37 protein-coding genes (1 of these 37 cut by a window edge) are annotated in these 49,215 nt (G+C 72.0%); 13 read left to right on the forward strand and 24 right to left on the reverse strand.

Annotated elements, in window-relative coordinates:
* Positions 1–1,243 carry the 5' portion of a sodium:proton antiporter gene (locus DMB66_RS11340; RefSeq protein ID WP_125804004.1) on the reverse strand. The gene continues 38 nt to the left of window position 1, outside the view, so the window shows 1,243 of its 1,281 coding nt (coding positions 1–1,243); it begins with the start codon at positions 1,241–1,243; its stop codon lies beyond the left edge, outside the window.
* A gap of 188 nt (positions 1,244–1,431) precedes the next feature.
* Here DMB66_RS11340 and DMB66_RS11345 point away from each other — a divergent pair, with 188 nt between their 5' ends.
* The 6 genes from DMB66_RS11345 (at position 1,432) to DMB66_RS11370 (ending at position 5,273) form a co-directional block, all read left to right on the forward strand.
* Complete coding sequence (locus DMB66_RS11345; protein WP_125804005.1) at positions 1,432–1,917, forward strand: DUF6069 family protein; 486 nt, start codon at positions 1,432–1,434, stop codon at positions 1,915–1,917.
* A 39-nt stretch (positions 1,918–1,956) separates the two neighbouring features.
* A complete protein-coding gene (locus DMB66_RS11350) occupies positions 1,957–3,393 on the forward strand; it encodes a hypothetical protein (protein ID WP_199752238.1) in 1,437 nt (478 codons plus the stop codon).
* Positions 3,394–3,464: 71 nt separating this feature from the next.
* Positions 3,465–3,923, forward strand: coding sequence for a hypothetical protein (locus DMB66_RS11355; protein WP_125804006.1), 459 nt, complete (start codon positions 3,465–3,467; stop codon positions 3,921–3,923).
* 76 nt (positions 3,924–3,999) lie between these two features.
* Positions 4,000–4,467 (forward strand): hypothetical protein, encoded by a 468-nt coding sequence (locus DMB66_RS11360; protein WP_125804007.1) that lies wholly within the window; start codon positions 4,000–4,002, stop codon positions 4,465–4,467.
* 4 nt (positions 4,468–4,471) lie between these two features.
* Positions 4,472–4,729 carry a hypothetical protein gene (locus tag DMB66_RS11365; protein WP_125804008.1) on the forward strand — a complete coding sequence of 86 codons (258 nt, stop codon included), beginning with the start codon at positions 4,472–4,474 and terminating at the stop codon, positions 4,727–4,729.
* A gap of 55 nt (positions 4,730–4,784) precedes the next feature.
* The gene (locus DMB66_RS11370) at positions 4,785–5,273 is read left to right on the forward strand and encodes a DUF1269 domain-containing protein (RefSeq protein ID WP_125804009.1); all 489 of its coding nucleotides are present in this window, start codon (positions 4,785–4,787) and stop codon (positions 5,271–5,273) included.
* A gap of 11 nt (positions 5,274–5,284) precedes the next feature.
* On the opposite strand, the gene DMB66_RS11375 is transcribed toward DMB66_RS11370, so the two are convergent.
* The 6 genes from DMB66_RS11375 to DMB66_RS11400 form a co-directional block, all read right to left on the reverse strand.
* Positions 5,285–5,845 (reverse strand): DUF308 domain-containing protein, encoded by a 561-nt coding sequence (locus tag DMB66_RS11375; protein ID WP_125804010.1) that lies wholly within the window; start codon positions 5,843–5,845, stop codon positions 5,285–5,287.
* On the reverse strand, positions 5,826–6,737 hold the full coding sequence (locus DMB66_RS11380) for a YhjD/YihY/BrkB family envelope integrity protein (RefSeq protein ID WP_125804011.1): 912 nt from the start codon (positions 6,735–6,737) through the stop codon (positions 5,826–5,828). The genes DMB66_RS11375 and DMB66_RS11380 overlap by 20 nt, the downstream gene beginning before the upstream one ends.
* 4 nt (positions 6,738–6,741) lie before the next feature.
* Positions 6,742–7,911 carry an AI-2E family transporter gene (locus tag DMB66_RS11385; RefSeq protein WP_233624477.1) on the reverse strand — a complete coding sequence of 390 codons (1,170 nt, stop codon included), beginning with the start codon at positions 7,909–7,911 and terminating at the stop codon, positions 6,742–6,744.
* Positions 7,912–7,953: 42 nt separating this feature from the next.
* Positions 7,954–8,427, reverse strand: a complete 474-nt coding sequence (locus DMB66_RS11390) for a hypothetical protein (RefSeq protein ID WP_233624478.1) — start codon at positions 8,425–8,427, stop codon at positions 7,954–7,956.
* 21 nt (positions 8,428–8,448) lie between these two features.
* Entirely contained in the window at positions 8,449–8,910 is a 462-nt protein-coding gene (locus DMB66_RS11395) for a hypothetical protein (protein WP_233624479.1), read from the reverse strand.
* 107 nt (positions 8,911–9,017) lie between these two features.
* A complete protein-coding gene (locus DMB66_RS11400) occupies positions 9,018–11,537 on the reverse strand; it encodes a LuxR C-terminal-related transcriptional regulator (RefSeq protein ID WP_233624480.1) in 2,520 nt (839 codons plus the stop codon).
* 421 nt (positions 11,538–11,958) lie between these two features.
* Between DMB66_RS11400 and DMB66_RS11405 the strand changes: the two genes are divergently transcribed.
* Both DMB66_RS11405 and DMB66_RS11415 read left to right on the forward strand, forming a co-directional pair.
* Positions 11,959–13,320: a diacylglycerol kinase family protein gene (locus DMB66_RS11405; protein WP_125804012.1), complete on the forward strand. Its 1,362-nt coding sequence runs from the start codon at positions 11,959–11,961 to the stop codon at positions 13,318–13,320.
* A 704-nt stretch (positions 13,321–14,024) separates the two neighbouring features.
* Entirely contained in the window at positions 14,025–16,706 is a 2,682-nt protein-coding gene (locus DMB66_RS11415) for a LuxR C-terminal-related transcriptional regulator (protein WP_158647211.1), read from the forward strand.
* Here DMB66_RS11415 and DMB66_RS11420 read toward each other — a convergent pair.
* A complete protein-coding gene (locus DMB66_RS11420; RefSeq protein WP_125804015.1) occupies positions 16,699–17,184 on the reverse strand; it encodes a hypothetical protein in 486 nt (161 codons plus the stop codon). The genes DMB66_RS11415 and DMB66_RS11420 overlap by 8 nt on opposite strands.
* 491 nt (positions 17,185–17,675) lie before the next feature.
* Here DMB66_RS11420 and DMB66_RS11425 point away from each other — a divergent pair, with 491 nt between their 5' ends.
* The gene (locus DMB66_RS11425) at positions 17,676–18,008 is read left to right on the forward strand and encodes a hypothetical protein (protein WP_125804016.1); all 333 of its coding nucleotides are present in this window, start codon (positions 17,676–17,678) and stop codon (positions 18,006–18,008) included.
* Positions 18,009–18,022: 14 nt separating this feature from the next.
* Here the strand turns inward: DMB66_RS11425 and DMB66_RS11430 are convergent, their stop codons facing one another.
* Positions 18,023–19,288, reverse strand: coding sequence for a threonine/serine exporter ThrE family protein (locus DMB66_RS11430; protein ID WP_125804047.1), 1,266 nt, complete (start codon positions 19,286–19,288; stop codon positions 18,023–18,025).
* 200 nt (positions 19,289–19,488) lie between these two features.
* Between DMB66_RS11430 and DMB66_RS11435 the strand changes: the two genes are divergently transcribed.
* The gene (locus DMB66_RS11435; RefSeq protein WP_125804017.1) at positions 19,489–20,988 is read left to right on the forward strand and encodes an MFS transporter; all 1,500 of its coding nucleotides are present in this window, start codon (positions 19,489–19,491) and stop codon (positions 20,986–20,988) included.
* A gap of 35 nt (positions 20,989–21,023) precedes the next feature.
* On the forward strand, positions 21,024–22,142 hold the full coding sequence (locus tag DMB66_RS11440; RefSeq protein WP_125804018.1) for an aminopeptidase P family protein: 1,119 nt from the start codon (positions 21,024–21,026) through the stop codon (positions 22,140–22,142).
* Positions 22,143–22,189: 47 nt separating this feature from the next.
* Here DMB66_RS11440 and DMB66_RS11445 read toward each other — a convergent pair whose 3' ends face one another.
* The 5 genes from DMB66_RS11445 to DMB66_RS11465 form a co-directional block, all read right to left on the reverse strand.
* Positions 22,190–23,530 carry a dipeptidase gene (locus tag DMB66_RS11445; RefSeq protein ID WP_125804019.1) on the reverse strand — a complete coding sequence of 447 codons (1,341 nt, stop codon included), beginning with the start codon at positions 23,528–23,530 and terminating at the stop codon, positions 22,190–22,192.
* A 5-nt stretch (positions 23,531–23,535) separates the two neighbouring features.
* Positions 23,536–23,979, reverse strand: a complete 444-nt coding sequence (locus tag DMB66_RS11450; protein ID WP_125804020.1) for a hypothetical protein — start codon at positions 23,977–23,979, stop codon at positions 23,536–23,538.
* Positions 23,976–25,439, reverse strand: a complete 1,464-nt coding sequence (locus DMB66_RS11455; protein ID WP_125804021.1) for an APC family permease — start codon at positions 25,437–25,439, stop codon at positions 23,976–23,978. The genes DMB66_RS11450 and DMB66_RS11455 overlap by 4 nt, the downstream gene beginning before the upstream one ends.
* 95 nt (positions 25,440–25,534) lie before the next feature.
* Positions 25,535–26,353, reverse strand: coding sequence for a polyphosphate kinase 2 (ppk2, locus tag DMB66_RS11460; RefSeq protein ID WP_125804022.1), 819 nt, complete (start codon positions 26,351–26,353; stop codon positions 25,535–25,537).
* Between the two features lie 16 nt (positions 26,354–26,369).
* On the reverse strand, positions 26,370–29,159 hold the full coding sequence (locus DMB66_RS11465; RefSeq protein WP_125804023.1) for a cation-translocating P-type ATPase: 2,790 nt from the start codon (positions 29,157–29,159) through the stop codon (positions 26,370–26,372).
* Between the two features lie 256 nt (positions 29,160–29,415).
* On the opposite strand from DMB66_RS11465, the gene DMB66_RS11470 reads away from it, so the two are divergent.
* Positions 29,416–29,709 (forward strand): hypothetical protein, encoded by a 294-nt coding sequence (locus tag DMB66_RS11470; RefSeq protein WP_125804024.1) that lies wholly within the window; start codon positions 29,416–29,418, stop codon positions 29,707–29,709.
* 34 nt (positions 29,710–29,743) lie between these two features.
* On the opposite strand, the gene DMB66_RS11475 is transcribed toward DMB66_RS11470, so the two are convergent.
* Positions 29,744–30,043, reverse strand: a complete 300-nt coding sequence (locus DMB66_RS11475; protein ID WP_125804025.1) for a hypothetical protein — start codon at positions 30,041–30,043, stop codon at positions 29,744–29,746.
* Positions 30,044–30,279: 236 nt separating this feature from the next.
* On the opposite strand from DMB66_RS11475, the gene DMB66_RS61115 reads away from it, so the two are divergent.
* The gene (locus tag DMB66_RS61115) at positions 30,280–31,215 is read left to right on the forward strand and encodes a hypothetical protein (RefSeq protein WP_158647212.1); all 936 of its coding nucleotides are present in this window, start codon (positions 30,280–30,282) and stop codon (positions 31,213–31,215) included.
* A 21-nt stretch (positions 31,216–31,236) separates the two neighbouring features.
* Here the strand turns inward: DMB66_RS61115 and DMB66_RS11485 are convergent, their stop codons facing one another.
* The 9 genes from DMB66_RS11485 to DMB66_RS11525 form a co-directional block, all read right to left on the reverse strand.
* Complete coding sequence (locus DMB66_RS11485; protein WP_125804026.1) at positions 31,237–31,848, reverse strand: DedA family protein; 612 nt, start codon at positions 31,846–31,848, stop codon at positions 31,237–31,239.
* Positions 31,849–31,850: 2 nt separating this feature from the next.
* Positions 31,851–32,336: a nuclear transport factor 2 family protein gene (locus tag DMB66_RS11490; protein WP_255440544.1), complete on the reverse strand. Its 486-nt coding sequence runs from the start codon at positions 32,334–32,336 to the stop codon at positions 31,851–31,853.
* Positions 32,337–32,347: 11 nt separating this feature from the next.
* Positions 32,348–33,442 (reverse strand): NAD(P)/FAD-dependent oxidoreductase, encoded by a 1,095-nt coding sequence (locus tag DMB66_RS11495; RefSeq protein WP_125804027.1) that lies wholly within the window; start codon positions 33,440–33,442, stop codon positions 32,348–32,350.
* A gap of 167 nt (positions 33,443–33,609) precedes the next feature.
* Entirely contained in the window at positions 33,610–36,279 is a 2,670-nt protein-coding gene (locus tag DMB66_RS11500; protein WP_125804028.1) for a LuxR C-terminal-related transcriptional regulator, read from the reverse strand.
* Between the two features lie 27 nt (positions 36,280–36,306).
* The gene (locus DMB66_RS11505) at positions 36,307–37,344 is read right to left on the reverse strand and encodes an AraC family transcriptional regulator (protein ID WP_158647213.1); all 1,038 of its coding nucleotides are present in this window, start codon (positions 37,342–37,344) and stop codon (positions 36,307–36,309) included.
* A gap of 33 nt (positions 37,345–37,377) precedes the next feature.
* Entirely contained in the window at positions 37,378–38,406 is a 1,029-nt protein-coding gene (locus DMB66_RS11510) for an FkbO/Hyg5 family chorismatase (RefSeq protein WP_125804030.1), read from the reverse strand.
* A complete protein-coding gene (locus DMB66_RS11515) occupies positions 38,394–39,845 on the reverse strand; it encodes an FAD-dependent oxidoreductase (RefSeq protein ID WP_125804031.1) in 1,452 nt (483 codons plus the stop codon). The genes DMB66_RS11510 and DMB66_RS11515 overlap by 13 nt, the downstream gene beginning before the upstream one ends.
* The gene (locus tag DMB66_RS11520) at positions 39,842–47,755 is read right to left on the reverse strand and encodes a type I polyketide synthase (RefSeq protein WP_125804032.1); all 7,914 of its coding nucleotides are present in this window, start codon (positions 47,753–47,755) and stop codon (positions 39,842–39,844) included. The genes DMB66_RS11515 and DMB66_RS11520 overlap by 4 nt, the downstream gene beginning before the upstream one ends.
* A gap of 140 nt (positions 47,756–47,895) precedes the next feature.
* On the reverse strand, positions 47,896–49,215 hold a 1,320-nt coding region (locus tag DMB66_RS11525; protein WP_125804033.1), incomplete at its 5' end, for an RICIN domain-containing protein.

A 49,215-nucleotide genomic window follows, 5' to 3' on the forward strand; every position in this document is an offset into this window, starting at 1 on the left:
CAGGCCCGCCGGATGACCGCCGAAGCCGCGCGGCCGCCGCCGGTTCGCCGCCGGCCGAGGCGTCGGGCGCCCGGCTGCGCGCACCGTACCGGGCGGCTCCCGGACCGGCGCTGACGCCATGAGCCACGACGCTGAGCAGCACAGTCAGCACGATGGCGGCGACCGCCGGAGCGGCGCTCTCGCCCAGCTCCTCCACCGCCAGCAGCGCGAAGACGACGGAGGCGAGTCCCCGCGGGCCGAACCAGCCGACGAACGCCACGGTCCGGCCGCCGAGCCGGGCACCGATCAGGCTCAGGGCGACCGGGATCATCCGTACGGCGGTCAGGCTCAGCACGGCGTACAGCAGCAGCGCGAGGTCGACCCGGCCGTAGAGCAAGGGCACCGCGAACGCGCCGAACAGCAGCCAGACCAGCAGCGACGCCAGACCGGCCGTCTCCTCCACGTAGAACACCTCGCGCGGACCGCCCCGGCCGGCGACGTGGCCGAACGCGATACCACCGGCGAATGCGGCGACGAACCCGTTGCCGTGCCCCGCCACGGATGCCGCGTACGCGACGAGGGCCAGCGCCAGCACGGCGGGTCCGGCGAAGCTGTCGTCCGTCCAGCCGCGCCGGCCCGCCGCCCGCAGCAGCCGGCCACCCGTGGCACCGACGGCCCCGCCGATCAGCGCGCCGCCTACCAGCTGCAGGACGGCCGTCAACGCGTTCGCACCCGCGTGGCCGGGAGCGGACGCGGCACCGGCGAGCGCGACCAGCACGACCGGGGTGACGATACCGTCGTTCAGCCCGCTCTCCACGTTGAGGATGCGCCGGACCCGGGCCGGCACCGCCGGATGCGTGATCACGACAGCGCCCAGCGCGGCATCCGTGGGTGCGAGCGCGGCTCCGATGAGCAGCGCGTACCAGGGCAGCGAGGCGCCGAGCAGCAGCCAGGCGCCGACGGCACCGGCCACGACAGTCAGCGGCAGGGCGAGGCCGAGGAGCCGGCCGTACACCCCGGCGTCGCCGCGCAGCTCACGCAGGCCGACCCGAGACGCGTCGGAGAAGAGCACCCAGGCGAGCGTGGCCTCGGTGAGCACCGTGACCCCGGCGGCACCGGCGTCGGCGGGCAGGCTGTCCGCCAGCAGGATCCCGATGCCGACGAACGCCATCGGTGCGGTCAGGTCGGCACGCTCCAGCTTCGCCGAGAACGCCCCCCAGGCGAACACGACGGCCGCTATCAATGCCAGGGCGCCCGAGGTCACGCCTCATATCTCAGCGCGGGACACCGGCCGGCCGGATCGTCCGGGGCGAATGACGGATACCCGGCGCCGTGGCCGGCAGCGCGGCTCGGGCGGCTCGTTCACCCGCGCTGGATGAGGCACCGCGGCCCGTACGGCGACGACGCTCGACCCGGAGCGGCCACCGTGCCGCACGGACGAGGAGGGACCCGATGACGGCGATGTACCAGTCCGCGACTCCCCCGTCGCGACCTAGGGTCAACGCGGGCCGGCTGTGGGCCGGCGGCGCGGCGACGGGGGTGGTGGCGGCGCTCATCGCCGTCGTCGGGATCCTGGTGGGCCGCGGCTTGTTCGGCGTCGACGTGCTCGCGCCGAAGGGCGCCGGAGTGTGGGGCGACGCCAGGACCGGGTGGTACGCCCTCGGTGCCGCGACGCTCAGTCTGGTGGCAACCGGGTTGATGCACGTGCTGCTGCTGTTCACCCCGCGCCCAATGCTCTTCTTCGGGTGGGTCATGACACTGGCGACGGTGACGGCGATGCTGGCGCCGTTCGTCACGGAGCAGGACTTCGGCTCCCGATTCTTCACCGCGGGCCTGAACTTCTTCCTCGGCGTGGCCATCGGGTCGCTGGTCGCGGGCTCCGCGCACGCGGCCATGCGCGCCGCTCCGGTCCCGCCGGCACCACGGCCCTACCGCTGAGACGTCCGATATCCGGGGTGAGCACAGAACGGATTGCGCATGACTGCCAGCGAACAGGTCTCCGCGGACGCGGCCGAGAAGCACGGCGACGGCACCGACGACCCGCTGCGGACCGACGAGCTGGCCCGGTTGCGCGCGGAGGTGTCCGCCCTGCACGCGCGGCTCGACACCCGCGGCCGGCGCACCGCGGCGGTCACCGCGCTGCGCCGGGTCTCGGCCGCCGTCCTCGTCGCCATCACCGCGTTCGCACTCGTCGCGAGCGTGGTCGGGGTGTGGGCGGCCACCACCGTGCTGGACACGGACCGGTGGGTCGCGACCGTGGCGCCGCTGCCGCAGGACCCGAAGATCGCCACGGCGGTCGCCGAATACACCACGACCCAGGTGTTCCAAGCCATCGACGTCGAGCAACGGCTGCGGTCGGTGCTGCCGCAGCAGGCGGCGTTCATCGCCGGACCGCTCGTCGGGCAGCTGCGTGGCGCGGTCCGCTCGACGGTCTCGAACGTCCTGCGGAGCGAGCGCTTCGCCGGCATCTGGGCGGAGCTGAACCGCCGGGCACACCAGCGCGCCCTGGCCATCATCAACGGCAACAGCACCGTCGTGGTGGGACGCGAGGACCGCGTCGACATCGACCTGCTGCCGCTGATCAACCAGGTCCTCAAAGAGCTCAGCACCCAGCTGCCGACATTGTTCGGCAGGCAGATCTCGCTGCCGGATCTCAGCAGCGGCGCCATCCCCGACAACCTCCGGGTACGGGTCCAGGACGCGCTCGGGGTGACGCTGCCGGAGAACTTCGCCCGGTTCACCGTCTACGACTCGGGCCAGCTGTGGGCCGCTCAGCAGGCCGTCGCGGCGGCCAAACGGGACCTCATCCTGGCGGTGGTCGGTACCGTCGTCCTGTTGGTGCTCGCGCTGGTGGTCTCGCCCACGCGCCGCCGTACGCTGCTGCAGCTCGGTCTCTGGCTGGTGGTCGGCGCGGTGGCCGTCACCGCCGCGCTGCGCGCCGTCCGTGCCCAGTTGCTGTTGGAAGTACCGGCCGGGGTCTATCGCGACGGGGTGGCGGCGGCACTGACGAGTGTCTTCGGGCCGCTGCGGACCCGAGGCGTTCAGCTCATCCTGATCGGCGCGGCCCTGGCCCTGGTCATGTATCTGATCGGGCCGGGCCGCGGACCGACGTGGCTGCGCCGGCGGCTCGCCACCGGGCTGCGCACCACGGGCCGCAGGGCCGGCGCCGCCGGTCGCGCCGTGGCAGCGCACGGGCCCGGGTGGACCGCGGATCATCTGGACGCCATGCGGGTCGGCGGGGTCGTCGTGGCCGCCGCGGTGGCGTTGCTGCTGTCGTCGTGGACGTCGTTGCTGGTGATCGCGCTGGTGCTGGTCGCCTACGAGGTCGCGGTCACGGTGGTCGCGCGATCGGGCCGAGCGCGCTCGGCGCCTCCGAACCTGGACGCGGACGGCACCGCGGTCGGCGTGGGCTGACGGGTGGCGTCGTGCGCGCATCGCCCACCGATCCGGCAGCCCGGTCACGGCGGGCAAGGTCGGCGCACGAGGTGCGCGAGGCCACGGCGGCGGGTATCTACGGGATCATCGTGAGCGCGGCCGTCCTGGCGACCTCGCACGCGCCGACGGCGTCGGCCACCGCCGTCACCGTGCTGGTCACCCTCGGCGTCTACTGGGCGGCCGAGCGCTACGCCCGGATCCTGGCCGAGCGCATCCACGAGGGTCACCGTCCCCGGTGGGACACCGTCCGGACCCAGCTGACCAGCGGCCTGGAGATGATCACCGCCTCGCTGCTACCGCTCGGCGTGCTCGTCGTGGCCCGGCTGATGGGCATGTCTCTCCGTACGGCGGTCATCGCGGCGCTGGGGTGCAGCACCGTCCTGCTCTGCCTGGCCGGCTGGCGGATCGGCCGGTACGGCCGGCTCTCCGCCCTCGAACAGGTTCTCTCCTCCGCGATCGCCGGGCTCTTCGGCGCCGCCATGATCCTGCTGAAGGCGCTGCTGCACTGAGCCGCGCGCCGGGTCACCCGAGCGGGATGAGGCGCCTGGCGGGGCATCGCAGCACAGTGGTGCCACGGAGGACCGCATGGAGAACCGGCTCTGCATCCGAGGCAATGCTGTCGCACCCATCTTGTTGATGTTCCCGCTCGGCCTGCTGGCGGTGGCGGTCGTCCTTGACGTGTCGCACCTGCTCGGGGGGCCACGGATCATCGGCACGCTTGCCTACTGCACCGTGGTCCTCGGACTGGTGGGCGGGATGACGACGGCATTCGCGGTGCGGATCGGCGAGCTGACCACCGGAGGCCGGGCGGCGACACGTCGCTTCCTGCTCGACGCCGCCGTGCTCGTCGTCTTCGCGGTGGTGCTGCTGCTGCGCATGCGCACGCCGGAGCGCACCGTCGGGCCCGGCCTGCTGCTGGTCGAACTCGTGGGCCTGAGCATGGCGGTGGTCGCCGGCGTGGCCGGTGCCGCGCCACCGAGCGTCCGGCGGGCGGACGGCGCCGCGACCGTACGGCTGGCGCAGCTCCTCGACGATCACGAGTGGAAGAGGTGACCCCATGACGGCCAATCGCATCATCGCCCGGGAGCGCATCGTCGCTGCCCTCGATGTGCTCCGCGGACGCCGACCCCGGTTCGACTACGGCCTGCTGCTCATCGTGCCGTTCGTCGCGGCGGCGGGCGGAGTCCTGATCTCCCTGATCATCGAGGACGCGGTCGAGCGTCGCCGGGCCCGCGGGATCGCGCGTTCATCCGGGGCGGACGAGGCGCTCGCCAGCACCCCGACGGAAGCTGAATCCGCTGGCCAGAACCAGTGACCCTGGTCCCGACACCCGCCCGGGACGGGGTGTCGGCCCACGATCGGAGCAGGCGATGACGACCTTCACGGTGTGGAAGTTCGAGGACCCGGATGGTGCGGACCGCGCGGCGGCCGTCCTGAAGGACGCGGCGGCGGAGCGACTGGTCAGGATCGACGACCATGCGGTGGTCCGCTGGCCGGTCAACGCCCCGCGACCCACCGTCGAGCACGGGCACGACGAGACCAAGCACGGCGCCGGTTGGGGCGCGCTCTGGGGGTTGATGGTCGGCACGCTGTTCCTCGTCCCGGTCGTCGGCGGCGTCGCGGGTGCGGCGCTGGGCGCGATCAGCAAGGCGACGCAGGACTCCGGCATCACCAAGGAGCAGCTGGAGAAGATCCGTACCGAGGTCACGAGGGGCACCTCGGCGCTCTTCCTGGTGACCGAGCACGGTGATCTGGACCGGCTCGGCGAGCGGTTCCACGGCCGGAACAGCACATTGATCGCGACGAACCTCACCGAAGCGGAACAGGAAGTGCTGTACGAGACCTTCGGCGGCAGGTGACGGTGCCCGGGTCACACCCGTGCCCGGTGCGCCGCGCGCAACGCCGCGCTCAGTCCCGCGATCGCCCGGGCCACCTGGGCGATCCCGGCGCAGACCAGCACCGCGCCGCCGATGGCGACCAGAGCCGCCGGATCGAGCCCCGGCCGGATCAGGCCGATGACGGCGGCCACTATCAGCGCCGAACCGACGAAGACGTACAGGTTGCCGAGGTCCGCCGCGGCCTCTCCCGCGGTCAGGAGGGCCTCCAGCAGCGCGTTCACCATCCAGCCGAGGGCGGTGACGACGAGCAGCAGCACCACCGAGGCGGAGATGTCGCGCAGGCACAGGACGCCGGCGATCGCGGTCAGGACGCCGCAGAAGACCCCGATGATCCGGTACAGCTCCGGGTAGCCGGGCACGACCAGCAGCAGACCGGCCCGGATCGTGCCGGTCACCACGAGGTTGAGCCCGAACAGGAGGCCGATCACCCGGAACGTGGCTGACGGCCAGGCGAGGGCGGCCGCGCCGGCGCCGATCATCAGGACACCGGCCGCCAGCCGCAACCCATGGCGGCTACCGAGGACGTCCAACATGCGTCTCACCTCCGGATCCGCGGAACAGGCGGCCGGCGGTGCTGTCGTCGCGGGTGACGACCTGGCCCAGCACCGCGGTCAGGAGCAGGCAGAACGCCATGACGTACAGCCAGCTGATGTAGGTGAACGCCAGTCCGATGGTGCCGTAGCGGTCGTAGCTCGTCTGCAGCGCGCGGGGTAGATAGACCCCGCCGGCCGGACGCACCGCCAGCATGGCCAGGGCAAAGGCCAGACCGCCCGGCACCAGTGCGCGGGCCGGCACCGCACGGCTCAGCAGCAGGACCGGCAGGAGTACAGCGACGGTGCAGTCGGCCGCCAGCAGCAGGGCGCCTGAGCACAGCCGGGGCCGCGGCAGCTCGGCGGTGAGCGCACCGGTCAACCGCGAACCCACCAGCAGCGCGGCCACCACCAGGACGGCGAGCAGCCACCGCCATGCGGCCCGCGGCCCACCCGGCAGCCGCGGCACCTCCCACACGCTGCCGTAGGCACGGGCGAGAGCGCGCGCGAGTCCGGTGGACGACAGCAGCACCACGACGATTCCCACCGCTCCGAACGCGCTCAGTTCGCCGTCCAGCAGAGCCTCGTCGATCAGCTGCAGAGATGACGCCGGCACCCGGGCCAGGGCGGCGAACCGCGCGACCTGATCCGCGCCGAACACCGTGCCGACCATGATGAGAATCGGGAACAGCGAGGTGAAGGCCTGGGCGGCCAGCGTCATCGCGCGGTCGAAGATCTGCACCCGGACCAGCCCCGCAGCGGTCCGGAAGAGGATCCGCCCGGCCGGCCGGTGAGCGATCCAGGCAACCGGCGGGCGTAACCGCTCGGGCAGTGCCACCAGCAGCCGGGCGGCAACCTGTGCCTCACCGCCGCCGGCATCGGGCGGGAAAGCCACCGGATCACCGCGGTTCCGTGACCGGCGCGCGCGCGACGCGGCGGCGGTCACCGGCCGGTCCGGCGCAGATGAGCGAGTCGATCCAGCGCGTCCGGGGGTCGATGTCGACCAGAAGTCCCTTGGTCAACAGACTCAGCGGAATGGCCAGCAGGGCGCCCAACGGCCCGAGCACCCAGGTCCAGAACACCAGCGACAGGAAGGAGGCGGTGGCGGACAACCCCACCGCGTCCCCGACGACCTTCGGCTGGATCACCGACTGGATGACGAAGTTGACCACGCAGTACAGCCCGATGACAGTCGTCATCAGCTGTGCGCCGCCCTCCAGCAGGCCGAGCAGCGCCGGGGGCACCAGACCGACCACGAATCCGATGTTCGGGATGTAGTTGGTGATGAACGACAGCAGTCCCCAGAGCAGCGGCAGCGGGATGTCCAGCGCCCACAGGACCAAGGTGTCGGTGACCGCCACGATGATCCCGAAGATCGTCGAGACGAGCAGGTACCGCCGGGTGCCGCCGGCGAACGACCGCAGGGCGCCGACTACCTCCGGGCGCTGCAGGGCGGCCCGGCTCAGCCGGGCCGGGAAGCTCACGGCGTCCAGGCACAGGAACAGCAGAACGGCGAGCAGGAAGAAGGCATTGGAGGCGGTGGCCAGCAGGCCGCCGAGGAGTCCCTGGACCAGATCGGTCACCGCTCCCGACTGGATCGGACCCGTCAGATCGCCGGCCCGCTGTGCGTCGACGCCGAGGCCGGTGAGCGCGCGAGACGCGTCGGCGCGCAGATCGGCGAGCTGACTCTGATACTGCGGCAACAGGGCGAGAAGGCGGGTGATCGATGCCGCGAGAGCGACCCCGAGGGTCGCCAGAACCAGGTAGACGGTGCCGACGAGGGCCGCGGCGGCCACCCACGCCGGCGCGCCGCGGCGGATCAGCCAGGTGCCGAGCGGACTGGCTGTGACGGTGAGCATCAGCGCCAGCAGCACCGGGGCCAGGATCTCCGCGAAGATCCGCAACCCGGCCACCGCCACCACCGCTCCGGCCAGCCCGAGCAGCACGATCAGCCCGCGCGGCAGGCCGATCGTGCTGTCGCCGACGCCGGTGGCCGGACGGCCCGCGCCGTTGCCGTGCCCCCGCACGCGCAGCGCCGGCCGCCCGTACCTCATCGCATTCCGGCCCACCGGTCCTCCCCCATCCGCATCCGGCGGCTTCCCGCGAACGGATCAGGCTTGCCCGGTCTCGCGGCCGTGCACGGCGAGCGCGTAGATCACCAACACGTCCATCGCGATGATGATCGTGCTCCAGATCGGGTACGCGGACAGGAACGCGATGTTGACCAGGGCGCTGACCACCGCGATCACGATGCCGAGCACCCGTGCCCACATCTTTCCGACCATGACGCCGATGCCGGTCGCGATCGCCACCAGGCCGATCAGCAGATGGGTCCAGCCCCACGCCGTGTAGTTGACCTCGATCACCAGCCCCTGGGGACTGACCAGGTAGTAGTCGTCCTTGAAGAGCGCGACGATGCCCTGGATGAGCTGAAATCCGCCCACCATCTCCATCATGATGCCGCCGAACAGCACCACGCCGACCCACGCTGTCGGCCGGGAACGGCTGGGCACCTCGTAGGCTTCGTCCGCGCTGTAGGACTCCGGTCGCTGGGCGCCTGTCGTGCTCTGCTGTGTGTCCGACATGTGCATGTCACCTTTCGTCTGTCAGATGCGGCGCCGGGGTGCCGGCGCCTGCGGGAGGTCACTGATCGCCGCGGCCAGGAAGGGACCGACCACTTTCATGCGGTCGTCCGTGGCGGCGGCGACCTCGATCCAGGCACCGTCCCAGACCCTCAGCACCACACCGATCGGTCGCGTTCCGCACAGCCGTGGAGCCTCGAAGAGCAGGTTGTGCACGCCGTCCACCAGCGGCTGGGTGCGCAGCGGGAGCGTCCGGGCCAGGACCGGACCGCGGCGGACGATCAGGACGTCCTCGTCCCACATCGCCCACATCGGCCGGGACCAGTGCCGGCGCAGCGACGGCCAGAGCGCTGACCGGTGACCCAGGAGCCGCAGCCGGCACCGGAACGCCACGTCGGACTCCTGGAATCGCCGGCGGCTGCGCCTCGCCACCAGAACGATGACCAGCACCACGAAGGAGGTGCCGAGAACGAGCGATGTCAGCACGACCGAGCTCCTTCCGCGGGGTGTCCCGGGCAAATGTTTCGCGTCGCCGGGCTACCTCGCGCCATCCGCCACGAGTGAGTTCGTCCTCGGGGATCCGGACGGCCGGCTCAGATCAGGCCCAGTGAACGGGCACGGCGCACCGCCTCGTTGCGGCGGGACGCGGACAATTTGCGCAGGATGCTGCGCACGTGGGTCTTGACCGTGTTGATCGACACGAACAGCCGGGCGGCGATCTCCTCGGTCGGCAGCATGGCGGCGATGCCCTGCAGCACGTCCATCTCGCGCCGGCTCAGCGGTTCGACCAGGACCGGGCCGTGATCCACCAGACGCGACCGGCTGCCGCTGCGGGCGGCATCCTGCAGCACCCGGTGCTGCTCGACGAGTTCGTCGTTGTCGCGCAACAGCCGGCGCAGCTGGGCCCAGACCTGGTGCACGGCACGCCGTTGCGCCTCCGGGATGGCGTGCCGAAGCGCCTGTCCCAGCGCCCTGCGCGCGTCCGCTACGTCCCCGTCATGTGCCGCCACTGTCGCCATGACGAGCCAGCCCTCGACGGCCACCGGCGAACGCAGGCCCGCCGCACCGAGGACCGGCTGGAGCACCTCCCGGGCGCGCGGAGCGTCGCCGCCGGCGATCAGCGCCGCGGCGTGCGTCACCTGGACGCTGGGCAGCTCCGGCTCGGGCAGGTCGTCTACCAGCCGGAGCGCGTCGCCGGGCCGGCCCATGGTGATCATCAGCCGGGCGCGCGCCAGGACGATCTCGCAGGCCAGCCAGCGCTGCGTTCGTGGTCCGTCCCCGGCGTCGGTGTCCTCGAGGAGTTTCGCCGCGCCCCGCAGTTCACCACGGGCCTGCAGCCGTCGCGACTTCACCAGCGCCATGGCCGCCCTGGTCAACGGGGCAGTGTCGGGCCGGCAACGCTGGTCGGCGATGCGCAGGTGATGTCCTGCCCCGTCGACGTCGTACCGTTCCATGGCCACCCAGGCCAGAGCGACGTGCGCGGTGACCGGCTGGCGGGCCGGTGGCACGCCGCATCGCTCCGCGAGATCGAGGGCCTCCTCGGCGAGCCGCTCGGCGTGTCCGAGACGTCCGCAGTGGGCCTCGATGAGAGCCAGATGTTCGAGGCATTCCATTCGGGGCGTGGGGGAGCCCACTGGATCTTGAGCGAGGGCGCGGGTGAAGGCCACCGCCGCGGCATCGACGGCACCCTGGCGACTTTGCGCCCGGCCCCGGGCCGCCAGCAGCAGCACTGTCAGCTCCGGATGTCGGGCCAGCTGGTCGGCGGGCACCTGGGTCATCGCCTGTTCGGCCGCTGAACTGCAGGTGAGGACCTGCTCCTCGGTGCCGCAGGCGTCAGCGAGCAGGGCCCGCAGCAACAGGTCGGACAGCGCCACGGCCGGGCTGGTGCCCCCGGCGTCCGCCCGGTCGCCCTGCCGCACCCGCCGTAAGTGCTGGGCGCAGTCCTCGGCGGCGCCGTCGGACAACGCCAGCGCGCCGGCCACCAGCGCCGCTTCCGGGGTGTCCCGGTCGAGGGGGAGGTCGTACAGGAGCGTGCCGAGCCGGCCGGCCCGGCCCTCGATCAACAGACGGCCGAATGCGTAGTGCTCGGTGACGACCGTGGTAGCGGTGTCCCAGTCGGCGGCTTTGACCGCGTGGCCGACCGCCTCGGCGGTCTGCGCCCGCTCGGCGAACCAGGCGGCGGCGCGGCGATGCAACGGACGCAGCCGCTCGGGCGCGACGCACTGCAGCTGGGCGAACAGCAGCTCGGCGAAGAGCCGGTGGAAGCGGTACACCGTCGAGAACTCGGCGGTCGGCTGGACGAACGCATTGCGCCGTTCCAGCTCGGCGAGGATCCCCCGGGCGTCGGCCCGGCCGCTGACCGCCTCGGCAAGCTCGGCGGTGAAGGTGTCCAGAATGCTGATGTCCAGCAGGAACGACCGCACATGTGCGGGCTGTGTCCGCAGCACCTCGTCGAAGAAGTACTCGGCTATCGTCGCCTCGTTGCCGGTGATGGTGTCGACCACGCTGTCCGCGTCCTGCCGGCCCTGCAACGCCATCGCGAACAGTCGCAGGCCCGCCGCCCAGCCCTCGGTGTGTTCCAGCAGCGAGGCCAACTTCGCCGCGCTGAGGTGGACGCCGTGCAGGCCGAGGAGTTTGTCGGCCTCTTTCGCGGTGAAGGCCAGGTCCGCGCTGCGGATCTCGAGGAGCCGGCCGGAGAGGCGATACCGGTGCGTCGGCAGAGGCGGGTCCCAGCGGCCGATCAGCACCAGTCGAAGCAGCGGAGCGGTGTGGCGCAGCACGAACTCGAGCTCGGTCGCCCACCGGGTGCCGACCAGGTCGGAAACGCCGTCAAGGACCAGCAGCGCGGGCCTGCTCAACCGCGTCAGCTCGGCCGCGAGCCGGACCAGAAAGGACCGGTCCACCGGCGTGGCGACGGTCGACGACGCGAGCGACAGCGAGATCTCCAGTCCGGCGTCGCGCAACGCCTCCACGACCAGAGTCCAGAAGGGACAGGCTTGGTCATCATCCTCCAAAGTGATCCACGCCACAGCGCCGGACGCCTTCACGTCGGTGACCCAGGAGGCCACCAGTTGCGTCTTACCGCTTCCCGGCGGTCCCACGACCACAGTCACCGGTGCGTCGCTGCGACGGAGCGCATCCACCAGCCGGGGTCGAGTGACCACAAAGGGCGGGCGATCGGGAATAGCGAATCGAGACTTCAGCAACGGATCCGCGGTCGTCGCTTCGTTGGTCACCGACATCATGGCAAAGGGAACAGCACGCACGGGACCCCCTTCCGTGGGCGCAAATCAGAATCCCAGCTTCTCCATGCCACAGGAGTAGCACATCCCCCGGATCGGATAATCCGGCAATCCCGTCCTTCGCGGCGGATGGTGCGTCGGGTGCCGCAGCGGGATTCCTCCGACGTTCGGGGTTGCCGCGATCCGCCGTCCATGGCGGCGGTTGGGCACCCGGGTTCATCCGGCGGGCATGAGGCATCGGTGCGCGACGGCCGACCACACTGCCGGGATACCCCGCACCGACGGAGGCGACATGACCAGTCATGCCCGATACGCCGCTCCCGCGGAGGTGCCGGCGCCGGCCACGCCGTCCCGGTCGGCCGAGCGCTGGCTCGCCCGGCTCGCCTTCCTGCTCGCCGGCACCGCCACCGCACTGGTGCTGATCGTGGGCGTCCTGGTGGGCGTTCTGCTCCTGGCGGTAGCAGCCGGCGGCATGGCGGTCGGCTTGGCCGGCGCCTGGTGGTTTCTGACCCACCGCGGGCTGTGGCGCTGGTTCGCCGGAGCGCTAACGGTGCTGGCCCCGCTGGCTGTGGCGGTCCTGCTCGCCGGCAATCGCCAGATCAGAGTGGTGGTGGCCCTGGCGCTGCTGTGGACCGGAACCCTGGCAGCCGGGAGACGCGCCCTGGCCGCGTCGAGCACGGTGGCCGGCCCGGTGGAGTATGAGCGGCCGCCGCCACGTCACCCATTCTTGATCATGAATCCGCGTTCCGGCGGCGGCAAGGTGGAGCGGTTCGGGCTGGACGAGCGCGCCCGGTCGCTGGGCGCCGAGGTGGTGTTGCTGGGTGGGCCCGAGGAGACGGACGTGGCCGACCTGGCCCGGCAGGCGGTGGGCGACGGGGCGGACCTCCTCGGCGTCGCCGGCGGAGACGGCACCCAGGCTCGGGTGGCCGCCGTCGCGGCGCAGCTCGGCGTCCCCTTCCTGGTGATCTCCGCGGGGACCCGCAACCACTTCGCGCTCGACCTGGGGCTGGACCGGGATGACCCGGCGACGTGCCTGGACGCGTTGCGCGACGGGGTCGAGATCCGGGTCGACCTGGGGCGGGTGGGCGACCGAACGTTCGTGAACAATGCCTCGTTCGGGGCATACGCGGCGGTCGTGCAGAGCGAGGCCTACCGTGACGACAAGATCGGCACCGCCCTGGGCATGCTGCCCGACCTGCTGGTCGGGCACCGTGGGCCCCGGCTGCGCCTGCGGGCCGGCGGCACCGTCCGAACCGCGCCGCAGGCCGTTTTGGTCAGCAACAACCCGTACGGCTCGGACGACATCGCCGGGCTGGGCAGACGACCCCGGCTGGACGGTGGCGTCCTGGGCGTCCTGGCGGTCAGGGTGCGTGGGGCCGTCGACGCTGCCGGGCTCGTGCGAGGTCGCCGGTGGGCGTCGCAGTCGCTCACCGCCCTCACCGCGACCGAGGCGGTGGTGGATGCGGACGTGCCTTCGCTGCCGGTGGGTATCGACGGTGAGGCGGTCATGCTGCCGACTCCGGTGCACTGCACGATCCAACCCGCGGCGTTGCGAGTGCGAGTGCCCCGCGACCGGCCGGGTGTGCCGCCGCCACGACCGGAACTGGACTGGGTCCGCCTGCGCCGGCTCGCACTGTCCACCGGCCACCGCTGATGTCCGGGCCGAGGGTCGGTGGATCGCGAGGGCCGGCGACCCGGAAGCCACCGGCCCGGGCCGCATCGCCGGTTCGTCCCGATCAACGTCGTGGCGACGGGTCTGCCGGCTCACCCGCGTCCGGTGATCGACGGCCGGGTGCGCGCGTCCGGTCACCACCGCCCGGCTGGGAGCACACGCGCTCGAGTCGCACCCCGCGCTGATCGAGCTGGTGCAGCAAGAAGCGCAGTTCGTCGGTGGACAGACGCGCGTGAATGGTCGTGAATCGGGACACCGCCACGCAGTGCAGATCGGCGAAGACCGTCCGCAGGACCGGCCCGAGCAGGCCCTGTACATGTATCTCATAACGGACATTCATGATGTCGCATCTCCAGATCTGGTGGGTTCGCCGTGCGCATCTGCCCCGATGGTCCCCCCGTCCGCGGCGGCGCAGGTCATCCATGACGGGTGGACGAGCAGCAGGTGCAACCCGGAAGGATGTTGCAACGGCCCGCACATCCGTGATGCCCTGCGTGGGGCAAAGCAGTCAAGGTCCACATGAACGCGCTGGCCGTGGGTACCGCGAGGAGCCACCCGCCGCGCCGCGCGCCACCGAACCAGAATCCGCGCTGCGGCTCAGCGCCGGGTGACACACCCGCGCCCGGCGCGGAGCGGGTGCTCGCCGCACGAGGGGCTGTGAGACATGCCGAAGGGGGAGCATGGTGATGCGGAACGGTGAGCCGGACCATCGGGGAACGATTCCGCCGGCCCGCGCTGATGCGGTGCTGGCCTCGCCCAAACTGTCTCGCCCCCACGTCGAACGTTCCAGGCTGTACCGGCCGCGGCTGACCGAACTGCTGGACACCGGGGTGCGGCGGCTGGTGACCCTGGTCAGCGCGGGTCCCGGCTGGGGCAAGACCACGATGGTGTCGGCGTGGTCGGCGACCCAGCTCCTTCCCGTCGCCTGGCTGACGCTCGACCCGTACGACAACGATCCCCAGGTCTTCGCGACACACGTGCTCGCCGCACTGCGCTCGACGGCGGTCACCGCGACCGGACAGTCTCCCGGTGACTTCGACGCCCTGCCGGACGACAGCATCGGACACATCCGTGCCCTGAGCCGCCTGTTCAGCCAGCTTCGGGCTCCGGTGGTGCTGGTCCTCGACGACTTCGACGTGATTCACGACCGGCGGCTGATCCGGGACCTCAGTGGCCTGCTCCGCCCACCGCGAGACGACTTCCGGCTCGTCCTGATCAGCCGGTCCGAGCCCACTCTCCCCCTGCACCGACTGCGCGCGGCCGGTGAGCTGAGCGAGATCCGGGCGAGTGACCTCGCCTTCACCGCGGTGGAGGCGGCCGAGTTGCTGGCCGGCCAGGGGGTGAACCTGGCACCGGACGAGATCGGATTGCTGGTGCGACGAACCGAGGGCTGGGCGGTCGGCCTGCAGCTCGCGGCGTCGTTCGTCGCCGGGCCGGACGGCGGGTCCGTCGCCGATTTCACCGGCGACCTGCGCCCGGTCGACGACTACCTGTCCGAGGAGGTATTGGCTCGCCAGACTGCGCAGTTCCGGAGCTTTCTGCTGTACACCAGCATCTGCGAACATCTGTGCGGCGACCTGGCCGACGCGATCACCGGTGAGAACACCGGTCAGCGCACCCTCGAGGAGCTCGAGCAGGTCAACCAGTTCGTCGTCCGGCTGGACTCCCGGCCCTTCTGGTTCCGCTACCACCACCTCATCCGGGACGTGCTGCAGCACCATCTGATGGTGGAGGCCCCGGGGATGCTTCCCCGGCTGCATCGGCGAGCAGCGGACTGGTACGCCAAACACGATCTCATCATCGACGCCCTCTGCCACGCGGTCGCCGCGCAGGATTGGGCGTACGTCGGCCGGCTCGTCGTCGACGCCGCGCCGATGATCCTCTCTCGCGACCGTGGGCGCCTGGTGAAGGTTCTCGAACAGGTGCCCGCCGCGGAATTCGGCGGCACCGCCGAGTTGGTGTTGTGCGGGGCCATCCTGCAGTTCAACGCCGGTGACTACGCGGGCATCCGGGAACGCCTCGGTGAGGCTCGGGAACTGCTGACCGACCGGTCCGTCGCCGAGCGACGAGCCGTCGAGATCTCGATCCGGGCCCTGCGCGGGGCGGTGAGCCGGGTCGACGGCGACATGCCGGCGATGATCGACGACACTGTCGGCCAGCTCACCGCGCTCACTCACGTGCCGCTCGCGCGGCTGCCCGCGACATTGCAGTACCGGGCCATCGCGCTGAACAACGGGGGCGTGGCGCTGCTGTGGACCGGACGGCCCGAGGCCGCCGAGCGGTATCTCTCGATGGCGGTAGCCGCGGCGCACAACGTCGGCGTGGATCTGGTCGAAATCAACGCACTCGGTCACCTCGCGCTGCTCGAGGTGGTGTTCGGGTCGGTCCGCGAGGCCGACCGCCTGGTTCGTATCGCACAGGACAGGGCACAACAGGGCGGCTGGACGAACTCGCTGCAGGTGGTGGCCACGCACCACGCGGCGGCGCTCGTCGAGCTGGAGCGCGGTTGCCCGGGGCGTGCGGAACGGCCGCTCCAGCAGGGATTGCGCGCCCATCGCAGCGAGCCCGAAGCGGCACAGTGGAAGATATCGCTGGGCATCGCGGCGCGGCTGGCGATGGCTCAGGACCGGCTGCCCAGCGCGCGAGCGTTCCTGCGGGAGGCGCACCGGCAGCGGTATCCGAGGGCCCGGATCCCGACGATCGATCGTTGGCTGCTCGCCGCCGAGTCCGAGGCGGACCTGCGCTCCGGCCGGCCGGAGCTGGTGCGGCAGCGGTACGCCACCCCGGCCAGACGCGGCACGCTGACCCTGCCGGAACGCAACCTGCTGGTTCGCGCCGCGCTCGCCGGTCGTGACCTGGGCGAGGCACAGGCGTTGCTGGCCGAGCGGGGTTCACTGATGTCGGAAACAGTGGCGACGGTCGAGGCCCGGATTCTGGGTGCCCTGGTGTCCGAAGCCGCCGGTCGCGGGCTGGAGGCCGATGAGCTGCTGGCGAAGGCGATAACGATGGCCGCGCCGGAGGGGATCCGGCGCCCGTTCCTCGGCCTCGCCGGCGGGCGGCTCGGCCCGCTCATCGCCCGGCAGAGCCTGGTGACCGGCGAGCGCACCTCGTTCATCGCCGACCTGCTGCAGCGAATCGGCGGGACCGGGCCGATGGATGCCGCCCCGGGCCGCATCATGACACTCAGCCATCGGGAGACCGAGGTGCTGCGCTATCTACCGACCATGTTGACGGCCGCGGAGATCGGTGAGGAGCTCGGCGTGTCGGTCAACACGATCAAGGCGCACATGCGCGCGATCTATCGCAAGCTCGGGACCACACGGCGCCGGCAGGCGGTGGCCCGGGCCCGCGAGCACGGGCTCATCTAGGCGTCCCGCCCGTGCGCAGCGCCTTGGCCGCTCCGCCGTGCACGACCAGGGCGTAGATGGCGATGACGTCGAAAGCCACGACCAGCACGGTCCAGTACGGGTAGGCCGCCACGAATCCCAGGTTCACCAGCGCGTTCACCGCGGCGGCCAGCACGCCGATGGTCCGGCCCCACCCGTAACCGGTCAGCACGCCGTACGCACCGGCGACCAGCGCCACCCCCAGCACCAGCAGGGCGATCCCCCAAGCCGTGAAACTCACATCGACCGTCAGACCGGTGGCGGATGCGACATAGAAGTCGTCGTCCAGCAACGCGATCAGGCCCTGGGCGATATTGATCAGTCCCGCGGAGAGCATGATGATGCTGATGAACAGGACCCATCCCAGCCATGCGGTTGCCCTGGCGGCCAGCGGAGCCGGCGGCGCGGAGTGCGCGGCTGGACGTCCCGGCACCGTACGGGGCTGCTGCTCAGCTGCCATGGCGGGCCCCGTCTCCGCGATCCTGCCGGGTGTTCGCCGGCTGATGTCCGATGGTCATCATGTCCTCCTGGTGTCGGTGCGGCTACCGGGTCGCGCCGAGCCTGCTCGATGCGCCGGGCCTACCGCCTCATTCGGCTGGGATGATCGGCATCCGTGCGGCCGGCACGGTCCACACTGGATGGATAAGTTCATTCGCCAGGGATGAGGGTTCGGCCGCCGGCGTCTGGCTGACTGGTTGGTAGGCCGGCGACCGCAACCCGCGGCGCAGCGCCGGGCAGACCGTGGGGGGCTGTCCGGCGTCATCCAAGCGCGACCGTCCCGTAGTCAGCGGCGCGCTCCCCGGGTCCGAGTGCGAGAGGGCGCACCGTCGACCGGCCGGATGCCGGCCCGCCGCTGGGCGGGCCGGCATCACCCCGGCCACCTCCTCCCGCGCCACGATTGAGGTGGCACTTCGGGTCGCTATCCTGGCGGGGTACCAGTACCGTGTCCTCGTGTTCTCGCCCGGTGAACGGTGTCCTGCGCGGATCGAGCTCAGCGACTTCCAGATACTTTGGCTCAAGCGGCGTCCCTACGCGACGCAGCCAGTGCGCCCCGACCATGAATGCCAGCTGGAGTTTCGCCACAACGGTCCGCACGGCGCTCTCGGCCAGCAGTGCGACGACATCGAGTGGTGGGTCCGCTGGACCTTCAGCTCCTCGACGGTCGAACAGGTGACGGCATGTCCCGGAGTCCGCGACGAGCCCGACGAGCCCGGGGAGGACGACTCCTGCCTGCTGTTCGAGGGTCATCCCGGACGCCACTCGTTCGATCTGGGCCCGTGGTGACGGCGGCGAGCGTGCTACCGGCCCCGGCTGGGCCCGGCGGCGCCGAGCCAGCCGATCGACCGCGCCAGGGCTCGGAAGAGCGGATAGCCGCAGAGCACGCCGAGGGCGACCGCCACCATTGAGCCGACCGCGCCGAGCAGGTCCTCGGCGCCCCGCACGACGTCCCGGCTCAGATACTCGGTCACCCCGATCAGACTCAGCGCACCGGGAACGAGCAGCCAGAAGCCCGGAAGAAAGGACACCAGTGCGGGTGGCCCGGACGGCACCCGCTCCACCGCGTACGCCACGATGGTCAGCACTATCGCGCCGACGAATCCGCTGAGGTATCCGCCCAGAACGAGGCCGCCGAGGTACTGGCCGATCCAGCCCGCATAGAGCACGAGGCACAGCCAGCCCAGGGACCGCGGCGGGCCGGAATGCAACAGGTAGCTGCCGATGCCGACGATCAGGGCACCGATCCAGGACGCCCAGCCGCCGAGCGCGCCCGGGGCCGCCACGGTGAGGTCGGCCGCCGGCGTGCCCACCGCCTGCGCCGCACCGATGATCCCGAAGGCGAGCAGGAGCAGCTGCAGGGTGCCGGTCACCAGGCGGCTGGAGCCGGTGATCATCTCGGCGGCGGAGATCTCCACCACCGCCATGGTGAGCATCGCGCCGGGCAGGAACGTGACCAGCGGAGCCACCATGGCCCGCAGATCCACGTCGGCCCATCCTGTTTCCGCCACCAGGAAGGTGAGCGCCGCGACCGTGAACGCCGCGACCACCGGCATCATCATCTGAACGCTCGCGAAGCGCGCACCGGTCAGCTTGAGAACGCCGACCAGCACGCCGAACACCGCGGCGAGCGTCAGGTCACCCCAGGTCGGTTTCAGCACCAGGCAGATGCCCACGGTCAGCACGGCATGCCCGAAAACCCGTACAGTCCGCCCGAAGCGGGGCGGCATGTCGACGAGGGCCCGCACCCGACGACTGCCCTCCGCCGGTGGCAGGCGGCCGTGCCCGGCCGACCGCAACACCTCGAACAAGGCCGCCGTCTGGTCGAGCCGCAGCCCACCGCGGAGCTGACCGGTCGGCTCCAGCGTCGCCGGCCGCCCGGGTTCCAGCGCCACCACCAGATACGTGGGCGTGACGCTGACCCGCGCGTCGGGAGCGCCGTAGGCCGCGGCCACCCGGCGCAGGTGCTCCTCGATCTGGTTGACGGCTTCTCCGGCGGCGGTCAGCGCACTGCCGAGAAAGAGCAGGAACTGCTGCAGATCCTCGGCCTCACCGGCCACCCGGTCCATTCTCACGGATAGGGACGCTAGGCATGCGCGGCCCCAGCCGCCTCACCGCGCCGGGATGACCCGTTCGTCGCACGGCAGCCGTCCGACCGATCATTCGCGCCGAGTGAGGCCCGCGCGCCGCCCGCTTGCCAGGCTGGGACACGGGCGGATGACGGCGGTCCGCGGAAGGGGAAAGCCATGTCGAGGACGAGGGACAGCTGATGGTCGGGCTCGGGACAACCTCGCGCGACGGCCGCTCGGCGGGCCGGGGTGTCCTGCTGGCGGCCTGCATCTCGGCGCTCGTGGTCAACGCGAACACCTCCGCGGTGACGATCCTGCTGCCGGCGATCAGTGCGGACCTGGACACCACGGTGAGCACGCTGCAGTGGGCGATCACCGGGTACATGCTCGTCGGTGCCGCGGTCATCGTGACCGCCGGCGCGATGGGCGACGTCTTCGGCCGTCGGCGCATCTTCGTCGGGGGCCTCATCCTGTTCACCGCCTCCTGCGCCCTCATCGCCCTGTCCGGCAGCGCCACCGGGGTGATCGCCGGCCGGATGGTGCAGGGTGCGGCCGGCTCCACCATGCTCGCCTGCGGCATGAGCCTGCTGTCTGTCGCGTCGTCCGGTGCCGGCCAGATGCGTGCCATCACGTTGTGGGGCGCGGCGTCCGCCGTCGGCGCGGCTGCCGGGCCGCTGATCGGCGGGCTGCTGGCCGACACGATCGGCTGGCAGGGTCTCTTCTGGATCGACGCCGGCATCGCCGCCGCCTGCGTGCCGCTCACTCTGGGAACGGTCACGGAATCGCAGGACCCCGACCGCCCCCGCTCCATCGACGTGGTGGGCACCGTACTCATCGCGGTCGCCCTGGTGCCGCTCGTGCTCGCGCTGAGCGAGGGCGCCGACTGGGGCTGGGTCTCGCTGCCGACGATCTGCTGCCTGGTGGTCTCGGTGCTCGGTACGGCCGGCTTCGTCGCCGCCGAGCGCCGGGCCGCCGCGCCCCTGGTGGACCTGCGGCTGCTGCGCAACCGGGTGGTCGTCGGCGCCACCCTCGCCATCCTGCTCGTCGCCGGCGCGATCAACGCCCTGATGTACACCCTCAGCCTGTATTTCCAGGACCCGGCCGGATTCGGCATGAGCGCGCTGGAGGCCGGCTTCGCCACGCTGCCGGCCGCCGCGGCGATGATCGCGGTCACCCCGCTGATCACACCGCTGGCGATGCGGATCGGCACCCGGCAGGCGGTCGCCCTCGGCTTCGGGCTCGCCGCGCTGGGCTGTGCGGCGCTCGGGTTCGTCTCCGCGTCCTGGAGCTACGCCGCTTTCGTCCTGCCGCTCGCCGTCACCGCGATCGGCCTGGGCCTGGCCAACGGGCCGGCGTCGGCGGCGTCCACCGCTGCCGTCGCCCCGGCGGAGGTGGGACAGGCCTCGGGAATCTCCAACATGGCCCGATACGTGGGCGGATCGCTGGCCGTCGCCGCCGCCGCCACCGTGTCCACCGCGGTGTCGGCGGCCCGCACCGCCGAGGGTGCGCCGGCCGCGGACGCGCTCGCGGCCGGGCTGTCCCGATCGGCACTGCTGCTCGCCGTCACGGCCGCCACGGGCATCGCACTGGCCCTGCTGATGGGCCGGCACCGCAGCGAGGCGGCCTCGGCCCTGGACCGGTCCGCCGCCGCGGCGGCGGCCAGTCACACCATTCCGACACACCCGACGCGGCACCGTTGAGGCGACTGCCACGCCGGCGAGAGGAGACAAGTCCGATGACGACCAGCCCGTTCACCACCGAGGACTACGTACGCCGGATGGAGCGTGCGGTCGTCCAGGCCGCCGAGGCCGGGCTCACCGGGATCCTGGTGAGCCCGGGACCCGATCTCGTCTACTTCACCGGCTATCGGCCGACCGCCATCACCGAACGGATCACCCTGATGATCCTGGACGCCGACCGGGAACCGATCATGCTGGTACCGATGCTCGAACGCCCCGACGCCGAGCCGGCCCCCGGCGCGGCCGCCGTCTCGCTCGTCGACTGGGCCGACGGGGACAGCCCTTACGTTCTGCTCGCGTCGCTGCTCGATCCCGCCGGCCACTATGCGATATCCGACTCCACCTGGGCGATGCACCTGCTCGGCCTGCAGCAGCTGATGCCCGGCTCCCGCTACAGCTCGATGACCGGTGCGCTGCCGATGCTGCGCGCGGTCAAGGATTCCGATGAGGTGGACCGGCTCGCCGCCGCCGGTGCGGCGGCGGACGCGGCCTACGAGCAGATCGTCGGCGTATGCTTCGCCGGCCGCAGCGAGCGCGAGATCGGCGCCGACCTGGCCGGCTTCCTCCGTGCGCACGGCCATTCCCAGGTCGACTTCACCATCGTCGGTTCCGGTCCCAACGGCGCCAACCCGCATCATGAGATGGGTGAGCGGATCGTGCGGGACGGGGACATGGTGATCCTGGACTTCGGCGGGCTGTGCGAGGGCTACGGATCCGACACCACCCGGACCGTGCACGTCGGCCCGGCCACCGACGAGGAGCATGAGGTCTTCGACGTGGTGCGCCGCGCCCAGCAGGCGGCCTTCGAGGCGGTACGCCCAGGCGTCGCGTGCCAGGAGATCGATCGGGTGGCGCGCCAGGTCATCGACGACGCCGGCTACGGCAGGTACTTCATCCACCGCACCGGGCACGGCATCGGGCTGACCACGCACGAGCCGCCGTACCTGGTGCAGGGCGAGTGGCGGCCGCTGGTGCCCGGCATGTGTTTCTCGATCGAGCCCGGCGTCTACCTGCCCGGCCGCTTCGGCGTCCGGATCGAGGACATCGTGACGGTGACCGAGGACGGCGGCCGGCGACTCAACAACACCCGGCACGAGATGCACGTCGTCTCATGATCTGCCGCGGGCGGTGGCAGCAACGTCGCTGCCGCCGCCCGCGGCGCTCAGCGAGCGCCGTACCGCTGCAGGAACAACGCCTCGGCCAGTGCCATCCCGGCGATCTCGTCGGGATGGACACTCTCGTTCGGTGCGTGCATGCGGCACACCGGGTCCTCGACGCCGATCAGGATGATCTCGGCCTGCGGGTAGGTATCGGCGAACACGTTGCACAACGGGATGGACCCGCCCTGCCCCAGCGCGGTCATCGGCCGGCCGAACGCGTCACGCATGGCGCTGGCGAGCGCCGCGTACGCCGGTCCCCCGGTCCGGGCACGGAACGGGTGCCCCACCGCTTCCCGTTCGACCGTCACGTGTACTCCCCACGGCGCCATGGCGCGCAACTGTCCGGCCAGCGCGTCGTACGCCTTGTCGGGATCCAGCCCGGGCGGGACCCGCAGGTTGAGCCGGGCCCGGGCATGCGGCTGGATCGCCGCGGCTGAGCCGATCACCGGCGGGCAGTCGATGCCCAGCACCGTCACCACCGGACGGGCCCAGATCATGTCCGACACGGTGCCGTCGCCGAGCAGGTACACCCCGTCGAGCAGTCCGGCGTCGGCGCGGAACCGATCGGCCGGATAGTCCTCGCCGTGCCAGGTCTGCGTGTTGTCCAGGCCGCTGACGGTGGTGTTGCCGGCGCGGTCGCGCAGGGTCGCCAGCATCTGCACGAGGGCGGCGAGCGCATCCGGGGCCGCCCCGCCGAACATGCCCGAGTGCACCTCAGAGCCGAGCGCCTCGACACCGACCACCACGTTGACCATGCCGCGCAGGCTGACCGTGGCGGCCGGCACGCCGACCGCCGCGTTGCCGGTGTCGCAGACCAGGATGGCGTCCGCGCGCAGCAGATCGGCGTTGCGGGGGACGAAGTCCTCCAGCCCGCCGGTGCCCTGTTCCTCGGATCCCTCCACGATGAGTTTCAGGTTGACCGGGCACTCATCGCCGAGCGCCCGCAGCGCCGTCAGATGCATGACGATGTTGCCCTTGCAGTCGGCGGCGCCGCGGCCGTACCACCGGCCGGCCGCCTCGGTGAGCGTGAACGGAGGTGTATGCCAGGCCTCGTCGTCCAACGGCGGCTGGACGTCGTAGTGGGCGTAGAGCAGGACGGTGGGCGCGGCCGGATCCGGGACCGGCCGCGCACCGTAGACCGCACGACTTCCGTCGGCGGTCTCCGCCAGTCGCAGGTCGGTGAACCCGACCTGCGCGAACCGGTCCAGCACCCACTGCGCTGCCCGGGCGCACTCCTGCGGCGGGAATTGGCGCGGGTCGGCGACCGAGGGGATCGAGACGATCTCGGCCAGGTCGGCGCGGGCCTGTCCCATCAGGCCGGCGATGCGATCACGCAGGTCCATCCCGCTCACCCCTGTGCCACGTCGGCGTACTTGAGGCCGTCCACGACGGCGGTGAACTTCTCGAGCTCCTCGGGGCAGTACACCTTGATGGCCAGCAACTGCCCTTGCAGCACCTTGTTGTCGGCGATCACCGGCCGGGCGCCGGGGCCGCCCGCCCCGTTGGTCAGCGCGCCGTACAGCGCGGCACGGTTCAGGGCGGAGGCCGGGTCGGCGCAGAGGGCTCCCCCGTCGTCACCGAGCACCTGGACGACCTGTTCCTTGGACGGTGTGCCCAGGCCGTTCGCGGACAGCTCCGCGAGGTATTCATCGGCCTTCTCCTCGGCCCGCGCGTCCGAACGCGCCGAACCGAACATCAGGAGCGCGACCCCGGCGAGCAGCAGGAACACCACCCCGAGCACGATGTACGTGGTCCAGCGGGTCCGGTCCGGATCGTTGACGGTGGCTCTCATGTCGCCGGGACCTCCTCGGGATCCGCCGTCCGCCAGGACGGCTTGCGCAGCCGGTAGAACAGGTAGGGCACGAGCAGGCCGAGACCGAGCGCACCGCCGCCGACGATCAGCAGATAGACCCAGACGTTGCCGCCGCCGAACTGCGACGGCGGGACGAAGCCGATCAGCAACGCGGCCAGCGAGGCGGAGAAGCCGACACCGCACAACCCGACCAGCATCGGGGCCCGGTAGCCGCGGGGATGGTCCGGCTGGTTGCGGCGCAACCTGATGGCGGCGACGAACATCAGCAGATACATGATCAGGTAAACCTGCGTGGTGATCACCGAGAAGATCCAGTACGCGCTGGAGACGTCGGGGATGAGCGCGTACCCCAGTGCGATCACCGTGGTGATCGCACCCTGGGTGACCAGGATGTTCTGCTGCACGCCGTGCTTGTTCAGGCGCTGCAGGAACGGCGGCAGGTAGCCCTCCTGCCGGGAAATGAGCAGCAGGCCCCGGGATGGCCCGGCGAGCCAGGTCAGCATGCCGGCCAGCGATGCGGTGACCAGCATGATGCCGAGGATCGGGGTGAGCCACTGGATGCCGAACTCGGCGAGCACCGCGTCGAACGCCTGCATGATGCCGGCAGTCAGGGAGAGCTCCTCGGCCGGCACGATCCAGCTGATCGCCAGCGCCGGCGGGATGAAGATGAGCAGCACCAGGCCCATCGCCAGGAACATCGACCGGGGGAACTGCTTGGCCGGATCGCGCAGCGAGCCGACGTGCACAGCGTTCATCTCCATGCCGGAATACGACAGGAAGTTGTTGACGATGAGCACCAGGCTGGCCAGGCCCGCCCAGGCCGGCAGCAGGTTGTCGGCGGTCATCGGCGCGGCGGACTCGTTGCCCTGGCCGAGGAAGACGATGCCCAGCGTGACCAGCAGCACGCCGGGAATCAGGGTGCCGATGATCAGGCCGCTGCTGGCCAGCCCGGCTACTCCCTTGGTGCCGCGGGAGGACACCCACACCCCGGTCCAGTAGCACACCACGATGACGATCGCGGTCCAGACACCGCTGGACGCCAGGTCCGGATTGATGACGTAGGCCAGGGTGGCCGCCACGAAACCCAGCAGGCTCGGGTAGTAGAAGACCGTCATGGCGAACTGGCACCAGACGGCGAGGAAGCCCATCGGCTTCGAGATGCCCTCGCTGACCCACCGGTACACGCCACCGGTCCAGCCGGAGGCCAACTCGGCGGAGACCAGGGAGGTCGGGATCAGGAAGACCACGGCCGGGATGAGGTAGAGGAAGACGCACGCCAGCCCGTACACGGCCATGGTGGGTGACGGGCGCAGGCTCGCCACCGAACTGGTCGTCATGAGGGCCAGCGCGACCCAGGAGATGTAGGCGGTCTTGGGTGCCCGGGTGCCCGCGCCGGGCGGCCGGGCCGATCGGTTCGCGGGGACGTCCTTCGTACTCACGATGGCTCCTCCGATTCGACTGATGCAGCCATGCTGATAGCTGTCCCCGGCGGTGCGGTTCATCCGCGCGGGACGAGATCGACGGGACGGACGCGTCAGTACGGCGTCGGGATGTACCGCAGCGGGATGGCCGGTTCCCGGTATCCGTCCGCCTTCTGCCGCTTCGGCAGGCTCACCGCACGGTGCGGCAACGGCTCGTACGGGATGGTGCCGAGCAGATGGGTGATGATGTTGAGCCGGCCACGCTTCTTGTCGTCGGTGCGGGCCACGTACCACGGCGCCCAGGCGGTGTCCGTCGCCCGGAACATCTCGTCGCGGCACCGGGAGTACTCGTGCCACCGGCTGTAGGACTTGAGGTCCAGATCGGACAGTTTCCACACCTTGCGCGGATCGTCGATGCGGCTCTGCAGGCGCCGCGTCTGCTCCTCGGCGCTGACCTCCAGCCAGTACTTGAGCAGGATCACCCCGGAGTCGACGATGGCGCGTTCGACGTCGGGCGTCGCCCGCAGGAACTCGTCCGCCTGCTCCCGGGTGCAGAAGCCCATCACCGGCTCGACGCCGGCGCGGTTGTACCAGCTGCGGTCGAAGATGACCACGTCGCCGGCGCCCGGCAGATGCGGCACGTACCGTTGCAGGTACATCTGGGATCGCTCACGCGGGCTCGGTGCGGGCAGCGCGACCACCCGGAACACCCGCGGGCTCACCCGCTCGGTGATCGCCTTGATCGTGCCGCCCTTGCCGGCGGTGTCCCGGCCCTCGAACACGACACAGACCTTGGCGCCGGTGGACTTCACCCACTCCTGCAACGCGACCAGTTGGCCGTGCAGCAGGCGCAGTTCCCGCCGGTATTCCTTGTTCTTCATCCGGGGGCGTGGCAGGTTGCCGTCGCCGGCCGGATTCTTGTGCTTCGCCATGGCTCCTCCTCGGCGTTCAGCTGGGCAACGGTGAGGTACGACCCCGTTCCGGCGTGACGGCCCGCAGCGGATCGGTGGCCACCCGGGGCAGGCGCCGCCGGCGCACCAGCTTCACCGTCTCGACCGCGACCGGCAGCACCAGGGCGAGAGCCAGGCAGGCCAGCCATTGCGGGCCGGTCAGCGGCTGGGTCAGCAGGCTCTGCCGCAGGAAGTCGACCCGGGTGGCGAGCACCAGCAGGGCGACCGTGATCAGGCCGATGGCGGCGGCCTTGACGATCGGCGGCGACAATCCGCAGGCCGGGTCCCGGCGGTTGGTGATCGCATTGCCGACCGTGCCGAGCCCGAGCACCACGAACGCCATGGTCATGGCGACACTGGGCGCGTCGGTGCGCGGCTGGTCCGGACCGGCGACCAGCGGTACGAGCGCCGCGCCGAACAGGACCGCCGCGTAGAGCAGCCAGAACAGCACGGCCCGTGGGTTGGTGATCGGCACCGCCGGGTCGCGCGGTGGCCGGTGCATGACCCGCGGGTCGCCCGGGTCCACGGCGATGATGATGACACCGACGGCGGTGGCGAAGAAGAACAGATAGAGCACCATCGACGGGGTCAGCGCCACGCCCTGGTTGATGTTGAACGCGGTGGCCGCCACGAAGAGCAGCACCAGTGCGAGCAGCTGAGTCATCTGGTAGCGCACGTAAGCGACGATCTTCTCGTACACCCGGCGGCCGATCCCGACCGCGCGCACCAGCGTCCCGAAGTTGTCGTCGGTGAGGATCATGCGGGCGGCCTGCTTCGTGACCTCGCTGCCGCTGCCCATGGCGACGCCGATGTCCGCCTGTTTCAACGCCGCCGCGTCGTTGACCGCGTCACCGGTCATGGCGACGATCCGGCCCTGCCGCTGCATCACCCGGGCCAGGCGCAGCTTGTCCTGCGGTGACACCCGGCCGAAGACGTGCAGCTCGGGCAGCCGCCGGATGAGTTCCTCGTCGGACAGCTGCCGCAGCTCGGTGCCGCTGATCGCACCCGGGCCGAGCCCGAGCATGCCGGCGATCGCCTGTGCCGTCACCGCATGGTCGCCGGTGATCACGCGGACGTCGATCCCGGCCCGCAGCGCGATCCGGACCGCGTCGTGTGCCTCGGCCCGCAGCGGGTCGATCATGCCGGCCAGGCCGACGAAACTCAGCCCGCGGGTCAGCGACATGGGATCGTGATCCAGCGCCGGCGCTTCAGCGGGGTCGATGATCCGAGCCGCGAACGCGAGCACCCGCAGGCCTTGCGCGCCCATCCGCTGGTTGGCGGCCTCGATCGCCGCGCGGACGTCACCGATCGGCTGCTGCTCGTGCAGCGGCCCACCAGCACCGTCGCAGCGGGCCAGCACCACGTCCGGCGCGCCCTTGACCAGCTCGATGACCCGCTCCCCGCCGTCCACCGGATACCGGTGGAAGGTGGCCATGAACTTGTAGTCGGAGTCGAACGGCACCTCGGCGAGGCGGGGGTACGCCCGCCGCGTCTCCCCGGCGTCGACCCCCAGCTTGGCCGCCAGCACGACCAGCGCCGCCTCGGTCGGGTCACCGACCACCGCGCCGTCGTCCGTGACGGTGGCGTCGCTGTCGAGCACCAGGCCGAGGGCCAGCCGGGTGAAGTCGGGCACGGGCGTGCCGGCCACCGACGTGATCGCGCCGGCCTTGCGATAGCCCTCGCCCGCCACGGAGAACCAGGCGCCGCCGGTGTAGAGCATCGAGACCATCATCTGGTTCATGGTCAGCGTGCCGGTCTTGTCGGTGTTGATGGCGCTCGTGGCGCCGAGCGTCTCGACATCGGTGAGGTTCTTGACGATGGCGCGCGCCGCGGCGAGGTTCTTCGCGCCGTAGGACAGCAGCCCCGCGACGAAGGCCGGCAGGCCGGTCGGGATGGCGGAGATCGCCATCGCGGTGCCCAGCAGGAGCAGCTGATCCAGCGCCAGGCCGCGCAGCCATCCCACCACGACGATGAACGCCACCGCGGTCCAGGCGACGATCCCGAGCACCTTGGTCAGCGAGTCGAGTTCGCGTTGCAGCGGCGACCGGGTCCGTTGGACCTGGGTGAGCATGGTGGCGATCCGGCCCATCTCGGTCTGCATGCCGGTCGCCGTGACCGCCATCGTCGCCGTGCCGCGGGTCACCGAGGTGTTCTGGAACAGCATGTTGGATCGGTCGCCCAGCGCCACGTCGCCCTGCGCGAGCGTGGCGGCGTTCTTGGCGACCGGCGCGCTCTCCCCGGTCAGCGCCGCTTCCTGGGTCTCCAGGGTCGCCGAGCGCAGCACCCGTCCGTCGGCCGGGACGAGGTCACCGGCCTCCAGATGGACGACGTCGCCGGGCACCAGTTCCACGGCCGACAGCAGCACGATCTCACCGTCGCGCACCACCCGGGCGGCCGGTACCTGCATCTTGGCCAGCGCGTCCACGCTGGCCCGGGCGGCGAGTTCCTGGCGGGCCCCGAGTACGACGTTGAGCAGCACGAGCAGCGCCACGATGAGAGCCGTCGAGAACTCGCCGATGACGATTCCGGCGGCCACCACGATCACCAGCATGATGTTCATCGGATCGCGCAGCTGCTGCAGCGCCACCGCCCAGGACGACGGGGGCTTGTCCTCGGCGATGCGGTTGGGGCCGAGCCTGCGCAGCCGGTCGGCCACCGTCGCACCGTCCAGCCCGCGCTCGGCGTCCGTGCCGAGGACCGTCACCACCTCGGTCGCCGTGCGGGCGTACCACGGTGGCCGGTCGGCGCCGGACCGGTGCTCATCGATCGTGCTGGTCGCTTCGGTCATCGTGCGCCCCCTGGGTGCGGGCAGGTGGGTCCCGCCCGGCGTACTGGTTCACCGTCACGTCCGGTGGACGGGGCCCCCTCACCCCGGGGGGATGGTTTCGGTGGTCCGGGGCGAGTGCCGGGCCGTCCACGCGGACGGGGTCCGCCACCCGGCCGGATGCTGTTCACCCTTGGCAGATGACGTGCCGTGGCCGGGCACCCGGCATCCTCACGCCATGGAAAGCCGGGCATCGCGGGGACCGGGCGAGGAGGACGACATGCGGCTCGCTCACCGGTGCGAAGACCCGGACTGCACCACGGCCGCACAGACCGTCATCGTCGTGATGACCGTCCTGTTGATCGTGTCGTGGGTCGTGCTGCGGATGAGTCGCGTTGAGGAGCACGCCGCGGCGCGGGAGCGGCACCAGCCGTCGGTCGTCGTGCAGCTGGGTGACGATCCGTCCGGACCTGGTGTCGCTCCCGGCTGCGGAACACCACAGCCGGGAGCCGGCCCACCGGTGTTCGCGACCGAGCCCGGGTCCGGGAGTTGCATCCTGATCTGGGTGCCATGACACGGCCGCGCTCCGGCAGCCCCGCGCCGGCGACTCAGGGCCGCGATGTCTCCCACTCACGGCGCGCTCCGTCGGTGCGCGAGCCGGCCGGCATGCCGCGCCAGGCGCCGACACCGGCGGAAGTCGCGGCCCGCGCCCTGGCCCAGTGCCGCCGAGCCAGCTCGGACGGCGGGACCTCCATCCGGGCAACGCGTTGCTGCGTCCGGGACGTGACCGCGATCGTCCACAGCACCAGGCCCGCGAGCCCGAGGGCGCCGGCTGTCGCCTCCAGCACCGCGCCCGTGACCACCAACCGGCGAACTGATCGTTCAGGTTGTGCCTGTGTCTGTCTCATCGTCGAACCTCCGCTTCGGACCGGTACGGCTTGTGCTCCGGTCACCGTGGCAGCTACCACGCCGCCGGGCTTCACCCCGGTGGAGCGATTTTCGAGGTCGACTCGTCGGGACGCGGTGCCGGCTCTGCCGTTCAGGCGGACGCTCGGGCGGCCAGGGAACCCATCACCTTCGAATGATTCGAAGCGACGACGCCGGAACTAGCGTCACGGTCACCGCCGCGGAAAGGAGCCACCCCATGGGGTCCAGACGCAACCATCGTCGACCGGTCGCCACCGTCCTGGCCTGGCTGCTGCTCGGAATCGTCATCGGGCTGACCGCTTGCGGCGCCGGCGGCGAGGCCCCCTCGGGCCTGCCGTCGACGCGTGCCTCGGAACGCGCTGTGGACCGTCCCGCCTCCGGAGAGCCGGACACTCCCGCACCCGAAAGGACCACCGAGCCGGTAGCGACGACTCGACCCCCGACAGCCGCCGTCGTGACGCCGGAGCGGACGCGCACCACCCGATCCACCACCGCGGCCGAGACCACGACCCGTCCCCCCACCTCGCCTGCCGCCACCGAACCCGCCCCGGCCCGGACCACCCGGACCACCGTGCCGGCCCGAACCAGCACACCGGTCGAGCAAACGCCGACCCCGGTCACGTCGACGTCCGTGGCCGCCACGGTCGGCGCATCCCAGGGCCTGGGAACGCTCGGATGGTTGCTGCTGATCGCGCTCGTCGCCGCGCTGCTCGTCGCCGGGCTGCTGGTCGCCCGGTCGCAGCGAAGATCCGCGTGGGACACCGAGGCCCGCGCGTTGGAGTCGGAGACCCGGACCATCGCCACCACCCGGCTGCCTCCGGTGCTGAGCACGACCACCACCGGCCGGCGGAGCCTGGTCTGGCCACCGGTGCGAGCCGACCTCACCGATGCGCTGAGCCGGTGGAGCGCGCTGATGGACCGGGCCTCGGGCGAAGCGCGACAGAACTGGTCGCTACGGGTCGCCAGCCTGCTTCAGGAACTGATCACCGCTGTTGACGCCGAGAACGAGGCGCTGGCGACCGGGCGGGACTGGTCGATGCTGCGAACCAGGGTCGATCAGGCGGGACGGGCGCTCACCGCGATCCTCACCGTTCAGCCGCAGCCCGAGCCGCCGCCAGCAGGAGAACCGGGGCCGACCGCTTTCCAGACCTGACCATCCGCATCGAGCTCGGCCCTAGGAAGGATCCAGTGCCCTGTTCTTCTGACGGAAGTGGCGTACCGCTTCCATGGCGAGGGTCACGACGAGTCCCAGGCCGACGCCGACGCCTATGCCCAGGACGGGATTGTCCTGGAACAGAAGTCCACCGATGAAGCCGGAGAGGACCGTGTAGGTGCTCCAGGTGACGGCCGCGATTCCGGTGAACAGCGCGTAGTTCCAGAAGGAATAGCCGACGATGCCGGTGGTCAAGGTGGCGATGTATCGCCCGACGGGGATGAACCTGGTGGACACGAGCACGAAGCCACCCCGGCGTGCGAGCTCGGCCGCGAGCCAGTCGTGCGTCCTGCGGCGCTTGGACCCGGCCGGCAGCCGCTTCAGGATCCGATCCTTGAGCGCTCGGCCCACGCCGTACGGGATGAGGTCGCCCAGGAACGCGCCGAGCGCGGTCGCGATGACGACCCACAGCAGTTCCGTTTCGCCGCTGGCGGCATAGACGCCCGCGGCGATGACCACCGGTTCGCTCGGGATCAGCGGCAGAAAGGAATCCAGCAGGGACACCGATATCAGAATGAGGTAGAGCCAGGGAGACGACGCGAATGAGCTAGCTAACTCCAGCCAGTCCGGCATGTTTACGAAGATCCGATCTCGTAGGGGTGCCGTGCGACTTTTTCGGCGGCGATGCGATAGACCTCCGGCGAACCCTCCAGGGGGGCCGTCCGCACGACTTCCCACCTGCTGATCAACCACTCGTCCCGGATGCGGCGCAGCCCGAAGGTGCAATATCCCCGCATGACGCAGTAGTCCACCGCGCCCGGCTCCGCCGCGACGTAGTGGTAGGCGACGACATAGGCTCGGCAGCGCGCCTCATCGCCGGCCACAGTGATCAGCTTGTTCGAGAGCGCGTGGTGTGTGCAGTCGAAGCCGTCGAGCACGCCTCGCGCGACAGCCGTGAATTCCTCGACGGTGAGGTCCGCGGCGGGTTTGCCGCTGTGCCGGGAGGCGTCATAGTGGAGCCGGTCGGTGAACAGCCGGCCGAACTGCTCCCAGTTCTTGTCGTCGCAGGCGAAGGCCAACGTCGTGAGCACGTCGGCGATCCTTTCGCGGTCTTGGAGCACGGGTGTTCCTTTCAGTGCGGTGCCTCGCTGAGCATCCAGTGACTGAAGGCGGCGTATTCGTGTGCGTACTCCTCGGCGGTGCGGGCTTGCTCGACGGCGGCGGAGAGCTTGTGGACGGTGTCGTAGCGAGGGAGCCGGTCGGCGTCGAATGCCGCCAGGGCCGACCTGACGTCGGGGCTGCCGGTGAGCAGCCGGGACAGGACGCCGACGTCCTCGATTCCGAGGGTGCCGCCGGCGGAGATGTGTGGTGACAGGCCGTGCGCGGCGTCGCCGATCAGCGCGACCCGGGGATCGGTGAAGCGGGGCAGCCGGGGCACGACCATGATCTGGTGCCGCAGGATGCGGTCGTCCGGCGTGCGTTCGATGAGGCGGCGCAGCGGCTCGCCCCACCCGTTGTCGTTCAGGTTGCCGGCGCGCCGCAGGGCCTGTTCCTTGAGTGTTCCGGTCAGCGGCGGGCAGTCGAACTGGTTGACCATCCAGGTGGTGTTTCCCCCGTAGGTGCGGGTGTATCCGCCCCGGGTGCGGTGGTGGCCCACCGTCAGGATGCTGCCCTGCGGTGGTTCGTCACCCGTGGGGATGACAGCCCGCCAGGCGTGGTGCCCGGCGTGTGCCTCGGCGCCTGATCCGGGCAGAAGGTGCTCCCGGACCCGGGAGTGCACGCCATCGGCTCCGATGAGCAGGTCGGCGTCGGTGGTGGTGCCGTCGGCGAAGTGCACGGTGACGCCGTCCGGCCGTTCGTCGAAGCCGGTCACGGCGCTGCCGAGCCGGATCCGGTCGGGGGTGACCGCGTCGGCGAGCAGCCGGGTCAGTTCCGGCCGGGGCAGCAGCAGCATCGTGTGGTCGGATGCGGCGGAGCCTGGGGCCCGGAACTTGTGGCCGGCGGCGTCGTAGAACCAGGTGTGCACGGTGGTTCCGAGGGCTTGCACGCCGTCGCCGAGGCCGATGTCGGTGAACACATCGAGGGCGTTGCGCCACAGACCGATGGCGGCGCCGACCGCGCGGATCTCGGTTGCCTGCTCGTGGACCAGCACCTCGGCGCCGTCGCGGTGCAGGGCCAGGGCGGCGGTGAGACCGACGAGGCCACCGCCGGCGATGATGACACGCATCTGCGAGCTCCTGTCGAGGCTGTCAGGTGAGGAGTGCGGATTCCGGACACCCGCACGGACATCGCGGCCGCAGCATGGGGGCTCCGGCGCTGTCTTCCACGATGGACCCGCACGCGCATGATGTCCAATGCATCCTCTCTAACCCAGGGTTTACCCGCATGCAATCTTCAGGGGGGCATGCTCATGGCGCGTGTCAGCTCACGGCGGGACTTGATACCGAGCTTCGGGAAGATCCGGTACAGGTGGGTGGTGATCGTGCGGGGCGACAGGAACAGCCGCTCGGCTATCTCCTTGTTGCTCAATCCCTCGGCGGCCAGTCGAGCGATCTGCTGTTCCTGCACCGTCAAGGCGTAGGCGGCGTCGACCGGCCGGCGCAGCGACTCACCCGACGCGCGGAGTTCGGCCCGGGCGCGCTCGGCCCAGGGCACCGCGCCGATCGCGTCGAAGGTCGCCGCAGCCGACCGCAGCAGCGGCCGCGACTCGGCGGCCCTGCGCTGTCGGCGCAGCCATGCGCCGTACGCCCGCTCCAGCCGGGCCCGCTCGAACGGCCACTCGGAGAGATCGGCGGCCAGCGCCGTCTCGAACCGCTGGGCCTCGCCGGCCAGCATCGCATCGGCGTACCGGAGCGCGACCACGAGCGCGGGGGAACCACACTCGCGAGCTATCGGGGCCAGCCGGGCCGAGGTCGCCCGGAGCGCGTCCTCCTCCCCGCACCACGCGGCGGCCTCGGCCAGATGCCCGAACGTCACGAACCGCAGGTACGGGTGGTAAGCCACGTCGTCCGGGTCGAAGATGCGGTACAGCTGCCGGAACGCGTCGGCGGGACGTCCGCCGGCGAGCGCCGCCACTCCCCGGATGGCCTGCACCAGAGCGAGCATCGGCAGCCGCCCGCTCGACAGCAGGATGCTCTCTCCGCGGTCGGCCGCCTCCCGGGCCGCGACCGTGTCGCCGGCCAGCGCTTCCGCGTGGCCGAGCATCAGCGCTGCCGTCAACGCCCAGGCCGGCTGGCCGGTTTCGGCGGCGAGCGCCGCGGCTTCGGTGGCTGCCGGGCGGGCCGTCCGGGCGTCGCCGAGGTATGCCGCGGTGAACGCCTGGCTGGCCAGCAGTTGGGCGAGGACGCCGACGCGGCCCTGGGCCCGCACACCGGCCACCGCGGCCCCGAAGAACTGTGCCGACAGGTGCAGTGCGCCCGTGCCGCTCGCACTCAGGCCCAGCAATTGCTGCTCGGTGGGGCTCAGGTCGAATCGGGCCCGTAACTCCGTCATCCGCTCCAGCGTCACCGCCCCGCGCTCCACCGGGGCGATCAGCCCCACGGTGGCGATCATCCGCGGATCGTCCTTGGGCGCGTCGATGTCGTCGGCCACCGTCAGGTACGCCTGGATCGTCGCCGCAGGCGGATTCGACCAGTAGAACCGCAAGCTCATGGCGATCAGCGCGTCCATGGCCCGCCGCCGGTCACCGTCCCGGCGCAGGGCATCGATGAGCTCGGCGTAGACCATCAGCCTGGCGGTGCCCGACCAACCGGTGATGAAGAACTGCTCCCGCAGGTACGACAGCCACGCCTGGTCGGCGGGACGTAGCCGGTGGTCGGCCACGTCGTCCAGCAACGTCCGCGCGGCGGCGATGTCGCCCAGCTCGGCTGCGGCCTCAGCGGCCGCGAGCAACCGCCGGCCGCGTTCGGACGGGTCCTCGCTCAGCTGTACGGCCCGCTGGAAAGCCGCCAGCGCCACGCCGGCCGCCTGCCGGTGCCCGGCTCGGGTCGCTGTCTCGGTCAGCTCCCGGGCGAGTGCTTCGTCCGGGCCGGCCGCCGCTCCCGCTCGGTGCCACACGCGGCGATCGGGGTCCGCGCCGACGGCCTCGGCGAGCGCGGCGTGGACCCGCCGCCGCTGGGCCGCGCCGGCGGACTGGTACAGCGCCGAGCGCAGCAGCGGATGCCGGAACCGCAGCCGGTACGTGTCGTCGACCTGGACCAGCCGGGTCGTCACGGCCGGTTCGACGTCCTCGACGGTCACCGGGCGCCCCGCGAACCGGCAGCACGCCGCGACGATCTCGTCGAGGGCGTCCCCGTCGTCCAGCGCGGCGACCAGCAGCAGCGATCGGGTGGCGGCCGGCAGTTCGGCGACCAGCGCGGCGAACGTTCGCTCCACCCGCGTGGTCAGCGGCAACCACGACGGCAGCAGCGCCGCGCCACCGGACCTCACCGCCACTCCGCCCAGCTCCACCAGCCCCAGCGGGTTGCCCGCCGACTGTTCCAGCACGCGCTCCCGCAAGGGCGGGGACAGGCCCGGCGCGACCGATTCCAGCAGCGCGCCGGCGTCGGCCGGCAACAGCGGTTCCAGCCGCAGCTCCGGCAACCCCGCCTGCGCCAGGAGCAGGTCGACGTCCTCGCCGTCCCGGACCGTCAGCACCATCGCGACCGGGTCCGCCCCGATCCGCCGCGCCGCGAACGTCAACGCCTCCCACGAGCCGCGATCCAGCCAGTGCGCGTCCTCTACGGCCACGAGGACCGGATCTACCTGAGCGCCGAGCAGGTCCAACAGGTCCATCGCCGTCCGGTACGGCGATTCGATCTCGACCGCCAGCGCCGGCCCGCGGCGTCCCAACGACCACAAGAGACGGTGCAGCCCCGCGTACGGGATGTGCACCTCCGCCTGAACCCCGGACACACCGACGACCCGCATTCCGTGCTCGGCCGCCAGCGCCGACACGTGCGCCACCAGGGCGGTCTTGCCGATCCCCGCTTCACCGCGCAGGACCACGGCGCCGCCGGCCTGTGCTCCGGCCGCTTCCAGCAGAGCAGTGACTGACGCTATCTGGACGTCGCGTCCGACCAGCATCGCTTTCCCCGTTTCGACATCACCGGCTCAGTCCCGCGCTCGCGAGCCCTTCTGCGCTATCTCGGGCAACATGATCGATGCCGGCCGACTCGCCCGCTCGGCGTCGGTGCGGCCCCGCCACTCCGAGGGAGTGCACCCGAACTGCTGCTTGAACGCGCGGGAGAACGACGAGTGGTCGGCAAACCCGAGCGTCCGGGCGATGGCCGCGACCGACACCAGCGCGTTGCCGGGGTTCGCCAGCTCTCGGGCGGCCCGGCCGAGTCGTTCGGTCCGGATCCATTCGCCGAGCGTGACGTCCATCCGGGCGAGGACCGCGTACAGGTACCGTTTCGAGATGCCGAAGTGGGCGGCGAGCTTGTCCGCGCCCAGTTCGGGGTCACCCAGGTGGGTGCGCAGGTGCACCATGATTCTCGTGCCCAGGGTCTGGCTCAGCGGTCGCCGGGCGAGAAACTCGTCGCCTCCGGCGGTCGCCAGCAGGGCCCGGAGCAGGTCGATCGTCGGGTGGGCCAACGATGCCGCCTGCGCCGGCGAGAGTGCGGGGAGTGCGGCGAGCTCGGTCAGATATTTGGCGACCATCGGCCCGAGCGGACTGTGCCCGATGCTGCGCACCATGACGCCACGGAGGAACAAGTAGGGCAGACCGAGCTCCTCCAGGGTCACGGTGAGCGACCAGGCCTGGATCGGCTCGTCCGCTTGCAGCCGCAGCGCACCTCGGCTCGAGTACGGCACCATGGATCCCGACGGCCGGCGATCCAGCCGATCGTCCTGCTCGATCGCGTACGGGCCGGAGGAGACGGTCAGAATGAACCGGGGCACGGTGTCCTTCCGCGCCAGGTTCGCCGACCGGAGCCCGTAGAAGTTGTCGAGCGTGGTCCGGGTGACGTTGACGTCGCCGAAATAGCGGTCCAGGTGCTCGAATCGGACGGGTCGCGCGCGGTCGGCCGGGCGGGCGCGGAAGGGCACCGAGCAACTGCGGGCCGCCTCGTCCAGGATGTCGACCCGGGACGACGGCTCACCGTCGTTCAGGTTGAAGTGGCGCACCTCGCAGGGCCCTCCGGTTGCCACCGGCGATCCCATGCCGACCATGGCTCTCCCCGGTTATGCGCGTAGCTTATCGCCGTACCCGCACGCATCGGACCCAGCAATTTGTGCATCTTGCTGTGCGAGGCGTGCACTCCGCCACCCGCCGCGAACCTCAGGATCCGTTCGATGTGGTGCGACGCCCTCGATCTCGACCAGCAGGTCGGGTCGGCACAGGTCGGTGACCAGGTAGGCGACCTCGTCGCCGAACGCCACCGCGCACTCCCGGCGCACCGCCGCCAGGTCCCGGGCGTGCCGGACGTACACCTTGACGGTCCGCAACGCGCGCAGGTCGCCGGCGAGCGTGGTCAGATGGTCCAGGGTGGTGCGGCACTGGGCGGCGACGTCGCCCGGGTGCGCCGTGGCGTGACCGAGGATGCTCGCGGTGCCCGAGATGAGCAGCGGGCCGTCCGGCAGCCGGCTGGCCCGGGCGAAACTGGGCGACCGCGGCCCGTACCGCTCGGGGTAGCGGTAGGCGGGGACCTGCCGGTCGTTCTCGACGGCGACGTGCCCGGGAGCGCGACGGGCCAGCAGGAAGAAGGCGATCCCGTCGGTGTGCGAGCCGACCCCGGTGGCCGCGGGCAGCAGGTCGCGGGGCAGCGGCGACGCGTCGAAGGCCTCGGCCCGGCCGCGGCAGAAGTCGCGGTAGATCTCCAGACCGTCGGCGTTGGGCTCGTTGATCCGGCCGACGAAGTTCCACATCCGGAACACGTGCGGGTAGTCGAGCCGGGCCAGGGCGCCGAACGCGCGCAGGTAGGCCCGCCGGACGCCGGGCGCGTACCGGGCGGCGGGCGGCACCCGGCCGGCGCAGAAGGCGTATTCGCCGTCGTGGCCGATGGCGATGCCGTCGCGGACGTCGGCGGTCACCGGCCGGCCGCTGGTCCACACCTCGGTGACGGCGTGCGCCGGGTCGCGGACCAGGTGCACGTCGAGCGCCGGGCGCCCGCCCCGGATCGACGGCGGGGCCCCGGCGGCGGTGTATCGGACCACGCCAAGCGGGTGAGCGATCGTGGCCGGGTCGTCGAACCGGCAGGTCAGCTTCGCCAACCGAGGCCGTCCTTGGCCAGCGGGAGCCCGCCCGGGACCGGCGGGTCGGTGTCGTCCAGCGGCGCGCCGTAGAGCGCCTCCTCCTGCAGGTTGCGGCCCTGGCGGAAGGTCTCGTCGACGGTCCGCGACGTGTACAGCGGGTTGCGCCGGTCGTCGGCCGTGGCCAGCAGGCCCACCGCGCGGTCCAGGTCGGCGGCCGCGTCGGCGAACCGGACCCCGACGCCCTCCTCCCCCGGCAGCAAGCCGCCGACCAGCTCGGCGAACGCGGCGGTCTCGGTGGCGTCCACCGCGGTGACCTGCTTCGCCTGCCAGAAGTACGACCGGGCGTCGCGCTGCATGTCGTAGAAGGAGATCAGGAACTCGTAGAAGACGCCGTACTCGCGGCGGTAGCGGGCCTCGAACTCGGCGAGACTGCGCTCCTCCGGCACCGCACCGGCCAGACAGGCGTTGATCGACCGGGCGGCGAGCAGCGCGCCGTAGGTCGCCAGGTGCACGCCCGAGGAGAGCACCGGATCGACGAAACAGGCCGCGTCGCCGACGAGCAGCATGCCCGGAACGTGGAACGACTGCTTCCAGTACGAGTAGTCCTTGCGGACCCGCACCTGATCGTAGGGCGCCTCGGTGGCGGCCGGCACGCCGACGAGCTTGCTCGCGACCTCGGGACACGCCTCGATCATCGAGCGCCAGACGGCCCGCGGATCGCCCCGCACCGCGGCCCGGTGCTCGGGGGCGATGACCGCGCCCACGCTGGTCAGGTTGTCGCGCAGCGGGATGTACCAGAGCCAGCCCGCGTCGAAGGCGGCGCAGAAGATGTTGCCGGCGTTCGGCTCGGGCAGCCGCGCGCCGCCGGCGAAGTAGCCGAACACGGCCAGGTTGCGGAAGAAGTCGGAGTAGACCCGGGACCCGCCGACCCGGCCGTGGATCCGGCTGGTGCTGCCGGAGGCGTCCACCACGTAGCGGGCCCGCGCCGTGTGGCGGGAACCGTCGGCTGCCTCGTACTCGACGCCGTTGATCCGGCCGTCTGCCTCGAGGATGCCGCGAACCTGGCAGCCCTCGCGCACCTCGACGCCCACCCGGGCGGCGTTGCGCAACAGGATCTCGTCGAACTTGGCGCGCTCGACCTGGAACGCCGTCGAGGTGGGCTCGGGCAGCCGCGGCGACATGGCGAAGGCGAACTGCCACGGCTCCGGATTGCGGCCCCAGCGGAACGTGCCGCCGCGCTTGAGCGTGAAGCCGGCCCGGGCCACCTCGTCCGCGACGCCGAGGATCCGGCACAGACCGTGCACAGTGGACGGCAACAGCGACTCGCCGATCTGGTAGCGCGGAAACGTCTCCTTCTCCAGGAGAAGCACGCGGTGGCCGCGCATCGCGACCACGGTCGCGGCGGTCGACCCCGCCGGCCCACCGCCGACAACCACCACATCGTACGGCTGGGTCATCCGGATTCTCCCGTTCGCGTGTCCTGGTCGCGCAGCCAGGATTGGATGGCGGCCGCGGTTGTCGCGACGTCCGCGTTCAGCGTCGTGTAGTGGTCGCCGGGCACGTCGACCACGTCGTGCGGCAGCGGCCAGTGCGGCCGCCAGTCCCGGTCCGGATCGATCTCGAGCATCTCCCGGGTCGGCGCCGCGCGCAGCAGCAGGGTCGGCAGTCCCGTCGGTTCGGGCACCCAGCCCTCGAAGATCCGCACGTAGGCCCCGCCGGCGATCATCACGGCGTCCGAGAAGAAGCCGTCGAACAACTCCGCCGGCCGGTTGCGGTCGACCGTCACGAGCGCGAGCGCCCGCTGGTCGTCGCGGCCCTCGGCGCCGTGATGGGAGTCGATCAGGATGACGCCCCGGGGCGGGGTGCCTTCGGCCGTCAGGTGGGTGGCCACGGCATGGGCGACTTCGCCGCCGGCGGAGTCGCCGATCAGCACGAACGGCCGGTCGCCGGCGAGGGCGCGGACCGTGTCGGCGTGCAGCCGCACCAGGGTGGGCACGCCGTCCGGGATGTCCCGCCGGTCCCCGAAGCCGGGGTGGGCCAGCATGTGCAGGTCGTAGCCGCCGTCGAGGGCGCGGCCCAGCCCGGCCGGGGTCGGATCGTGGAGGGCCAGATAGCCGGGGATGAACATCAGGATCGGCCGGTCCCGCTCCCCCGCGGCCAGGCGCACCGGGGCGAGGGCGTGCCGGGCCCGGTCTTCGGCGCCGAAGGTGGGCAGTCCGTAGGAGGCCAGGTAGCGCAACGCCATCGCCGCGGGCGCGCCCTGTTCGCGGATCACCCGGTGGTAGATGGCGGTGAACCGCTCGCCGACCGCGGCGGGTTGCTCCGAGTGCCGGGGCGCGTCGATCCCGGCGGCGGGGCCGTCCTCGGCCGCCGGCAGGGTTTCGGCCAGCGCCGCGTACACGTGCGCGGTGAGGTCGGCCAGCGTCGGATGTTCGAGGGCGATCGTCGCTTTCAGGCGTACGCCGGTGAAGGCGCTGAGCCGGTTGCGAAGCTGGACGGCGGCCAGCGAGTCGAAGCCCAGCTCGGTGAAGTGCCGGCCGGGGTCGAGTGCGGCCGCGTCCGCGAAGCCGAGCACGGCGGCGATCTCGATGTGGATCAGCGTCGACAGGACCCCGATCCGGTCGTCCGCCGGGAGCTTCGCGAGCGTCTCCCGCCAGCCGCTGAGCTCTGCGGCGGCACCGGGCGCGGCGGCGCCGGGCGCCGGGGCCGCTTCGGTCGCGGGCTCCGGCCTCGCGGGGGCCAGGCCGCTGAGGATCGGCGGCGCGGTCGCGGCCGGCACGTCGATCGCGATCGGTACGAGCAGCGGCTCGGCGGTGCGCAGCGCCCGGTCGAGCAGTTCCGTGCCGTGCCCCGCGGCGAGCGCTCGGATGCCGTCGCCGGTCAGCCCGCGCCGGGCCGGTCCGGCCGCCGGCTGGCTGGACATGCCGCCGTCGTCGGCTTCCCACAGGCCCCAGGCCAGCGACTGGGCCGGCAGGCCGCGGGCGGCGCGGTGGGCCGCGACGGCGTCCATGAAGGCGTTCGCGGCGGCGTAGTTGGCCTGTCCCGGCCGGCCGAGCACCCCGGACGCCGAGGAGTAGAGCACGAACGCCGCGAGGTTCAGCCCCTCCGTGGCCTCGTGCAGGTGCCACGCGGCGTCCGCCTTGGGGGCGAGGACGGTGGCGATCCGCTCGGGCGTCATCGCGGCCAGCACGCCGTCGTCGAGGACCCCGGCGAGGTGGAACACCGCGGTCAGGGCCGGCCCGCAGGAGGCGACCAGCGCGTCGACGGCCGCCCTGTCGCCGACGTCGCGGGCGGTGACCGTGATCTCCGCGTCCAGCTCGCTCACCCAGGTGGGTACGGTTCCGGTCCGGCTGGCGAGCACCAGGGTGCGTACCCCGTACTCAGCGACCAGGTGGCGGGCCAGGATCGCGCCGAGGGCGCCGGTCCCCCCGGTGATCAGCACCGTTCCGGCCGGGTCGAACGCCGGCGGGGAGGCGTCGGCCGGGCCGGCGAGGGCCAGCCGGGGTGCGAGGACGGTGCCTTCGCGTACGGCGACCCGGGGCTCGGCCAGGGCAGCCGCCCGGGGCAGGGCCGCCTCGGAGGCGGGTGCGCCGCACAGGTCGACAACGGTGAAGCGGCCCGGATGCTCGGCCTGGGCGCTGCCGGCCAGGCCCCAGACCGCGGCGGCGGCCGGATCGGGGTCGGCGCCGGTGGCCCGCTCGGTCACCACGACGAGTCGGCCCGGACGGTCGGCGACGAGCCAGTCGGTGAGCCGGGCGAGCGTGCTGCCGAGCATGGCCCGCGCCCGGGCCGGCGCGTCGCCGCCAGGCGTGCCGGCGTCCGGTGCGGCGGCGCGGAAGATCTCGTAGGGAGTTTCGCCCAGGGTGGCCGGGGCCGGAATCCAGCCGAGGCGGTGCAGCGACCGCCGGGCGGCCGAACCGGCCGCGTCCTGGATGTCGATCTTGCGGGTGACCAGCGAGTCGATCGTGACGACCGGGCGGCCGAACCGGTCGGTGACGGTGACCCGGGCCTCGTCCGGGCCGATCGGGGACAGCACCACCCGCACGGTGGTCGCGCCGGTGGTGTGCAGTTCGACGCCGCCGAGGGTGAACGGCACCCGCAGCCGGTCCGGCGGTTCGGCCAGCAGGCTGGCGTGCAGGGCCGCGTCGAGCAGGGCGGGGTGCACGCCGTAGCGGCCCGCCGCGAGGGCCTCCGCGGGCGGGAGGCTCACCTCCGCGTACACGTCGTCGGGCCCGCGCCAGACCGCGGTGACCGCGCGGAACGCCGTACCGTAATGGAAGCCCGCGTCGGCGAGCCGCGCGTAGTCGACGGCGACCGGCCGGACGCCGGGCGGCGGCCAGGCGGCCGGCGCGGCGGGTGCGCGGCCGGTCGGGGCCGTGACCGTCGCGGTGGCGTGGCTGATCCACCGGTCCGCCGAACCGGCGGGCCGCGACCAGATGGTCAGCGGGCGGTCGCCGGTGCCGTCCGGTGCGTCCACGACGACCTGGACCTCGGTGGGGCCCGCGATGGTCAGCGGGCTGCGCAGCGACAGCTCGGCCAGCCGGACGGCAGTGCGCCCCGACGCGCCGGCCGCCTGCCCACCCGGCACCGGATCCGAGGTCGCGGCCGGGCGGCCTGCCAGGTCCGACCCGGCGTGCAGGGCCGGGTCGGACGCCGCGTGGAAAGCCAGTTCGGCCAGCGCGGCGGCCGGGACCATGACGTCGTCGCCGATGATGTGGTCGGCGAGCCAGGGCTGGCGGATGGCGGAAAGCAGGCCGGAGTGGCGGATCTGCGGTCCGTCGGCGGCCGGCTGCGGGTCGCCGAGCAGCGGGTGTGCCCCGGCCTCGACGTCCCGCGGGGTGGCGTCCAGCCAGTAGCGCTGCCGCTGGAACGGATACGTCGGCAGGTCGCGGCGGCGGGCGCCGCTGCCGGCGTACGCCAACGGCCAGTCCACCGGAGCGCCGTGCACATGCAGGGTCGCGAGGGCGTCGAGGAATCCGGCGAGCCCGGCCGTCCCGGGGACGAAGACCGCCGTCGAGCCGGCGGCGACGCACGACTCGGCCAGGACGGCGAGGACCGCGGCCGGGCCGATCTCGACGAAAGCGGTGGCACCGGCCGCGTCGAGGCCGGCCACCGCGTCGGCGAAGCGGACCGCCTCGCGCGCGTGCCGCACCCAGTAGTCGGCGGTGGCCAGGTCGGCCGGTCCGGCGAGGGCGCACGACACCGGGATCGACGGCCGGTGGTAGGTAACCGATTCGGCGACGGCGCGGAAGCCGGCCAGCATCGGTTCGAGCAGCGGCGAGTGGAACGCGTGGCTCACCCGCAGCCGGTCGGACCGGCCGCCGAGCCGCTCGGCCAGCGCGGTCACGGCGCCCTCGGCGCCGGAGAACACGATCGACTCCGGGCCGTTGACCGCGGCGATCGACACCTGATCGCCGGCCTCGGCGAGGAGCTTCTCCGCCTCGGCCTCGGTGGCCCGGACGGCGATCATCGCGCCGCCGGCCGGCAGCGCGGCCATCAGCCTTCCCCGGGCGGCGACCAGGCGGACGGCGTCGGGCCGGGAGAATACGCCGGCGACGTGCGCGGCGGTGAGCTCGCCGATCGAGTGGCCGGCCAAGTGGTCCGGCCGGATGCCGCACGCCTCGTAGAGTGCGTGCAGCGCCACCTCGAAGGCGAACAGGGCGGGCTGGGCGTAGTCGGTGCGGTTGAGCAGCCCGGCATCCGCGCCGTCGATCACCTCGCGCAGCGGCCGCTCCAGGTAGGGCGTGAAGGCCGCGCAAACCGCGTCGTAAGTCTCGGCGAAGCGTGGAAAGGCCGCTGCCAGCTCGCGTCCCATGCCGAGGCGCTGCGCGCCCTGACCGGTGAAGAGAAAGGCCAGGCGCGGTTCGCGCCGGGTGGGTGCCCGGCTCACGGCCGCATGCGGTACGCCACGCGCCAGGGCGAGCAGGCCGTCGCGTTGACCGGCCCGCACCGCCGCCCGGTGTCCGAGCGCGGCACGGCCGGTCGCCAGCGAATAGGCCACGTCCAGAGGGGATGATCCGGGCAGCCCGTCGGCGAGTTGGGCCGCTTGGGCTCGCAGGCCCGCCTCGTCCGCACCGCCGAGCAGCCACGGCGCGCCGGCCCACCCGGCGAGCAGAGCCGCCGCCAGCCCGTCGGAGACGTCCGGTGCCGGCTCGGCCAGGGCGCCCGGCGCCTCGGGGACGTCCAGTGCCGGCTCGGCCGGGGCGGCCGGCACCTCGACAACGTCCGGTGCCGGCTCGGCCGGGGCGGCCGGCACCTCGACAACGTCCGGCTCTTCGAGGATCAGGTGGGCGTTGGTGCCGCCGAGGCCGAAGGCGGAGACAGCGGCGCGGCGGGGACGCTCACCGCCCGGCCAGGGCTGCGCGGTGTCGAGCAGCCGCACCGCTCCCCCGGCCCAGTCGACGTGCGGCGACGGCTCCTCGGCGTACAGCGAGCGGGGCATTTCCCCGTGCCGCATCGCCTCGATCATCTTGATCACGCCGGCGATGCCGGCGGCGGCCTGGGTGTGGCCGAGGTTGGACTTCACCGAGCCGAGCCAGACCGGCCGGTCGCGCTCCTGGCCGTAGGTGGCGAGGACCGCATTCGCCTCGATCGGGTCACCGATCCGCGTGCCGGTGCCGTGGCCCTCCACGACATCCACATCGGAGGGCCGCAGGCCCGCGTCTGCCAGCGCGAGCCGGATCAGGTCCCGCTGGGCCTCGCCGTTCGGGGCGGTGAGGCCGTTGGAGGCGCCGTCGGAGTTGACCGCGGAGCCGCGCAGGATCGCGAGCACCGGGTGGCCGTGGCGCCGGGCGTCGTCCAGGCGTTCCAGCAGCACCAGTCCTGCGCCTTCGCCCCAGGCGGTGCCGTCGGCGCCCGCGGCGAACGACCGGCACCGGCCGTCGGCGGCGAGGCCGCGCTGCCGGCTGAACACGATGAACGACTGCGGCGTCGCCATCACCGTCACGCCACCGGCCAGGGCCAGGCTGCACTCGCCCGCCCGCAGCGCCTTGGCGGCCAGGTCCATCGCCACGAGCGACGACGAGCAGGCGGTGTCGATGGTCATGGTGGGGCCGCGCAGGCCCAGCACGTACGCGATGCGGCCGGACGCGAGGCTCCCGGCGGAACCGATGCCGAGGTGCGCCTCGAACTCGTGGGTGTGCAGGCGGCGGCTGTAGTCGCCGTGCATGAGCCCGACGAACACCCCGGTGTCGCTGTCGCGCAGGCTGGGCGCGGGGATCCCGGCGCGTTCGAAGGTCTCCCAGGCGACTTCGAGCAGCAGCCGGTGCTGCGGGTCCGCCGACAGGGCCTCACGAGGCGAGATGCCGAAGAAGGCCGGGTCGAAGTCGGCGGCGTCGTGCAGGAAGCCGCCACGGCGCGTGCTGGTCTTGCCGATCCGGTCCGGGTCGGTGTCGTAGATGTCGTCGACGTCCCAACCGCGGTCGGCAGGAAACTCGCTGGTGGCGTCCACGCCGTCGGCGACCAGCCGCCACAGCTCCTCGGGGGTGCGCACGCCGCCGGGATAGCGGCAGCCGACCGCGACGATCGCGATCGGCTCGGCGGCGGCCCTCGGCAGCCGGCTCGGCGCGCCCGGAGCGTCCCCGGCGAGCCGGGCGTCCAGGTAGGTCGCCAGCGCGGCCGGGCTGGGGTGGTCCCACAGGATGGTGGCCGGCAACCGCAGGCCGGTGCGCAGGCTGAGCCGGTGCCACACGGTCATCACGCCCATCGAGGTCAGGCCGAGATCCGCGAACGCCGTGCCCAGGTCGCCGACCGGGCCGCAGAGCGCGGCCACCTCGGCACGGACCAGGTCGGCCAGCGCGGCCCGGCGCTCACCCGCGGTCAGGCCGGCGAACCGGTCCGTGACACCGGGCGCCGGACCGGCCGCGAGCGCCTCGCGCAGCAGGTGGCGGCGGGGCTTGCCGGACGGCGTACGCGGGATGACCGGGCTGAGGACGATCTCCTCGGGGACCTTGTGCGCGGACAGGTCCCGCGCGAGGGCCCGCAGCAGGGCGGCCGGGTCGGTCGACTCGTCGACCGGAACGACGAAGGCCACCGGGACCTCGCCGAGCAGCGGATGGGCGCGGGCCACCACGGCCGCGTCGCCCACGCCGGGCAGGGCCCGCAGGGCCTGTTCCACCTCCGCCGGGTCGATGTTGGTCCCCCCGCGGATGATCACGTCGCTGACCCGGCCGACGACGCTGAGGTGCCCGGTTCCGTCGAGCCGGCCCAGGTCGCCGGTGCGGTACCAGCCGCCGGTCAGCACCTCGGCGGTCGCCTCGGGCCGGCCGTGGTAGCCGAGCATCAGGTTGGGGCCGCGGACCCAGATCTCGCCCTCCGTCGCCGCGGGCTCGCCCGTCGCGGTGTCGACCAGCCGGACCTCGACGCCGGGGGCGGGCGGGCCGCTGGTGCCGGCGACCCGGGGCCCGGCGGCCGGTTCGACGGCCATCATCCCGCAGGTCTCGGTGCTGCCGTAACAGTCGAGCAGCGGGACGCCGAGCAGCGCCTCGACGCCGGCCCGCAGCGCCGGGTCGCTGACCGCGCCGGCGGTCAGGCAGATCCGCAGCGCCGGCCCGGCCACCGGGCCGGCGTCGAGCAGCTGGCGGTAGGTCGCCGGCACCCCGGCGACGACGCTCGGCGACTCCTCCGCGAGCAGCCGGGCCACCCGGGCCGGGCTGGGCTCGCCGACGATCCGGGCGCTGGCGCCGGCCACGGTGACACCCAGAACGCACAGCGAATGGGCGAAGCTGTGCGCCATCGGCAGCGGCCAGAGCAGGTGGTCGTCGCTGGTCAGCCCGAGCACCGGGCCGTAGCAGGTGAACGCGGACCAGAGCGCCGCCCGCTGGGTGGAGACCGCGCCCTTGACCGAACCGGTGGTGCCCGAGGTGTAGAGCATGAAGGCCGGCTCGTCCAGGCCCAGGTCGTCGCGCGGCGGCGCACCGGCCGTGGCGGTCAGGTCGCTCAGGCGCAGCGCGCCGGCCGGCAGCGGCCCGGTCCCCGCCACGAGCAGCCGGACCGGCGGGCCACCGGCAGTCACCCGGAGAACCTGGGAGAGCCGCCGCTCGTCGGTGACCAGCACGCTCGGGGCGCAGTCGGCGAGCAGGGCGGTCAGCTCGGCATCCGTGCAGTGTGGACTCAGCGGAACACCGATCGCCGCGGCCCGCACCGCAGCCAGGACGGCCTCCACCAGGTCCACGCCGGTGCCGAGGCAGAACGCCACCCGGTCGCCGCGCCCGGCGCCCAGGCCGGCCGCGAGCCGGGCGGTCCGCTCCTCCAGGGCGCCCCAGGTCACCCGGCGGTGGTCGTCGGCGAACGCCAGTCGACCGCCGCGCCGCCGGGCGTTGTCCTGCAACAGCTGCGGAATCGGCCGGATCGCATCCTGCTGCACCATCGGAGTGAGTTCGCCCCTCGATCACACGCTTTGAGTGGTCCTATGTGGCCACGATCCTGGCACAGTGCTGCCAGTGCGATCGATTCATGACCACCAGGGAACGGCTGCTCACCCAGCGTGGGATCGAGGGGTCTTCGCGGTTAGACGGCCGTGCGGGACCACTGCTGGTTGGTGCCGGTGTTGCACGGATACTGCTTGAGGATCGCACCGTCCGCGGTCGATGCCGCCGGCACGTCGACGCACTTGCTGCTGTGTCGTGCCCGGAGCTGGAAGTAGCTGCCGTTGGCGACCATCTGGAACTGCTGGTTGGTGCCGGTGCCACAGGTGTACTGGACGAGCTCGGCACCGTCGGCGGTTGACGCGCTCACCACATCGAGGCATTTTCCGCTGTGCCGGCTGACGATGCGCCAGTAGCCGCTGCCGGCGTCCTCGAACTGCCACTGCTGCCACGCGCTGCCGCCGTAGGTGTACTGGCCGACGCGCGCACCGTTGTCGGTGTTGGGCGACTGGACGTCCATGGCCTTGCCGCTGTGGCGCACGTTGATCCGGTAGACCGTTCCGGTCGCGCCGATGGTGTCACCCCAGGCGTACCGGATCCGGTCGGCGCCGGACGTGTTGCGGACGGTCAAGTTGAGATCGGTGCCGCTGCCGCTCAGCGCGAACATCGAGTAATAGTCGTAGCCGAGGCTTTCGGTCGGCTTGCCACCGAGGGCGGGCCAGTACGTGCCGCCCATCTGGTTGTCACGCATGACCTGGGCCATGGCGCGAATGTGGCGCACGAAGTTGTCGGCGCTGCCCGCGTCGCCGTAGTTGAGGCCGGTGGACATCGGCGCGCCGAACTCGGTCGCGACCGCACGGGAGGCACAGTTGCCCAGGCGCGTCTGAATGTGGCTGCGGAAGGCCTCGTAGGTCATCGCGCTGTAGAAGAAGGCGTAGTGGTGGAAGGACAGCAGGGTCGAGTTGAAGCGACTGTCGTTGCAGACGTCCCGCAGGTCCTGGCTGTAGCCGGTGCCGCCGATGAGCACCCGGCCGGGCACCGCCGAGGTGTGATAACTGAGCCAGTTCGCCGCGACGTTGCGCCAGTCCGCCGATGCGTAGCCGTGCGGCTCGTTCATCGGCTCGAAGTAGACGTTGCCGTTCGAGCCGTAGGTGTTGGTCACGCTCGACCACATCGTGTTCCACGCGGCGATGTTCGTGATCCTGCCGCCGGAGGCGGCGCCGTCCTCCCAGTAGGCGAGGATGACCTTGAATCCCCGGTCGGTGGCGGCGTCGATGGCGCCGCGGTAGGCGTTCCACCAGGTCGTGTTGGCCACGGTGTGGGTGTTGATAGGCAGCCGGACGGTGTTGACCCCCATGGTGGAGGCCATGTCGTCGTAGATGGCGTTGGCCTTGGCCCGCACTGTCGCGTTGCTGTCGGATTGGCTCAGGCCCTGCACGACGAGCGTGCCGGTGCTGAAGTT

The sequence above is a fragment of the Actinoplanes sp. ATCC 53533 genome (assembly GCF_003947245.1).

Excerpts from the sequence above, each read along its gene's own strand:
- DMB66_RS11345 (WP_125804005.1), top strand. The coding sequence starts at position 1,432 with ATGACGGCGATGTACCAGTCCGCGACTCCCCCGTCGCGACCTAGGGTC.
- DMB66_RS11350 (WP_199752238.1), top strand. The coding sequence starts at position 1,957 with ATGACTGCCAGCGAACAGGTCTCCGCGGACGCGGCCGAGAAGCACGGC.
- DMB66_RS11360 (WP_125804007.1), top strand. The coding sequence starts at position 4,000 with ATGGAGAACCGGCTCTGCATCCGAGGCAATGCTGTCGCACCCATCTTG.
- DMB66_RS11365 (WP_125804008.1), top strand. The coding sequence starts at position 4,472 with ATGACGGCCAATCGCATCATCGCCCGGGAGCGCATCGTCGCTGCCCTC.
- DMB66_RS11370 (WP_125804009.1), top strand. The coding sequence starts at position 4,785 with ATGACGACCTTCACGGTGTGGAAGTTCGAGGACCCGGATGGTGCGGAC.
- DMB66_RS11375 (WP_125804010.1), bottom strand. The coding sequence starts at position 5,845 with ATGTTGGACGTCCTCGGTAGCCGCCATGGGTTGCGGCTGGCGGCCGGT.
- DMB66_RS11390 (WP_233624478.1), bottom strand. The coding sequence starts at position 8,427 with ATGTCGGACACACAGCAGAGCACGACAGGCGCCCAGCGACCGGAGTCC.
- DMB66_RS11405 (WP_125804012.1), top strand. The coding sequence starts at position 11,959 with ATGACCAGTCATGCCCGATACGCCGCTCCCGCGGAGGTGCCGGCGCCG.
- DMB66_RS11415 (WP_158647211.1), top strand. The coding sequence starts at position 14,025 with ATGCGGAACGGTGAGCCGGACCATCGGGGAACGATTCCGCCGGCCCGC.
- DMB66_RS11420 (WP_125804015.1), bottom strand. The coding sequence starts at position 17,184 with ATGGCAGCTGAGCAGCAGCCCCGTACGGTGCCGGGACGTCCAGCCGCG.
- DMB66_RS11430 (WP_125804047.1), bottom strand. The coding sequence starts at position 19,288 with ATGGACCGGGTGGCCGGTGAGGCCGAGGATCTGCAGCAGTTCCTGCTC.
- DMB66_RS11435 (WP_125804017.1), top strand. The coding sequence starts at position 19,489 with ATGGTCGGGCTCGGGACAACCTCGCGCGACGGCCGCTCGGCGGGCCGG.
- DMB66_RS11440 (WP_125804018.1), top strand. The coding sequence starts at position 21,024 with ATGACGACCAGCCCGTTCACCACCGAGGACTACGTACGCCGGATGGAG.
- DMB66_RS11445 (WP_125804019.1), bottom strand. The coding sequence starts at position 23,530 with ATGGACCTGCGTGATCGCATCGCCGGCCTGATGGGACAGGCCCGCGCC.
- DMB66_RS11450 (WP_125804020.1), bottom strand. The coding sequence starts at position 23,979 with ATGAGAGCCACCGTCAACGATCCGGACCGGACCCGCTGGACCACGTAC.
- ppk2 (WP_125804022.1), bottom strand. The coding sequence starts at position 26,353 with ATGGCGAAGCACAAGAATCCGGCCGGCGACGGCAACCTGCCACGCCCC.
- DMB66_RS11465 (WP_125804023.1), bottom strand. The coding sequence starts at position 29,159 with ATGACCGAAGCGACCAGCACGATCGATGAGCACCGGTCCGGCGCCGAC.
- DMB66_RS11470 (WP_125804024.1), top strand. The coding sequence starts at position 29,416 with ATGCGGCTCGCTCACCGGTGCGAAGACCCGGACTGCACCACGGCCGCA.
- DMB66_RS11475 (WP_125804025.1), bottom strand. The coding sequence starts at position 30,043 with ATGAGACAGACACAGGCACAACCTGAACGATCAGTTCGCCGGTTGGTG.
- DMB66_RS61115 (WP_158647212.1), top strand. The coding sequence starts at position 30,280 with ATGGGGTCCAGACGCAACCATCGTCGACCGGTCGCCACCGTCCTGGCC.
- DMB66_RS11485 (WP_125804026.1), bottom strand. The coding sequence starts at position 31,848 with ATGCCGGACTGGCTGGAGTTAGCTAGCTCATTCGCGTCGTCTCCCTGG.
- DMB66_RS11495 (WP_125804027.1), bottom strand. The coding sequence starts at position 33,442 with ATGCGTGTCATCATCGCCGGCGGTGGCCTCGTCGGTCTCACCGCCGCC.
- DMB66_RS11500 (WP_125804028.1), bottom strand. The coding sequence starts at position 36,279 with ATGCTGGTCGGACGCGACGTCCAGATAGCGTCAGTCACTGCTCTGCTG.
- DMB66_RS11515 (WP_125804031.1), bottom strand. The coding sequence starts at position 39,845 with ATGACCCAGCCGTACGATGTGGTGGTTGTCGGCGGTGGGCCGGCGGGG.
- DMB66_RS11520 (WP_125804032.1), bottom strand. The coding sequence starts at position 47,755 with ATGGTGCAGCAGGATGCGATCCGGCCGATTCCGCAGCTGTTGCAGGAC.